50 protein-coding genes and 1 tRNA gene (2 of these 51 cut by a window edge) are annotated in these 57671 nt (G+C 45.6%); 28 read left to right on the forward strand and 23 right to left on the reverse strand.

Annotation, left to right across the window (positions count from 1 at the left end):
- The 3 genes in view from GWR21_RS19710 to GWR21_RS19720 are tightly spaced (at most 33 nt apart) and all read left to right on the forward strand, a layout consistent with a single transcriptional unit that may run on beyond the window.
- Window positions 1-522 carry the 3' portion of an ATP-binding cassette domain-containing protein gene (locus tag GWR21_RS19710; protein ID WP_162333405.1) on the forward strand. It extends 129 nt beyond the left edge of the window, so only the last 522 of its 651 coding nucleotides appear in the window; the start codon falls outside the window, past its left edge; the stop codon is at window positions 520-522.
- On the forward strand, window positions 519-1718 hold the full coding sequence (locus GWR21_RS19715; RefSeq protein ID WP_162333406.1) for an FtsX-like permease family protein: 1200 nt from the start codon (window positions 519-521) through the stop codon (window positions 1716-1718). Before GWR21_RS19710 ends, GWR21_RS19715 begins: the two co-directional genes overlap by 4 nt.
- A 33-nt stretch (window positions 1719-1751) precedes the next feature.
- A complete protein-coding gene (locus GWR21_RS19720) occupies window positions 1752-2054 on the forward strand; it encodes a Dabb family protein (RefSeq protein WP_162333407.1) in 303 nt (100 codons plus the stop codon).
- Between the two features lie 166 nt (window positions 2055-2220).
- Here GWR21_RS19720 and GWR21_RS19725 read toward each other — a convergent pair whose 3' ends face one another.
- The 3 genes from GWR21_RS19725 to GWR21_RS19735 are packed head-to-tail and all read right to left on the reverse strand — an operon-like array spanning window position 2221 to window position 7147.
- Window positions 2221-4773 (reverse strand): DUF3857 domain-containing protein, encoded by a 2553-nt coding sequence (locus tag GWR21_RS19725; protein WP_162333408.1) that lies wholly within the window; start codon window positions 4771-4773, stop codon window positions 2221-2223.
- A 16-nt stretch (window positions 4774-4789) separates the two neighbouring features.
- Window positions 4790-5851: a DUF2891 domain-containing protein gene (locus tag GWR21_RS19730; RefSeq protein WP_162333409.1), complete on the reverse strand. Its 1062-nt coding sequence runs from the start codon at window positions 5849-5851 to the stop codon at window positions 4790-4792.
- 48 nt (window positions 5852-5899) lie between these two features.
- On the reverse strand, window positions 5900-7147 hold the full coding sequence (locus tag GWR21_RS19735) for an NAD(P)/FAD-dependent oxidoreductase (protein ID WP_162333410.1): 1248 nt from the start codon (window positions 7145-7147) through the stop codon (window positions 5900-5902).
- A gap of 66 nt (window positions 7148-7213) precedes the next feature.
- Between GWR21_RS19735 and GWR21_RS19740 the strand changes: the two genes are divergently transcribed.
- From GWR21_RS19740 to GWR21_RS19750, 3 genes are all read left to right on the forward strand, one after another.
- Complete coding sequence (locus tag GWR21_RS19740; protein WP_162333411.1) at window positions 7214-7525, forward strand: YbaB/EbfC family nucleoid-associated protein; 312 nt, start codon at window positions 7214-7216, stop codon at window positions 7523-7525.
- Between the two features lie 53 nt (window positions 7526-7578).
- Window positions 7579-7651 (forward strand) — tRNA-Thr (locus GWR21_RS19745).
- Window positions 7652-7770: 119 nt separating this feature from the next.
- Window positions 7771-8925, forward strand: coding sequence for a tetratricopeptide repeat protein (locus tag GWR21_RS19750; RefSeq protein ID WP_162333412.1), 1155 nt, complete (start codon window positions 7771-7773; stop codon window positions 8923-8925).
- Here the strand turns inward: GWR21_RS19750 and GWR21_RS19755 are convergent.
- Window positions 8867-9550: a DUF2306 domain-containing protein gene (locus tag GWR21_RS19755; protein WP_162333413.1), complete on the reverse strand. Its 684-nt coding sequence runs from the start codon at window positions 9548-9550 to the stop codon at window positions 8867-8869. The genes GWR21_RS19750 and GWR21_RS19755 overlap by 59 nt on opposite strands.
- Window positions 9551-9557: 7 nt before the next feature.
- Entirely contained in the window at window positions 9558-10313 is a 756-nt protein-coding gene (locus tag GWR21_RS19760; protein ID WP_162333414.1) for a hypothetical protein, read from the reverse strand.
- 679 nt (window positions 10314-10992) lie between these two features.
- Here GWR21_RS19760 and GWR21_RS19765 point away from each other — a divergent pair.
- Window positions 10993-11580, forward strand: a complete 588-nt coding sequence (locus tag GWR21_RS19765) for a hypothetical protein (RefSeq protein WP_162333415.1) — start codon at window positions 10993-10995, stop codon at window positions 11578-11580.
- Between the two features lie 75 nt (window positions 11581-11655).
- On the opposite strand, the gene obgE is transcribed toward GWR21_RS19765, so the two are convergent.
- On the reverse strand, window positions 11656-12735 hold the full coding sequence (gene obgE, locus GWR21_RS19770) for a GTPase ObgE (protein WP_162333416.1): 1080 nt from the start codon (window positions 12733-12735) through the stop codon (window positions 11656-11658).
- Window positions 12736-12889: 154 nt separating this feature from the next.
- Window positions 12890-13477 carry an adenylate kinase gene (locus GWR21_RS19775; protein WP_162333417.1) on the reverse strand — a complete coding sequence of 196 codons (588 nt, stop codon included), beginning with the start codon at window positions 13475-13477 and terminating at the stop codon, window positions 12890-12892.
- A gap of 366 nt (window positions 13478-13843) precedes the next feature.
- Here GWR21_RS19775 and GWR21_RS19780 point away from each other — a divergent pair, with 366 nt between their 5' ends.
- Complete coding sequence (locus GWR21_RS19780) at window positions 13844-16882, forward strand: glycoside hydrolase family 3 N-terminal domain-containing protein (protein WP_162333418.1); 3039 nt, start codon at window positions 13844-13846, stop codon at window positions 16880-16882.
- 93 nt (window positions 16883-16975) lie between these two features.
- Here GWR21_RS19780 and GWR21_RS19785 read toward each other — a convergent pair whose 3' ends face one another.
- Window positions 16976-17401, reverse strand: coding sequence for a hypothetical protein (locus GWR21_RS19785; RefSeq protein ID WP_162333419.1), 426 nt, complete (start codon window positions 17399-17401; stop codon window positions 16976-16978).
- Window positions 17402-17611: 210 nt separating this feature from the next.
- On the opposite strand from GWR21_RS19785, the gene GWR21_RS19790 reads away from it, so the two are divergent.
- Window positions 17612-18664 (forward strand): COX15/CtaA family protein, encoded by a 1053-nt coding sequence (locus GWR21_RS19790; protein WP_162333420.1) that lies wholly within the window; start codon window positions 17612-17614, stop codon window positions 18662-18664.
- Between the two features lie 121 nt (window positions 18665-18785).
- Window positions 18786-20984 (forward strand): patatin-like phospholipase family protein, encoded by a 2199-nt coding sequence (locus GWR21_RS19795; RefSeq protein WP_162333421.1) that lies wholly within the window; start codon window positions 18786-18788, stop codon window positions 20982-20984.
- 2 nt (window positions 20985-20986) lie between these two features.
- Here the strand turns inward: GWR21_RS19795 and GWR21_RS19800 are convergent, their stop codons facing one another.
- Window positions 20987-21988 (reverse strand): alpha/beta fold hydrolase, encoded by a 1002-nt coding sequence (locus tag GWR21_RS19800; protein WP_162333422.1) that lies wholly within the window; start codon window positions 21986-21988, stop codon window positions 20987-20989.
- A 362-nt stretch (window positions 21989-22350) separates the two neighbouring features.
- On the opposite strand from GWR21_RS19800, the gene typA reads away from it, so the two are divergent.
- The 4 genes from typA (at window position 22351) to GWR21_RS19820 (ending at window position 26289) form a co-directional block, all read left to right on the forward strand.
- On the forward strand, window positions 22351-24165 hold the full coding sequence (gene typA, locus GWR21_RS19805; protein WP_162333423.1) for a translational GTPase TypA: 1815 nt from the start codon (window positions 22351-22353) through the stop codon (window positions 24163-24165).
- 119 nt (window positions 24166-24284) lie between these two features.
- On the forward strand, window positions 24285-24905 hold the full coding sequence (locus GWR21_RS19810) for an alpha-ketoglutarate-dependent dioxygenase AlkB family protein (RefSeq protein ID WP_162333424.1): 621 nt from the start codon (window positions 24285-24287) through the stop codon (window positions 24903-24905).
- Window positions 24906-24926: 21 nt separating this feature from the next.
- Entirely contained in the window at window positions 24927-25802 is an 876-nt protein-coding gene (locus tag GWR21_RS19815) for an SIR2 family protein (protein WP_162333425.1), read from the forward strand.
- Between the two features lie 58 nt (window positions 25803-25860).
- Entirely contained in the window at window positions 25861-26289 is a 429-nt protein-coding gene (locus GWR21_RS19820) for an META domain-containing protein (protein WP_162333426.1), read from the forward strand.
- A 79-nt stretch (window positions 26290-26368) separates the two neighbouring features.
- On the opposite strand, the gene GWR21_RS19825 is transcribed toward GWR21_RS19820, so the two are convergent.
- Together GWR21_RS19825 and GWR21_RS19830 are read right to left on the reverse strand one after the other, a co-directional pair.
- Window positions 26369-26725: an IPT/TIG domain-containing protein gene (locus tag GWR21_RS19825; protein ID WP_162333427.1), complete on the reverse strand. Its 357-nt coding sequence runs from the start codon at window positions 26723-26725 to the stop codon at window positions 26369-26371.
- A 567-nt stretch (window positions 26726-27292) separates the two neighbouring features.
- The gene (locus GWR21_RS19830) at window positions 27293-29449 is read right to left on the reverse strand and encodes a S46 family peptidase (RefSeq protein ID WP_162333428.1); all 2157 of its coding nucleotides are present in this window, start codon (window positions 29447-29449) and stop codon (window positions 27293-27295) included.
- Window positions 29450-29617: 168 nt separating this feature from the next.
- Between GWR21_RS19830 and GWR21_RS19835 the strand changes: the two genes are divergently transcribed.
- From GWR21_RS19835 to recA, 5 genes are all read left to right on the forward strand, one after another.
- On the forward strand, window positions 29618-30049 hold the full coding sequence (locus GWR21_RS19835) for a hypothetical protein (RefSeq protein ID WP_162333429.1): 432 nt from the start codon (window positions 29618-29620) through the stop codon (window positions 30047-30049).
- 52 nt (window positions 30050-30101) lie between these two features.
- Entirely contained in the window at window positions 30102-30764 is a 663-nt protein-coding gene (locus GWR21_RS19840; RefSeq protein WP_162333430.1) for a ribonuclease HII, read from the forward strand.
- A gap of 46 nt (window positions 30765-30810) precedes the next feature.
- Complete coding sequence (gene rpoN / locus GWR21_RS19845; RefSeq protein ID WP_162333431.1) at window positions 30811-32304, forward strand: RNA polymerase factor sigma-54; 1494 nt, start codon at window positions 30811-30813, stop codon at window positions 32302-32304.
- Window positions 32305-32349: 45 nt separating this feature from the next.
- Window positions 32350-33042, forward strand: coding sequence for a hypothetical protein (locus GWR21_RS19850; RefSeq protein WP_162333432.1), 693 nt, complete (start codon window positions 32350-32352; stop codon window positions 33040-33042).
- A gap of 273 nt (window positions 33043-33315) precedes the next feature.
- Entirely contained in the window at window positions 33316-34329 is a 1014-nt protein-coding gene (gene recA / locus GWR21_RS19855) for a recombinase RecA (protein ID WP_162333433.1), read from the forward strand.
- Window positions 34330-34739: 410 nt separating this feature from the next.
- Here recA and GWR21_RS19860 read toward each other — a convergent pair whose 3' ends face one another.
- From GWR21_RS19860 to rlmD, 8 genes are all read right to left on the reverse strand, one after another.
- On the reverse strand, window positions 34740-35351 hold the full coding sequence (locus GWR21_RS19860; protein ID WP_162333434.1) for a DNA-3-methyladenine glycosylase family protein: 612 nt from the start codon (window positions 35349-35351) through the stop codon (window positions 34740-34742).
- Between the two features lie 93 nt (window positions 35352-35444).
- Window positions 35445-36431 (reverse strand): M28 family peptidase, encoded by a 987-nt coding sequence (locus tag GWR21_RS19865; protein WP_162333435.1) that lies wholly within the window; start codon window positions 36429-36431, stop codon window positions 35445-35447.
- Between the two features lie 31 nt (window positions 36432-36462).
- Entirely contained in the window at window positions 36463-37962 is a 1500-nt protein-coding gene (cysS, locus tag GWR21_RS19870) for a cysteine--tRNA ligase (RefSeq protein WP_162333436.1), read from the reverse strand.
- A gap of 78 nt (window positions 37963-38040) precedes the next feature.
- Window positions 38041-39156, reverse strand: a complete 1116-nt coding sequence (locus GWR21_RS19875) for an endonuclease/exonuclease/phosphatase family protein (protein WP_162333437.1) — start codon at window positions 39154-39156, stop codon at window positions 38041-38043.
- Between the two features lie 51 nt (window positions 39157-39207).
- Window positions 39208-40311 (reverse strand): endonuclease/exonuclease/phosphatase family protein, encoded by a 1104-nt coding sequence (locus GWR21_RS19880; RefSeq protein WP_162333438.1) that lies wholly within the window; start codon window positions 40309-40311, stop codon window positions 39208-39210.
- A gap of 104 nt (window positions 40312-40415) precedes the next feature.
- The gene (locus GWR21_RS19885; RefSeq protein WP_162333439.1) at window positions 40416-41168 is read right to left on the reverse strand and encodes a rhomboid family intramembrane serine protease; all 753 of its coding nucleotides are present in this window, start codon (window positions 41166-41168) and stop codon (window positions 40416-40418) included.
- A 19-nt stretch (window positions 41169-41187) separates the two neighbouring features.
- Window positions 41188-42021 (reverse strand): rhomboid family intramembrane serine protease, encoded by an 834-nt coding sequence (locus GWR21_RS19890; protein ID WP_162333440.1) that lies wholly within the window; start codon window positions 42019-42021, stop codon window positions 41188-41190.
- Between the two features lie 13 nt (window positions 42022-42034).
- Window positions 42035-43453, reverse strand: a complete 1419-nt coding sequence (rlmD, locus tag GWR21_RS19895; RefSeq protein WP_162333441.1) for a 23S rRNA (uracil(1939)-C(5))-methyltransferase RlmD — start codon at window positions 43451-43453, stop codon at window positions 42035-42037.
- An 81-nt stretch (window positions 43454-43534) separates the two neighbouring features.
- Here rlmD and GWR21_RS19900 point away from each other — a divergent pair, with 81 nt between their 5' ends.
- From GWR21_RS19900 to GWR21_RS19915, 4 genes are all read left to right on the forward strand, one after another.
- Window positions 43535-44941, forward strand: coding sequence for a redoxin domain-containing protein (locus GWR21_RS19900; protein ID WP_162333442.1), 1407 nt, complete (start codon window positions 43535-43537; stop codon window positions 44939-44941).
- Window positions 44942-45058: 117 nt separating this feature from the next.
- Window positions 45059-45757 (forward strand): porin family protein, encoded by a 699-nt coding sequence (locus GWR21_RS19905; protein ID WP_162333443.1) that lies wholly within the window; start codon window positions 45059-45061, stop codon window positions 45755-45757.
- Window positions 45758-45880: 123 nt separating this feature from the next.
- Entirely contained in the window at window positions 45881-46498 is a 618-nt protein-coding gene (locus GWR21_RS19910) for a porin family protein (RefSeq protein ID WP_162333444.1), read from the forward strand.
- A gap of 240 nt (window positions 46499-46738) precedes the next feature.
- Window positions 46739-47440, forward strand: coding sequence for an outer membrane beta-barrel protein (locus GWR21_RS19915; protein WP_162333445.1), 702 nt, complete (start codon window positions 46739-46741; stop codon window positions 47438-47440).
- Window positions 47441-47718: 278 nt separating this feature from the next.
- Here the strand turns inward: GWR21_RS19915 and metF are convergent, their stop codons facing one another.
- Window positions 47719-48672, reverse strand: a complete 954-nt coding sequence (gene metF / locus GWR21_RS19920; RefSeq protein ID WP_162333446.1) for a methylenetetrahydrofolate reductase [NAD(P)H] — start codon at window positions 48670-48672, stop codon at window positions 47719-47721.
- Window positions 48673-48882: 210 nt separating this feature from the next.
- On the opposite strand from metF, the gene lptB reads away from it, so the two are divergent.
- The 3 genes from lptB (at window position 48883) to fabG (ending at window position 51990) form a co-directional block, all read left to right on the forward strand.
- Complete coding sequence (lptB, locus tag GWR21_RS19925; RefSeq protein WP_162333447.1) at window positions 48883-49647, forward strand: LPS export ABC transporter ATP-binding protein; 765 nt, start codon at window positions 48883-48885, stop codon at window positions 49645-49647.
- A 68-nt stretch (window positions 49648-49715) separates the two neighbouring features.
- Window positions 49716-51203, forward strand: coding sequence for a GH3 auxin-responsive promoter family protein (locus GWR21_RS19930; RefSeq protein ID WP_449508354.1), 1488 nt, complete (start codon window positions 49716-49718; stop codon window positions 51201-51203).
- 37 nt (window positions 51204-51240) lie between these two features.
- Entirely contained in the window at window positions 51241-51990 is a 750-nt protein-coding gene (gene fabG, locus GWR21_RS19935; protein ID WP_162333449.1) for a 3-oxoacyl-[acyl-carrier-protein] reductase, read from the forward strand.
- Between the two features lie 67 nt (window positions 51991-52057).
- On the opposite strand, the gene GWR21_RS19940 is transcribed toward fabG, so the two are convergent.
- On the reverse strand, window positions 52058-52948 hold the full coding sequence (locus tag GWR21_RS19940; protein WP_162333450.1) for an SMP-30/gluconolactonase/LRE family protein: 891 nt from the start codon (window positions 52946-52948) through the stop codon (window positions 52058-52060).
- A 220-nt stretch (window positions 52949-53168) separates the two neighbouring features.
- On the opposite strand from GWR21_RS19940, the gene GWR21_RS19945 reads away from it, so the two are divergent.
- Complete coding sequence (locus GWR21_RS19945) at window positions 53169-54641, forward strand: hypothetical protein (protein WP_162333451.1); 1473 nt, start codon at window positions 53169-53171, stop codon at window positions 54639-54641.
- Window positions 54642-54663: 22 nt separating this feature from the next.
- Window positions 54664-55716, forward strand: coding sequence for a nucleoid-associated protein (locus GWR21_RS19950; protein ID WP_162333452.1), 1053 nt, complete (start codon window positions 54664-54666; stop codon window positions 55714-55716).
- 146 nt (window positions 55717-55862) lie between these two features.
- Here the strand turns inward: GWR21_RS19950 and ricT are convergent, their stop codons facing one another.
- Both ricT and GWR21_RS19960 read right to left on the reverse strand, forming a co-directional pair.
- Entirely contained in the window at window positions 55863-57293 is a 1431-nt protein-coding gene (gene ricT, locus GWR21_RS19955; RefSeq protein ID WP_162333453.1) for a regulatory iron-sulfur-containing complex subunit RicT, read from the reverse strand.
- A 127-nt stretch (window positions 57294-57420) separates the two neighbouring features.
- On the reverse strand, window positions 57421-57671 hold the 3' portion of the coding sequence (locus GWR21_RS19960; RefSeq protein WP_162333454.1) for a DNA polymerase III subunit. The gene runs 889 nt beyond the window's last position; the window shows 251 of its 1140 coding nt (coding positions 890-1140); its start codon lies beyond the right edge, outside the window — the gene reads right to left on this strand; the stop codon is at window positions 57421-57423.

A 57671-nucleotide genomic window follows, 5' to 3' on the forward strand; every position in this document is an offset into this window, starting at 1 on the left:
GGTACCGGTAAAACAACGCTGGTGCACTATCTCTATAACATCAGGACTGATTATACCGGTCAGGTACTGGTGAATGGCCAACCGTGGTCAACCTATTCCCGATCATCCGTTGCGACGCTCAGGCAGGAACAGATAAGTGTGATCTTCCAGGATCTGCGTGTGTTTGAACAGCTGACGGCTTTGGAGAACATTGAGCTCAAAAGAGTGATGAACGCAAATCCTTATTGTACCGCTGAAAAGGTGAACGAGATGGCTGCCCATCTCAAGGTCACTCATGTACTGAATCAGAGCGGTAAAACACTGTCTTATGGCGAACGTCAGCGTGTAGCCATCATCAGGGCGCTGGTACAGCCATTCCAATGGCTGATCATGGATGAGCCGTTCAGCCATCTGGATGAAGAAAATGCACAGCGTGCCGCTGCACTGATCGCTGAAGAATGTAAAGTTCGTAAAGCCGGATTTATTTTAACAGATCTGGATAACGATACCAGGTTTGCATACGATATACATTATAACTTATGATGCCATCCTTTTACCAGTTACTCAAAAAGATCATTCAGACCGGTATTGGCAGGTCCCGCCTGTTGATGGCCGCCAGCGGATTAGGCATTGCCATGATATTACTCCTGGTAGCTATTCAGGTACACTCCGATTTTGATCAGCTGCTGCACAGTCAGCAGAATGCCAACGAAAGTGCTGACTTCCTTGTTATCAACAAGAAGATCACTAATGCCATGATGGGGCAGCGTTCCCAGAGCGTATTTTCTCCCACGGAGGTAGCTGATATCAGACAACAGCCATTTGTAGAAGCATTCGGTTTTATTACCTCCAATCAATATAAGGTAACAGCCGCAGCACCTGGTGATCTGCATTTTTATACAGACATGTTCTTTGAGTCAGTACCCGATTCTTTCATTGATGTGAAAAATGAAGAATGGAAGTGGACGCCTGCTGATAATACCATCCCTATCATCCTTCCCAATGATTTTCTGAACCTCTATAACTTTGGTTTTGCATTAAGCCAGGACCTGCCACAGATCTCACCAGAAACAGTGAAGGCGTTGCCGATGAAGATCACTATTTCCAAAGGGTTGATGACAGAAGAGTTTACAGGACGTATCGTTGGTTTTTCTGACCGTATTTCTTCTTTCCTCGTTCCCGGCAGCTTTATGGACTGGGCGAATAACAAATTTGGAACAGGAGAGGCGCCTTCGCCGTCCCGTGTTATTATCAAAACAAAAGATCCCTCTGATCCGGCACTGGTGAAGTATCTGGAGGATAAAGGATATACAACGAACCAGGATAAGATCAAGTACAGCAAAACAAAGCTGATCGTACAAACGATCGTATCTGTGATTGGCTTTTTCGGCCTGATACTGCTACTGTTTGCATTGCTTGTATTCAGTATGTTCATACAATTGGTCATTGCCAGCTGTAAGAAGGAGATACAGCTGCTGGTGACGTTAGGTACGGCGCCACGTCAGTTACAACGCTACCTGATGCGCCAGTTTGTTCCGTTGTATATCGTTATCGGCATAGTGGCGTTGCTATTAGTGGCTGCTTTGCAATGGTGGGCATCAAAACAGCTTGCTGCACATGATATGATCGTATCTCCATTGATTGCGGCAGGTACCGGCCTTGCAGCACTGGCAGTAATATTACTGGTATATGTTGTTAACAGGGTCAGTGTGCGGAAATACATTAATGCGATCAGCTGATCATTTATTTTACATACTTAAACCATATAGAAGATGTTTGTACACGTTGTAAATTTCTGGCTGAAGCCAGGTCTTTCAGAAGAAGATATTAAGCAATTTGAAGAAGGCGTACAGTCACTGAAAGCAATAGAATCGCTGGTGATGTTTAACGTAGGTAAGCCTGCTGCAACCGATCGCCCGGTAATTGATAAGAGCTATAGCTATTGCGAACTGACTGTCTTCAATGACGAAGCTGGTCACGATGTATATCAGCAACATCCTATACACCTGGCGTTTGTGGAGAACTGTAAGCACCTGTGGGAAAAGGTGCTGATATACGATTCTGAAACGATATAGAGACAATGATGGGCTAATGAGTTACGAATGAGGAAGAAGCATATAGTGGAGAGGAGAAACATTGTAATTCCGGGTAAATAATTTGTTGTTTAAAAAGCATCGGCGCTTCATTATTGAAGCGCCGATGCTTTTTACCTGCATGATTCAATTACTGGTATACCCGGAATTATTTCTTATACGGCATGATGAACGTTGCCTTTACCTGTTCTGATAACAGCATATAGGGAATGAAGATCGCGGCTGATATACAACCTGTAGCGATTGCTGAGATCCACGTGGGGTCCCAGTCATTTCGCGCGTAAACGAATTTGAACACCAGTATATCTGCCAGATCGAATACCAGACTGAATGCAATAAAACCGACGAATGCCATTGGAAAAGTATCTCGTCTGTTGAGCAGCAGGGATACCAATAGCAGACTAAATACCAACAGGCATATCATGCCTGCCAGTTCAAGGACGAGCAGCAGTTGTAGTAGCGATGTACTATGTGTTACATTGGTGACTTTATCCAGATGCAACCATATGTTGCCGTCAAAAATATTGAGTTTGATCAGCGAAATAAAGAGTCTGACAGGCATTATAAAGATCCCGATGGCAATTAATACAAGAAAGCCATTAAGACCGGGAAGTTGATCACTTGTATACACCGGTTCCAGGGATATCTTGTAGAAACGCATCGCAAAATGTATGAACACGGCAGCAAAGAATGCTGTCAGCCCGAAGATCATCCAGTTAAAGCCTTCTGATGGTATTTCTTCAGGTATCTTTTCTTCTGCGTCCCAGGAGAATTTGAATCCCAGAAAATCATCGATCTGCTTCCGGTCTTTGATATACGTTTCCATAAAGCTGACAGGAATATGATCCTGATAGGTCTCGAATGTATAATGGAGGGTGACGATGTTGTCTTTTACAGAAGGAACGAAGTGCAGAGCGTAATAGTCATTCTTAATATGTAGTTCCTCTTCAGATACTTTCCAGGGAGAAGGCAGCTCTATTGTAATGGTGTAATCCTGTGAAAAAGGATAACGCATTTCCAGGGGAGCCGTTTTCTTATCTTCCTCTTCTGCATAAGCTGGCAGTACATCTTTTAACAAGTTAGCGCGTACATTGAAATCAATACCATCTACCTTGGTACTATCTGTTTTCCAGGGGGTGTTCAGTACATAGCTTTCATGTATCTCAATGCAGTCATTTTTTTCATCGTCAGTTATTCTTAACGACGAATCAATAGCCACACTACCGTAGATGTTTTTATAGTAATCAAGAAAGGTGTTTTCGTTGTCTTTACGGCTGCTGTTGGCCAACAGGTCGCGCTGGTCATCTGCATACTGCATCGTAAAAACAGAGGTCACCGTTAATGCACCTTTATGCTGATGATCGGCGGGCAGCTGGAAATGTTCATGAATGATCGTTTTACCTGCGCCGTTATTTTTAACAGGCGTGAAGCCATTAGTTCCTTTCGGGTCGATGATCAGGCCCAGCTGAAAATCGGAGACAGTCAGCATGTCAAGACCACCGCGCTGGAAGCTGCTGGTGGCATCGATCCAGTATTCTTTATCTTTTAGTTTTGCGTATACGATCGCATGATCGAAGATGTCGGGAGCCGGCAGGTAATCGGCCACATGCCCTTTCATATAGGAATCTACATAGGCCATACTGGCGTAGATGCCATTCGCCTTGAGCATGGTGGTCAGCAGCAGCGATTTGTCTTTACAGTCACCAAAACGCTGCATAAGGATCTTATCCGGTGTATTGGGGCGATGAGAATATTCTCCCATCTCAATACCCATGTAGCGGATGTCATCCTGTACAAAGCGGATGGCTTTGAGCATGTAAGCCTCCTTATTGTTTCTCGCTTCTCTTTTCAGTTCGGCAATTTTCGTTTGTAATGCCGCACCCGGAGGCGGCACTTTATTCACACGGTCCCCCCAGTTGATCACCTCCATCCAGTCCCTGTATTCGGTCGCCTGAACGGTTGGATAGTTATCATACCAGCTGGGTGCATCTTCCTCACTCTCAGGAGCACGGACGTTGGTCATTTCCCATTTGTACACCTGCATACCGTTGATCATCTGCCGGTCAGGCATGGATGCAGCGTTGAATGTTTTAAAGAAGATCTCCCTTGATGGCGAGGTAATGATGCTTCTGTGGAAATTGACGATCGGACTGGGATAGGCGAGGTAAAACAGACTGGTGAATTTGTGCTCAAATATCGGGTTGTTCCCTTCGATTGTATAGGCGATCTCAATCTGATCGCCCTTACGTACATCATCGAGGATGCAATAGGCGGTGTATACACCACTGTATATGAATCGGGACAGATCGTCTTCCTGCTGAAGGAATTTGAATTTAGATGCCTGTAGCTGATTGATCAGTTTCCCTTTACGGCGTAGCAGGATCTTATGGAAGCGGAGCGTCTCATAAACAGGATCGTAGTTGATGTTAATGGCAGCTGCATTCTGGATACCGGCTTCGGAGATGATCTGTTTGATCTCATGATGGTATACGGCTGCGTGTTCAACGTGTTGTTGTTCCTCAAACAGGAGCATGTAGTATCCGTTACTTACATCACGATCATCAGGCGCCTGTTTGAGGTCTGGTTTATAAGGCACGAGCCAGGAAGGCTCGGGAGCAATAGAAAAATTTTTTTGCTGCGCACTGGACCAGCCAGAAAAACAACACAACAATAGGATAAGGATCGGAAATATCCGGTGCATAGCAATAAGATAGACATTAATTGTTCTCGGTGGTCAGCGCATATACAGCGAAGGAAGCCAGCCAGTGTTCTCCGGCATAGTCGCCACTCGCAACGTGCGGGATGGCGGCTTCCAGGTGGAGATTGGCCAGTTTAAGAATGGCATCCCTGTTTTCTTTTGTATGACGCGCAATACCGTAGAGGCACCATGCTCTGCTCAGGTTAAGGCCATACAGGTGAACGAGTTTACCATCTGTGATGTCTTTTACCTGGGCTACTTTGAAAGCGGAAATATCTTTTTTGAACAGGTCAGGCAGGAAGGCTTTGATCCATTGCTGGTATGCAGCGGCCGGCAGTATGCGCCACATCAGGTCTGCTTCTTCCAGGCAGGGAGAAAGGAAGTCATAGCCACCTGGTTCCCAGGCTACAGGGCAGTTTTTGTCTGCCGCATAGAAACGCATGGCCGCCTGACGGATAGCCGTCTGTAAGGCCGTATCGTTAGCAGTGACCGCATAATCCCAGGCGAGGGAAAGACCAAAGGCCAGGTTGGTATGTTCACCCACACGAATAGGGTATACCAGTCTGCCGAGGAAGTCAGCATATGCCTTTGAGAACTGGGTGGCCAGGGGCTGTACATTGGCCGCCAGTTGTTTTCCCAGCGGATCATTCCAGGTGAGGAGTTCCCTTTGCAGTTGCAGCAGCCAGCTCCAGCCGTAAATACGTTCAAAACCCTTGTTCTCTTTGTTTTTGAAGAGTTGTTGTTCCTGCGTGATATTATCGGCCGTGAGGTTTTGCGACAGTTTTGTGATGATCTCTTTTTCTTTTGCCATTCCGGGGAATGATTTCAGCAAACGTACCAGCATCCAGTGCCCATGTACACTACTGTGCCAGTCATAACAACCATAGAAGGCAGGGTGGTAGTTCTTCGGATGAACGACCAGTGAACTGTCAGAGAATACAACACCGGTTTTATAAGGGAATTCCTGTTGCATACAACGCAGCGGCAGTTCTGCGAGATGGGCAGCTCCCTGGGCGGTGAGGTCCAGTAAGCCGTTGCTCTTGCGCGTATAATATGCCTGTTGTGCAAATGATGCGGGCATCAGAAAACCAGTTATAAGGGAAAGGAGAATAAGTTTTTTCTTCACTGTTTAGCGATTGAATATCAATTTTAGGTAGAAGGATGGTTTAGCCAGCTTCTTACGCAGGTCTACTTCATAGAACATGCAGGACAGCAGTTCCTGTAGCTGCTTGTTACGGCTGCTGATCTTCATCAATGTATTAAACAGCCAGGGGTATTTTATCAGCTTTTGCAGGCGGTGACTGAGCTTCAGTTCCGGCCCCAGGATACGATAGATCTCTGCGTCGTATTTAGCCAGTTGTGCCGCGGAATAGTTGTTTGCCTTCAGCGCTTCTGCAGCCTGTAACGCCGCGATCCTGCCTGAATAAAGGCCGTTACCGATACCTTCACCTGTAAAAGGATCAATGAGGTAGGCCGCATCGCCTGTCAGCATATAACGCTCTCCTGAGAGCACGCGTACTTTACTGCCCAGCGGCAAGCCATAACCTTCTATGTTGCTGACGAGTTCTGCATCTTTGAACCGCTCTTTGAACACGGGGTCATTGGCTATGATATCCAGCATAGACTTCTTCAGGTTCATTTTCTTCTTACGAACGGCTTCACTGAGTACACCTACCCCCACATTAGCTTCGCCGTTGGGTAGCGGGAATATCCAGAAGTATCCTGGTAAGAGTTCTTTGAGGAAGTGCAGTTCGATGAAGTTGTCGGGATTGTTACCATTTACATTTTTATAATATGCACGGATACCGGCAACGTAGTGTTCCGGCTCCATCACGATCTTGGCCACCTCTTTTGTAAAGGAAGAATGTGCGCCGTTGGCGATGATCAGTAACTGTGCTTTTACCTTGAAGTCCTTAGAACCCGTAACATAGTAGCCATCTTCTTTCAGCTCGTATTTGTCTACCGTGATCCCTTCCAGTAAAGTGATCTCAGAGCGGCGTTTGATCTCATCGACAAGGAAGTTGTCAAAGTCCATACGCTTGCATACGTACCCGATAGGTGTTTCTTTATGTTCGTGATTGGCGCTGTTATAGTCGGGACGGTAACCTACATCCAGTGCATATCGTGCCGGAGCAACGAATTTCACGCCCCAGCTGTTCACTTTAAAATCAGCTTGTTTAAGGCGCGTTGCGATCGCGGGATCTATCCTGTTCAATGCTGTAATGACTTTTCCACTAAGGCCATCTCCACATACCTTATCACGGGGAAAAACAGCTTTATCCACCACTACACATTCAATACCTAGTTGGGCCAGCTGAAGTGCGGCAGCTGCGCCTGCAGGGCCAGCGCCTACAATACATACTTTAGTTTCCAGCATCCTATACATTTAAACTGTTAAGATAAAGAAAAGAGGAATATCTTCGCGGCCTAAAATCAACTGACCATGTTCGGAGACTTATTTGGAAAACTGCAGGAAGCGCAGTCTAAAATGAAAGAAAGTAAAGAGCGTCTGGCTCTTATTACTGTAGAAGGTGAAGCCGGAGAAGGTGCTGTGAAGGTAGTTGTAACCGGTAACCGCGAAGTAAAAAGTATTGATGTAGCAGAGCGTCTGCTGGAAAAGGATAATAAAGAGGAACTGGAAGATCTGCTGCTGACTGCACTGAATCGTGCACTGAAGAATGCAGAGAATGCATGGGAGTCGGAAATGAAAGGTATTGCCGGCGGTATGCTGGGTCCTCTCGGAGGATTACTCTAAGCCAGACCGCTGTGTGCTTTCAGATCAACCACCTTAAATTGCGATAGCTGTGTGCCAATCTAGCTCAGCCGGTAGAGCAACAGTTTCGTAAATTGTAGGTCGTGGGTTCGATCCCCATGGTTGGCTCTGTCACAACGTATTATGCCACCGGTAGCCATTCCGGTGGCTTTTTATTGTTAGCTCCTATTACAACCTCCTTTTATATTAAGCCTAGTTGTTATCTTTAGTGTATAAAGTTTATTCCTATGCGATATGTATTGCTGCTGGCAGCAGGCATTTCTTTGTTCGCCTGCAACGCCCCAACCAACAAGACAAATACGAAAACAGGCACAGACCAACCCGGAAAGTCTGCCGGCCTCACTGCCCAGCAGATCTATCAGAAAGACGTAGTTATCAGTTTGGTCAAAACCCATAAAGGAAAGAATAAAGTATCTGACAAATACTTCCTGGATGGCGTGGACATGTACCGTAATAAGCGGAACCCCGAAGAAGCCGCGGAGCTGTTCAAAAAGTCTATTATGGAACAGCCGCAGGCAAGAGCTTATTATGAGTTGGGAAATGCACTTGCGGACATAAATAATCTGCCGGATGCTGCCCTTGCCTATCAGTTGGCAGAAGTACTGGACTATAAGCCGACTTCAAAGGTGCTGTATAACCTGGCCTGTGTATATTCCCGCGCGGAAGACTACAATTCTGCCCGCTATTACCTGGTATCAGCTATAGAATTTGGTTACAGTAATGTAAAGAATATTTACGCTGATAAAGACCTTACCTATATCCGGGAAGCTGGCAGGGAGGATTTCAATAACCTGGTAACAACCGCCCTGAGTGGGGCTACCGATCCCTCAAAACTGCAATGGAACCTGTTCTGGCATGAATTTAAGCCGGTATCTTATCCATTGGTATTGAATGAGGAATATGGACAACAACTCAAGGATGGCCCTGACTATATCTCCTACGAGTACGAAAGGTTTGTTGCTGAAATGAGGGATAATGAAAGGTTCTCCCGCGAAGTGGGATATGAGTTTTATCATGTGGGACTGGCAAAAAGTACTGATAGCGTTAAGACGCTGATCTATGCTGTGCATAATGTGATCAGTGGAGATGGACATCCGCTGGATTTTTATATTGTCAGCTTCGATGGGCAGGGTAAACTGATTGACAAACTGGTTATTGGCGGACAGAAAAAATTGAGTGATCCATTCCGCGTGCCTACACTCACAGAGAATGGTAATATTGAAGTAGGACTGTTTACCCAGGTGTATCAGAAAGATCCGGAGAAAGCAGGCTATGATGACAATGAAGTAGTGGAAAGTAAGTTCCTGGATAAAGAATACTACACTATTGCGGCAGATGGTCATTTTGTAAAGAAGGACGAACTGCTGGGAATGAATCGTTAAGATAGCCCATTCCCCGGCGGATAATCACTTCTGCTATTACCAGGTTCAGGGTCCAGCTCATCCATGAAATGAGAATATAGGCTTCCACAGGATGGATGGGTGGATGGAATGTCCCGATCAAAAATGCAAAAAAACGTAGGGATATAGCAGACAGGGTAAGCGCGTAACTCCTGATCATCATAGCGGTATGTTGCTTCCAGTTCCGCTGCATGGCATAGCGCCAGCCCAGGAATGTTGTGACGAGCCACAGGGACGCAAGTATGACAAAACTGATCCTTGCTGGCACACCGCCATTCGCATAGCATCCCATGATCAATCCGGAAGGACCGCTAAACGCAAGGATCACTAAAGCATATAATTTCCCGGACCTGCGGTGCAGGCCGGGAAATTTTTTTAAGAGGTACATGCTGAATTGAAGCAGGCCAGTGACAAGCACGATAACGCTTGTGAACACGTGCACATAAAAACTGATGCGCCAGTGCCTGATATGATATACCAGCTGTTTGGTCATCAGGAAGTCCACATAACGGTCAAATGACGTGTATGGAAGACTTAGCAACAACATCAGCCAGCTGGTATAAAGTATTACAGCTGCGAACAGGTAAAAGAAGATCTTTCTGGTCACGGGTCAATTAATACTCGTTTTGAGAAAAGCTGAACTTATCTCCTTCCATTGATGTGGTGGTATATTCGTATTCTCCTGTTTTATAGGTATTGTTGGTGATGGCAAAAACAGTAGACCGCTGGCTGTAGAAGTCATTCGGCTGCCAGCTGACAAACACACTGTCGGTTCCACGTTTCTCCCAGGTTCCTCTTAATGTGATCATTTGCGCAGCAAAAGTTGAATCATTGGTCTTCTCGTAGTAATTCAACGTGCAGTTACCATCATTTGAGAAATCAATATCACAGTGATCGCCGGAGAAGAAGCCAGGAGTGCTTTCATCTTTAGACAGGTGAACCAGGCTGAATTTCTTTTCGCTTAATGATTGGGTGTTGGACGGTTTCCATGAGCCGGTTGCATTTTCCAGCAGGGTATCCAGTTTGATGGTGAAGATGCCGTCAAACTCATGATCACCCGGTTCTGACAATACAATTGCATATTTGTCGCCTTCCCGGCTGATAGTACCGCTTACATTTCTTCTGAGACCTTTATGGGTATCGTAGCCGGCCAGTTTTACGCCACTACAGTAGTTAATAGTGATGTAAATCGGGCTGCCACCAAAATCGCCTTTGTATGTACCCATGATGCGGGCTTCCATAGGAATTACCAGGATTGGGGGATTAGCAGTTTGGGTAGAATCGGCCGTCGCCGCTGTTGTAGAGGGTTCCTGGCCACCACATGCACTGAGCAGGCATGCGCCAAGGAATGCAGTAATAATATATTTCACAGGGTATTTTTTTGTAAAGTAAGTAATAAAAGCAGATTTATACAGCGCACTACACAAGAATCTGAGCTTCTGTACCAGGAGAGGGTGTGCCCCCTGTTGCACCTGACAGCAGTGGCAGTAGCTGAATAGTTTTAAGGGGATACGTCAGCCGCTTTATGCAGTGAGACCAGTAGTGAATGGCTTGAGTAGTTGTCGTGTGAGCACCTGGTTGCCCCAATAGAAGGTACCACGCAGATGAATATAGGATAGAGACGCATACGATTGCTGACTCAGCCACATCTATGTACTCCGGATGGCTTTCTGTAATGGATAATCGAATCTCAGAAGAGCATGCGCCTATTATCACGGGTACGTATACCGCCGAAGGAGAGAAGGAGGGAGAGGTGTATGCCACTTTGAGCCGGATTTTTACACAGCTGGTATGTGCAGGTTTTTCCTGCACGCGGGTGTTCAGGACATGGTGGTTCGCCCGGGGTGTCTCGTGTGGTCTTCATTCGTGATAATATTTCTGTAGAACAAGATATTCAAAAACTGGAGGTTTGTATGTATATTTAGCACAGAATTACCTGGGCAATAAGTTGATAACCTGTACCCGTCTTGTAAGCATTGCCTGTACCCGGAAATCATATTTGACTCACAGATAAATCCAAATTTTGATAACAACCAAAATTTAAAATGCATGAAACGACTTTCTCTCAACCTTTTCGCCTGTCTGGCACTGGCATTTGCTGTATTAACTGTTTCCTGTGGTAAAGATGGAGATACTGGTCCTGCCGGAGCTGATGGCCCTGCCGGTCCTGCTGGTCCAGCTGGACCACAAGGTCCGCAAGGCCCTGAAGGTTCCGCTAATGTGATCTATTCTGACTGGCTGGATGTGCCGTATGAAGCGGATACTATTCATACTTCAGGAGGAGGCATTGATACCATAGGTTATTTCGCTTCTATCGAAGTCCCTAAACTGGATCTGAACATGCTGACCAACGGAGAGATCAAAGTATATCTGAATGGCTTCAGCGCTGCTGATCCGGCTGTTATACCATTACCTTATTATAGTGTTTACAGTAATCTGAGCATCAATCCAACATTTTACCTGAATGAGATCTATCTGTATTCTAATGGAGATATCAGTACTGTACAGGATAATGCCGGTACAAAATACCAGCAATACCGTTACGTACTGATTCCTGGAGGAGAAGAAGCGCGTAAGGCAAAAATTGACTGGAATAACTATGAGCAGGTAAAGCAATATCTCGGTCTGAAGAATTAATTACCCGTTCCGTATAAAACAGTAAGAGGCGTCAGGATATCCTGACGCCTCTTACTGTTTTATAGAAAGACTTGTTTATTCTTCTTCTTCGATGAAATCATCTTCGTCTTCACCATCTTCTTCATCTTCCTCCTGGTGTCTGTTGCTCCTGCTTGGCACAGCATCATTGTTCAGCGCTTCCCACAGCATATCTTTCAGTTCAGAAAGTCCCTGTTGGGTAACAGATGAAAAGAATACATGTGGTACATCATCCGGAAGTTCTGCAGAAATAGCCTCCTTCAGTTCATCGTCCAGCATATCGCTTTTACTGATAGCCAGCAGGAATTGTTTATCCAGCAGTTCAGGATTGTATTGTTGCAGCTCGTTCACCAGGATATCAAAGTCCTTTCTGTGGTCGGAGCTGTCCGCCGGAATCAGGAACAGCAGTACAGAGTTCCTTTCGATATGACGGAGGAAGCGGTGCCCCAGTCCTTTACCTTCATGGGCGCCTTCAATGATACCTGGCAGGTCAGCGATAGCAAACGAGCGGTCATTACGGTAAGGCACCATGCCCAGGTTAGGGGTAAGGGTTGTGAACGCATAGTCGGCAATTTTAGGACGGGCAGCAGTAATGGTAGACAGCAGGGTAGATTTACCTGCGTTCGGGAATCCTACCAGTCCAACGTCAGCCAGTATTTTCAGTTCCAGTACTTTCCAGCCTTCAATGCTTGGCATGCCTGGCTGTGCGTATTCCGGTGCCTGGTTGGTGGGAGATTTAAAGTAGCTGTTACCCCGACCGCCTTGTCCACCTGGTATCCAGATCACTTCTTCGCCATGGTGCAGGATCTCTGCTTCCAGTTCGCCAGTTTCTTCATCAAAGGCCTGTGTACCGAGTGGTACTTCAATAATAACATCTTCACCATTGCGGCCGGTACTGTTATTATCACGACCGTTTCCGCCATCTTCTGCCACCACATTTTTATACCAGCGAAGGTGCAGCAGGGTCCATAACTGGGAGTTCCCTCTCAGGATAACGTGACCGCCGCGTCCACCATCTCCACCATCAGGTCCGGCTTCAGGGTTATATTTTGTGCGCATGAAGTGTGCACTACCTGCGCCTCCCTTACCGGATTTGGCGAAGATCCTTATGTAATCAACAAAGTTGCCTCTTTCCAAAGTATTCGATTTATGCTTAATATAACGCGGCCTGAAATAGGGGCTACGTTAAATACGAAAACGCAAAGATCGTTAAGTTCAGCCATTTTAACACGGTTTACGCGTTAAAATGCTTACTTACAATCTTTGCGTTCGAAATATGTATGTGGGAGAATTAAACTTTCTCTTCTACCAGTGTTTCTATTTCTTTGCTCAGGCGGTCGAAGATTTCTTCAACAGAACCTTCACCCTTGATCTTCTTGAACTTGCCATATTTGGCATAATGGTCGGCTACAGGTGCGGTTTTATTGTGATATTCCACAATACGGGCTCTGATCACCTCTTCGTTGGCATCATCACTACGACCAGAGGTGATACCTCTGTTCAGTAGACGTGCAATCAATTCATCTTCAGGGACTTCCAGTGCAAGCACGTTGGAAATGGCAGTCTTTTTCAAAGACAGCAATTTGTCCAGCGCTTCTGCCTGTGCAGTGGTGCGGGGAAATCCGTCGAAAATGAAACCTCTTGCTTCCGGGTTGGCATCCAGTTTGGAGCTGATCATGCCAATCACTACCTCGTCAGGTACCAGAATACCCTGGTCCATCACTTTTTTAGCTTCCAGGCCTAGTGGTGTTTTCGCTTCAATCTCGCTACGCAGCAGATCGCCGGTAGAAAGGTGAAGAAGACCAAATTTTGTAATCAGGTTAGCACTCTGAGTGCCCTTACCGCTACCGGGAGGGCCAAATAAAATGATATTGACCATGTTTTAAGAATACTTTAGCAAGACTGCAAATATAGCAAACAATTGAATGTATTGGTAACTAAAATTGCAATTGCTTGAATAATGTAAAATATTTAAGAAATTTCCTAGATATGTTTTAATGATTTGCTGCAAATAATGGATTATTTTTAAGAAGTTCACTGTTGATGCAAAGTGGTCAACGGAAGCGCCTTAGGAGCTGTCATGTCATATCACAGGTCAACGTAAATATAAACATTTCCACTGCCGGATAATTACGGGGTATGAAATTATCAAGCAAAAAAGATTACTTGTTTAAACATTTAAAATATCATCCGTAGTAGAAGAAGTCATGTGCTATGGTGTAATAATTCGTAAGTTTAGTCGATGATGATGAAGCAATTAACGATTTTAGGTCTCTCTTTCTTATGCCTGGGCGGGAGTGTGCTGATGGCCCTTCCGGGAAAAGGCCCAGGTCCACGGCTGGTAAAACGAAATGTGCCCAAAGAAGTAAGTGAAAGCACACAAATCCGTAAAAAAGCCTCCTTCAGGCAGGAAGATCCTGCCAAACGCTGGGTCGACAGTGTGTTTGAATCGCTGAACGATGAAGAACGCATTGCCCAGCTGATCATGATCCGCGCCCATTCTAATCTTGGGGCGGACCACATCAGAAAAGTAACCAAAGATATTCAGGATAATAAGGTGGGCGGGCTGATCTTCTTCCAGGGTGGACCTGTACGACAGGCGAATCTTACCAACTACTACCAGTCTATCTCCAAAGTGCCACTGATGATCGCCATTGACGGTGAATGGGGATTGGGTATGCGACTGGACAGTGTGACCGCCCTGCCCCGCAATCTTATGCTGGGCGCCATGCAGGACAGTGCCCTGGCCTATGACTATGGTAAACAGCTGGCCATGCAGTGCAAGCGCCTGGGTATTCATGTGGACTATGCTCCTGACATGGATGTGAATAACAATCCTAACAATCCGGTTATCAACGACCGCTCATTCGGGCAGGATAAATTCCAGGTAGCCCGCATGGGGATACAGGTTATCAAAGGCATGCAGGACCAGAACGTGATGGCGGTAGCTAAACACTTCCCGGGGCATGGTGACACAGATGTGGATTCCCATTACGATATGCCGGTTATTCGTAAGTCCAGGGCAGCACTGGACTCACTCGAGCTATATCCCTTCCGCAGGGCTATTGACGCGGGGGTGCAAAGCGTCATGATGGCACATTTGTATGTACCGGCCCTCGACAGCACGCCTAATACACCCACGTCCATCTCTCATAAGGCAATTACCGATTATCTGAAAGGAGAGCTGGGCTACAAAGGCATTGTGATCACCGATGCGCTGGAAATGAAAGGTATCGCTAAGTTCTACTCAAAAGGAGAAGAGGCGGCCCGTTCGCTACTCGCAGGTAATGACATGATGATGCTGCCTTCAACTGCATCTGGTAGTGTAGATGCTATTAAACGTGCTATCAGAAGAGGAGACATCACCTGGAATGAGGTAAACGAGCGGGTGAAGAAAGTCCTGCTGGCTAAATATAAACTGGGGCTGAATAAACCACAGTTCATTGATGTGAATAACCTCACTGCAGACCTGAACGCGGGCTCAGACTCACTTACCAAACGCATCGCAGAACAGGCGATCACGCTGGTAAAGAATGATAATTCACTCATTCCCTTTACCCAGCATACACCTGGTAAACTGGCTGTAATAGCCGTAGGAGCAGATGTGAATAATGCATTTGTGCAAACAATAAAAACGCTGCGTCCTGATGTTAATTCCTTCATCTTTACGGCCCGTCAGCCGGAAACACAGGTAGCCCAGGTAGTAGAAAGGCTGAAGAAAGATTATCAGGCCGTGATCATCAGTCTGCATAACTACAGCCGGCGTCCTTTCAATAATTTCGGTATCAGTTCTGCAGAACGCCTGCTAATCCAGCAGTTACAACAGGAAATGCCTTCTGCCACAGTGGTATTCGGTAATCCATATGCTATTCAGTATTTCTGTGAGGGACCGACGATCATTGCCGCTTATGAAGATGATCCAGTCACTCAGCAAACAGCCGCCAATATGCTTTTCGGTCAGCAGCCCTATAAGGGGAAACTGCCTGTGACCGTGTGTCCAAACTTCCCTTATGGAACAGGGATCGTCTATACGCCTCCTGCTCCTGTAGCCCAGGTGAAGTTTGAACTGGAACGTGTGAAACCGGAAACAGTTGGTATGAGCAGTCTGGCGTTGCGTAAGATAGATGTACTGGCCAATGATATGATCGCAAAAGGTGCCGCACCTGGTTGCCAGATCCTGGCCATGAAAGATGGAAAGATCGTATACGATAAAACATTTGGATCCTTTGATTATAGCACACGTGAGCCAGTTACGTCGAGTGCGTTGTATGACCTTGCTTCTGTAACCAAGATCTGTGCGACAACGATTGCTGTTATGCGTTTGTACGATGAAGGGAAACTCAGCCTGGACGCTAAACTGGGCGATTATCTGCCATGGGTGAAAGGTACGGATAAGGCAGGTCTGCGCATTCGGGATATTCTGTTACATCAGGCAGGACTGGTCGCATTCATTCCTTTCTATAAAGATGTGGTAGACGCCAGGGGCATTCCTGATACAGCGCTGTTCCATACTTATGCCGACTCAGTATACGCTGTACGGGTAGCAGAACATCTCTACATGAAATCCAGCTATGTGGATACCATGTTCCAGAAGATCCTGGCGAGTCCGCTGAAATCGCCCGGTAGTTATATATATAGCGATAATGATTTCATTTTCCTCGGTAAGATCGTAGAACAGATCACTGGTAAAAAGCTGAACCGCTATGTGAAAGAAACGTTCTATGAGCCGCTGGGCATGACCACTGCAGGATTCCGTCCAAGAGAACGCTTTCAGTTATCACAACTGGCACCGACAGAAAGTGAACCGATCTTCCGTCGTCAATGGATAAGAGGAGATGTACATGATCCGGGAGCCGCTATGTTTGGCGGTGTGGCAGGCCATGCAGGACTGTTCTCTAATGCAGAAGATCTGGCGCTGCTGATGCAGATGTTGCTGAACGGCGGATCATTGGCAGGCAAAGAATATATCAAGCCGGAAACGATTCAGTTATTCACCGCTTACAGCAGTAATGTTAGTCGTCGCGGATTAGGTTTTGACAAACCGGAGAAGAACAACGGCAGGAAAGGCGAGGCCTATCCGGCGAAGAGCGCATCACCACTTACCTACGGTCATACTGGATTCACAGGTACCTGTGTATGGGTAGATCCGCAGTCGCAGCTTCTCTTCATATTCCTTAGCAACAGGGTTTGTTCTGCGGGAGGAGAGAATAAGAAACTGATCACACACCATGTGAGAGAAAATATCATGGAAGTTTTGTACGAAGCGATGGGAGGGAAGAAGTAGATATAGGAGAACGGGATAAATAGGCAATAGTGCCAGATGAAGTATGCCTTAATGGCCATTCATCCGGCACTATTTTTTTATATACATCAATATCTATTGTACGGATACCGTTCTGCTGATGCTTGTTTCTGTCTTGATATTAACGATCTTTTCCGCCAGTCTGCTACGGCCTTTCCTGATCTCAAAAGTGTAAACACCGTCCTGCAGTTCCTGCATATTGAACTTTGCCACATACAGCATGGTTACAGGTAAGGACTCCTGGTGCAGGGTGTAGTTGTTCGCATCTTTGATGCTGAGTACCACTTTTTCTGTACCTGGATTTTCTACAGTGATTTTAAAAATAAGTGCTTCGGCATCTACCTGAGACACTTTCAGTTTAAAGGCATTTACTGGGGCAGGGGTTTCGTCGTTACTTACAATGCTGCTATTGTTTTCATTGTATGCATAGGCGTTTGCCTGGGCTTTTGCAAAAGATAAGTTAATAAGGATAGCGGCTAATATAAACGATGTACGTTTCATACAAAACTGGTTTGTTTTTGTTAGATGATGTTGTCTTGATGTTATTTGTACGTATTAGCTAATACATGTCCGTTAATTCGCCGCAAAGATCGAAGGGGTAAGTTAACGGAAGGTTACCGGCAGGTTAACATAGGATTATGAATCGATCTGGCGGTAGAATGACGAATGTCATTCTTAATTATCATTTGATACCTAACTTTGCTGGCGTCTATGGAAAAATCGAGATTAAAACAGCAGCGGCCGGTTGCTATCTGGCTATATATAGGAGTGGGAATGCTCATTGTCCAGGTATTACTGGGCGGAATCACCCGTCTGACGGGATCAGGTTTGTCTATTACGGAATGGCAGCCGATCCTGGGGGCTTTGCCCCCCATGAATGAAGCTGCCTGGCAGGCAGCTTTTGATAAATACAAGGAAATCGCCCAGTATCAATACGTAAATAGTCATTTCACGTTGTCTGACTTTAAATCCATCTATTTCTGGGAATGGTTTCACAGAGACTGGGCCCGTTTGATAGGGTTTGTCTTTATCATTCCTTTCATCTATTTCGTGGTTAAGAAGAAAATAGACCGGTCCATGATACAACCGATGATCATCCTGTTCATCCTGGGAGGGCTACAGGGCGGTATTGGCTGGATCATGGTACAGAGTGGACTGAATCAGGAAGACCTGTATGTCAGTCATATCCGGCTGGCCGTGCATTTTATCTCTGCACTGGTACTGGTGGGGTATACATGCTGGTTTGCGCTGAAGTTAAGTACACCTAACCGGGAATTGCTGGCGGTGCCACGTTTACGCCGTTTTAACCTCTGGTTAATACTATTACTTACCCTTCAGCTTATATATGGTGCATTTATGGCCGGGCTGCATGCTGCACTTTCTGCGAATACCTGGCCGGATATCAACGGGATGTGGTGGCCGGCAGGTATGTTCACTCAGGGCAGTTTCCTGACAGATATTACCCATAATGCCATTACTATTCAGTTCATACATCGCGGACTTGCCTACCTGATCACTATCCTGATCTTTGTATGGTGGTGGAAAGCATCCGAGGCACGCGAAAACAGTCTCTTACGCACAGTACGTTATCTGCCGGTCCTCCTGGTTATATTACAGGTAGTCCTGGGAGTACTGACCCTGCTGGGTACCCGTGTAAAAATACCTATTACACAGGCATTGTTGCATCAGGGCGTAGGGATGCTACTGTTACTCTCACTTATATGGACATTGTTCCTGAGCAGAAATAAAGCAGTCAGAGACTAAGGGATAAATCTGGCCAAGAACATGTTAAACTTTTTCGTAAGTTTAGTTGTCATAAGCTTAACGGATGAAAGTGAAATCATTGTTGGTCAGGTTTTTTTATTCTTTTCCTATACAACTGTTCTTGCTTCATTTCCGCAAGTACCAGGTGTTGCTGGTTTTCTGGGCTATACTTTTCAGTACGATCAACGGTGAATTTGCCAAAGTTTTTGGTGGTGATGCCTTGTATCTTGCGCCTGAATATCTTGGTAAAGTAAATTTTTACAGTACGTCTATTCTGGGAGTGGCTACCGGCTTGTTTGTAATGAGCTGGAACATCACGACTTTTATCCTGCATACCGGCAGGTTTAAGTTTCTGGCCACTACCTCCCAACCCTTTTTCAAGTATTGTCTGAATAACTCTATTTTTCCGATCGCATTCCTGCTTAACCTGCTGTTGCGCAGCTGGGAATATCAGCGCTATCAGCAGCTGAGTTCCGTACCGGAAATTCTACTGCTCACAGAAGGATTTATCTGTGGATACCTGATGATCATCTTCTTCTGTTTTTTCTACTTTTTTAATGCAGATAAGAACATTGGCCGCAGGCTGGAGAAGAAGTTCGGCAATCCCCGTAATTTCCTGCGCCTGGTGATGAAACCAACGCAGGAAAAAGATGAGAATGCGCTGCCAGTACACAACTACTTCTCTGCCTTCTGGCGGATCCGCAGAGCCAGGAATGTAGACCACTATAACAAACACTACCTCGACAGCATCCTGAAGCAGCATCACTTTGCGGCCATGATCACAGTAGCCTGTGCGCTTATCTTCCTGGTGATACTGGCTTTCCTGATGGATTATCCGGTTTTCAGGATTCCGGCGGGCGCCAGTGTCATGATCTTTTTCGCCTTTCTCATCGGGGTAGCCGGTGCCTATGCATATCTGTTGCAAAGCTGGGCTATACCAATGGTGCTGGTGATGCTCTTTGCGCTGAACTGGATGGTGGAACACGATCTGTTAGACAACCGTAATAAAGCCTATGGTCTTAACTACAAGGAACGTAAGCAAAGACCGGAATATAGTGTAACCGCCTTACAGCAGTTCTTCACGCAGGAAAAGGCGGATAGCGATAAAACATCCACCTTACAGATACTGGAGAAGTGGAAGGCTAAGCATGCTGGTCCTGGCAAGCCCAAACTGATTGTTATCAATTTTAGCGGAGGAGGTTTACGCGCTGCGACCTGGAGTATGAATGTACTGCAGCGACTGGATACACTCATGAAAGGGCAGCTTATGAATAATACCGTACTGATGACGGGCGCATCCGGTGGTATGATGGGCGCATCCTATTTCAGGGCGTTGTATATGGAAAAACAGCTGGGGCGACCCATTGATATGCAGGATAGCAGCTATACAGAACGCATCTCCCGTGACCTGCTCAATAGTGTGTTCACTTCTATGGCAGTAAATGACTTTATTACGCCTTTCCGCTCCTTTAAGATTGATAATAAACGATATGCAAAAGACAGGGGGTATGCCTTTGAAATGCAGTTGAACAGTAATACTAATTATTCCCTTGCAGGAACCATCCGCGACTATCAGCAGCCGGAGCAGCAGGCTATTATTCCTATGCTGATCTGGAGTGCAACGATCAATGCAGACGGCCGCCGGCTCATCATATCTCCACAGCCGGTAAGCTACCTCTGTGCGCCTGAGTATTCTTCGAAAGTGAGAACAGTACGTGATATCGACGGTGTGGACTTTACGCAGTACTTCGCCAAACAGGATGCACTTGATCTGCGCGTAACCAGTGCCATCAGAATGTGTGCAACCTTCCCATATGTACTGCCAAATGTATTTCTGCCAAGTACGCCGATAGTGGATGTGATGGATGCCGGTATCAGAGATAATTTCGGGCAGGAACCTTCTATGCGTTTCCTGCATACTTTCCGTGACTGGATCAATGAGAATACGGACGGAGTGGTATTTATCCAGGTGAGAGATACCCGTAAAAATGATATTAAATCGATCAAACAATCAATGAAGCTGAATGACATGATGTTTGATCCGCTGTTTACGATGCAGCAGCACTGGAGTGCTATGCAGGACTTTGTGCAGGATAATGAACTGAGTTACCTGGAAGGATATTTCCCCGGAAAATTCCACCGGATCATCTTCCAGTATGTACCGCAAAAAGAGGATAAAGCCGCGGCGCTGAGCTGGCATCTTACTTCGCGTGAAAAGATTGATATAGCCGGAGCACTGGACAATCCGACAAACCAGGCTTCATTTGATAGTGTGATGCAGATGGTCCGCAAGCCAATGCTCACGGACCAGCATCATTAAGTTTACTGCAGGAATTCCAGCAATGGTCTGATAAAGTACGGATAAGCCTCTATATGTGGCAGGTGTCCTACTCCCTGAATAGGGATGAGTTTTGCGTGAGGAATACGTTTACTGATATTTTGTCCCAGCTCGGGGTAGTTGCCCATCGTCTGTTTAACTGAGTCGGGTACATTGGCTTTGCCTAAGGCCGTACGGTCGCGTTGGCCGATGATCAGCAGGGTAGGTGCCTGAATATTTTCAAATTCATAGAACACAGGTTGAGTGAAGATCATGTCATAGGTCAGGGCTGCGTTCCACGCTACGCGGGCGTACTCTGCACCTTTCGTCCAGCCGGCCTGTAATACGGCCCATTTCTCGTATGACGGTTTCCATTCTCCGGCATAGTAGTTTGTAAGCTGGTATTGTTTGATTTTCTCATAGTCCTGTTTCAGTTCTCCTTCATACCACTTGTCCACCGACTGGTAGGGCACTTTTATTTTCCAGTCTTCAAGCCCGATCGGGTTTTCCAGGATCAGTTTTTCAACCGTTTCCGGATACATCAGGGTGAACCGGGTAGCCAGCATACCCCCCATGGAGTGACCGAGTACGGCTGTTTTACTGACTTTCAGTGTATCCAGGAGGGCCTTCGTATTCTGAGCGAGGAGTTGGAAGCTGTATTGCAGTTGCTGCGGTTTGGCCGATTTACCGAAACCTATCTGATCGGGTATGATCACGCGGTAGCCATGGTCGCTAAGATCGGCCGCTGTACTGTCCCAATAGGCGCCGCAGAAATTTTTGCCATGTAGCAGCATCACCACTTTTCCATTAGGTTTTAATGGTTGTACATCCATGTAGGCCATGCTAAGTGACTGGCCCTGTACTTTCACTGTAATATAGTGTACAGGGTAGGGGTATTCATAGCCCGCCAGTTCGGCATCATAGGGGGTGATGGTCTGCGCATTTGTGTAACTGTGCAATAGTGAGAAAGCCAGAAAACAGGTAACAAAAATTAATCTTCGTGTCATTATTCACAAATTGTTGAGTAAATATGAGTTACAGCGCAAAAGTAGTGCCTGCAAGAGGCTGGTCCTCAAATAATGTGATGTACGGAAAGGGAGGGTGCCTTGAATAGTAAAAAGTTATATCTGTCGTCCTTTCGTTGTATTTTTGCAATAGGGAAATAGGGACGGAATGGAAGAATGCATGACGTAACAGATTGTTAACTAGTGAATTAACAAACAAATATTCAGATTTTTAACGAATTGTTTGGAGAAATGATCACAATTATTTAAAAGCCTATCCCCACTTTTTCCACATTTTGTTATAACTTTGCGCCTTCTTTTGGCCCGACCTGTGTCAGATAGCCAGAATAAATTGAACAAGATTTATGAATATCCGTAACATAGCAATCATTGCGCACGTAGACCACGGTAAAACTACCCTGGTTGATAAGATCCTGCATCACACCAACGTTTTCCGGGCTAACCAGGAAACAGGTGAACTGATCATGGACAACAACGACCTGGAAAAGGAACGTGGTATCACCATCCTGAGTAAGAACGTCTCTGTTGAGTACAAAGGGGTGAAAATCAACGTAATTGATACTCCAGGCCACGCCGACTTCGGTGGTGAAGTTGAAAGGGTACTGAAAATGGCGGATGGTGTGATCCTGCTGGTAGATGCCTTCGAAGGACCAATGCCTCAGACCCGTTTCGTACTGCAGAAAGCACTGCAGCTGAAACTGAAACCTATCGTGGTTATTAATAAAGTAGACAAGGCGAACTGCCGTCCTGATGAAGTTCATGACGCAGTATTCGAACTGTTCTTTAACCTGGATGCAACGGAAGAACAGCTGAATTTCCCGACCTACTATGGTTCCGGTAAGAATGGTTGGTTCAACGATTCAGTAACTCAGTGTGAAGATATCACTCCATTACTGGACGGTATCCTGAAACACGTTCCAGAACCTCAGATCCCGGAAGGTAACCTGCAGCTGCAGATCACTTCCCTGGATTACTCTACCTTCCTGGGTCGTATCGCCGTAGGACGTGTAGCACGTGGTTCTATCAAAGAAAACCAGCCAATCTCCCTGGTACAGACTGACGGTTCTATCAAAAAGTCCCGTGTACGTGAACTGTACGTTTTCGAGGCGCTGGGTAAGAAGAAAGTAACAGAAGTAGAGGCCGGAGACATTTGTGCGGTTGTAGGTCTCGAAGATTTCAATATCGGTGACACCATTGCTGACTTTGATGCTCCTGAAGCATTGCCTGTTATCAGCGTGGATGAGCCAACCATGAACATGCTATTCAGCATCAACAACTCTCCATTCTTCGGTAAAGATGGTAAGTTCGTGACTTCCCGTCACCTGCGTGACCGTCTGATCAAAGAAACTGAGAAAAACCTGGCGCTGCGCGTAGTTGATACGGACAGTGCTGATAGCTTCCTGGTATATGGTCGAGGTATCCTGCACTTAGGCGTATTGATCGAGACTATGCGTCGTGAAGGTTTCGAGTTAACTGTAGGTCAGCCACAGGTGATCCTGAAAACTGTTGACGGTAAGAAATCTGAACCATACGAAACACTGGTAGTAGACGTTCCACAGGAATTTGCTAGTAAAGTGATCGACCTGGTAACCCGCCGTAAAGGTGAGATGCTGATCATGGAAACTAAAGGTGACATGCAGCACCTTGAATTTGAAATTCCTTCCCGTGGTCTGATCGGTCTGCGTACACAGATGCTGACCAACACCGCTGGTGAAGCTGTAATGGCACACCGCTTTAACGATTATAAACCATGGAAAGGGCCAATCCCTGGTCGTAACAATGGTGTCCTGATCGCTAAAGAAGCTGGTACCACTACCGGTTACTCTCTGGATAAACTGCAGGATAGAGGTTTCTTCTTTGTAGATCCAGGAGAAGATGTGTACAAAGGCATGATCATCGGTGAGAACAACAAACCAGGTGACCTGGTAGTTAACCCGAACGAGGGTAAAAAACTGACCAACATGCGTGCAAGTGGTAGTGACGCTGCAACCAGCATCGCGCCGAAGACCCTGATGACACTGGAAGAATGTATGGAGTATATCCAGCAGGATGAGTGTATCGAGGTGACGCCTAACCACATCCGTATGCGTAAAACATACCTGGATGAGGAAGACAGAAAGCGTTTTGCTAAATCAATGAAAGCAGACGGTGTTGCGTAAGTAACATCCTGTTGAAAATATAGAAAGCCGCCTTGTATAATGCAGGGCGGCTTTTCTTTTTACTACCATTCACCGCTGTGTATATTCATTGCGTACCCGGATTGTATCTTTGTGTCGCAATGGAGCCGCAATTACCGTTATTCAGCGACCCCGCCAGTCAGCATATTTCCCTGAAAGATGGCGAACTGGTTTACTGTCCGCAGTTTTTTACCCTGCAGGAAGCGGACCATTATATGCAACAATTACTGACCACCATCCACTGGCGACAGGAAGGCATGAAAATGTATGGTAAGCACGTACTCTTTCCCCGTCTGATGGCCTGGTACGGAGACGCTGGCAGCAGCTATGCCTTTTCAGGGAAAACCTACACCCCGGAAGCCTGGACTCCAGAACTGCTGGAAATAAAAGACAGCATCATACCGGAAGCCGGCGCCAACTTTAACAGTGTGTTGCTGAACAGGTATCGTCACGGTAAAGACTCCATGGGCTGGCATGCTGATGATGAACCCGAACTGGGAGTCAATCCTGTCATCGCATCTGTCAACCTGGGTGCCACCCGCCGGTTCATGCTACGACATGTAAAGGAAGGCCATCGGTTTGAACTGGAATTGCAACATGGGTCCCTGCTCATTATGAAAGGCACGCTACAACACTACTGGCAACATCAGGTGCCTAAAACAACCCAAGTATCAGGAGAAAGAATTAATCTCACGTTCCGCGTCATTCAATATACCCGTTAGATAACCTTAAAAGACAACAGTATGAAAAACCCCATCTTACTCATCGGCAATGATATTAACAACATATCCAAAGGCCAGAGCTGGAAAGACCTGCTCGCGGATATCGTTAACTTCTGCCTGCCTGATAGCTGCATACAGCTGGATGAAAGAAAACCGTTCCCTTTGTTGTATGAAGAGATTTTCCTGACAGCTATCCGCCGCCAACATATCCGGGAGTCCGAACTCAAAGGTTTCATCGCAGAGAAAACACTGAAGATAGAACAGAACGATATCCACGCCGCGATCCGGGATTTGTCTCCGGCACATATCCTCACTACCAATTATGAATTTACACTGGAAGGTGAAATACCAGACCGCAATACCAGCCTGATCCTTGAAAGGGCCTTCAGCATTTTCAGAAAATATACAGTTGGCGGTATTAACTACTGGCATATACATGGCGATTGCCTGAACCCATCAAGTATTAATCTGGGGTTTGAGCATTACGGAGGCCAGTTACAACAGATGCGTAACTATGTCGTATCTGGTACCACCTATACCAGCAAGCAGGCGCCCCGCCAGTCCCTGGTGCAGCGCATTCAACAACGTCTTCCTGTGAAGGATGATTCGTGGCTGGACCTGTTTTTCACCAGGGATATCCACATATTAGGACTCTCCCTCGATTTTGTAGAGACAGACCTATGGTGGCTGCTGACCTACAGGGCCAGACAGAAATTTCAAAAGAACACCATCCCGGTGCGCAACGCCCTGTATTATTATATTCCAACGGAATTTGTACAGAGTGCCAAGTTTAAACTCGATATGCTGGCAGCCAATGATGTCAAAGTGATCGATATCGAAGCAAAAGATAAACGGACGTATTATGAGGAGGTACTGAAGCAGATACGGCGGTTATGAACCTTGTGGAGTGATTTTTGTTCTTTGCGGATATAAGACCTTATAAAAAGCAAAAATTATGTTTATCAGATTAACAGCCTTGGCGATGGTACTTCTTGCCAATACCTGTAACCAGAAAGCTGTGAAGGAAGAAATAGGCAGCCTCCAGGGTAAAAGATGGAGCCTGACTACATTGAATGGTGCTCCACAGGAGAAATCTCCTATCTGGTTAGAGTTTGATACGACTGCCCGCCGCTTTAACGGCAATGCCGGATGTAATAAAGTGTCAGGTCAGTATGATGTAGATGGTGGTCAGGTTACCTTCGGTAAAGTGATCAGCACACGAATGGCATGTATAGACCAGGCAGCCAATGAACGGGAAACAGCCTTCCTGAAAATGCTCACCGACAGAACGTATAATGTGAAGTTCGAGGATCAGCAATTGCAGTTCCGTGATAGTGGGAGAGTAGCCATGTCATTCACAGGATTTAAGAAAGCAGCACAGTAGTTCACCTGCTATGCTGTATAAATAAAAGTGCAGCGCACACATTGACAGATAGTGTCTTTGTGTACGCTGCATTATGTTGTTATCTGCCAGCCAGCATCATGATCTGATTGTCTATTAAGACAGTATCAGATATTTCATTACCTACCTTCACAGTAACGGCCATCCGGGCCGTTTTCCTGGCAGGAATACGTACGACTAACTCATTGTCAGATGCACTGATGATCTGTGCTTCCACATTATCAACGATCACCTTATTATCGGCGCAAACATGACTGAATCCTTTACCTTGTATGGTCAGTAAAATTTCAGTGGTTTCTGCAGGAAGTGTATCCTGTAAACGGAACGCTGTTTCGTTTACAGACGGGGTTACCTGACAACTGTATAGACAACACATTACCATGGCTATAATAGCCAGACTCATTTTCTTAAAAAACATAAAACTGATTCTTTTTTGGGGTTCAGGGTTAAAACAGCGGTTGTAGTGTATGGAGCTAACAGCTACTGTTGATATTCACTTAAATCGGACGCAAAGGTAAGGAGCTTTTTGTTATGAGCAATGCGTATTAATACCTGAAAATCACAATTGAGTATTAATACTTGATAGCGGCAATTATACAGCAGTCAACAGCCCGGTCATTCGTTTGAATACATCAACGACCGGCTTTTTCATCTATTACAGCGTTATCTGTAACGTACCTGATAGGTTGATTCAATAAGCACTATATGGTTATCCGGAATAAGAAAGAAGCGGATGCATCAAATTCGCTTTTGATACATCCGCTTCCGGGAAGTGATATTGACTGATACAATTTTAATACTTGTTCCTCGCTTCGCCGTCGCTAGTTCTCCGCTAGTTCGTCCCTTGTTCGTCGCTTCTTCCAATGACGTTTGAGACGTTTGAAAATTCAAGGCCTTACAAATCAGTCATTTGAGAATTTAGATCAATGATAGCGGCATTATTACTAATATCAAAATAGTATTAGTAGCATGCTGGCGCAGGGAATTATTTGATCAGTTTCAGCTCACTGATAATGTTGCTGGCACCACCCAGTTTGTCAATACACCACAGTACATAACGTACATCCACACAGATGGTACGGTTATACATTGCGTCAAACTGGATCTTGTGGCTCAGTGCTTCATAGTTACCGTCAAAGGCGAGGCCGATCAGTTCACCATTCGCATTCAGTACCGGAGAACCGGAGTTACCACCAGTGATGTCATTGGTCGTGATGAAGCAGGTCACGATGTCATTTTTTCTAAGGTCTTTATATTGACCGAAATCTTTCTTGTTGTACAGGTCTACATAATTTTCAGGCAGATCAAATTCATAGTCGCCTGGTTTATATTTTTCCAGCACACCCTTCATGGTACATACATAGTCATAAGCCACCGCATCACGTGGAGCGTAGGGTTTTACCTGGCCATAGGTAAGACGCATAGAGAAGTTAGCATCAGGGTACCATTTTTTAGCAGGTTCCATTTCCATCCGGCCTTTCATGTAGGCACGTCCGAGGTCGTTGTTTTTAGTAACGAACTGGTTGTACAGGGGCAGGTATTTGCTGGAGAAGTTTTTAACGAAAGCACTGGAGTAAGCGAAAGCAGGATCTGTTTGCAGGGTAACTGCATCCGGATTTGCGATGAATGCTTTCCAGCGGGCATCGTTCATGATCATCGAACCCGACATGATAGCCGCCGCCCAGAGGCGATAGGTGTTATTGTCATCAAGGCTGCCAAATTTCGCTTTTATCGCGTCGTAAAATCCGATGGGGTGCTGGGCAGCAGGAACGTCTGTGTAGAACATGTGACAGGTTGCTGCCAGTATCTTCTGATCGCTGGTTTTATCTTCTTCACTCAGGAAAGCAGTACGTGCTTTATCAGCCGCCTGAATGCTCTGTTTGATGGCATCAGCAGAACCGCCTGACTGTACCATTGCTTTCTCTACTGCCTGCAGGCTGGCTGCAAATGCAGCCAGGGGAGAGCCCATGATACCTTCATTGATATAGATGCGGTGTTTTGCATATGGTTCCCATGCTTTGTAGTTAGCAGCATAATCCTGGAAAATGCTGGCATATTCAGGTTTGCCCTGTGCCCATTTCACAAAAGCGGCTTCCTCTTTCTGTTTGTCTTCAACTACGTGGTATTTCACCAGCTGTTTTGCTTCGCCGTCAAAGAATTTCCAGTAATTAGCGATGCCAGCGTAAGAAGACGCCAGTTTCAGCTTAATAGCCGGATCTTTCTTCATCTGCTCGAACATGTAGGAGAGGCGTACTGCACGCAGGCCAACGATGGACGGGTTTTCCACATCTATTTTCAGCTTCACGCCTTCGGAGCTTTCGTAACGGTTGGTACCGCCCGGATAGCCAAAGATCATGGCGTAGTCATTCTCTTTGATGCCTTTGATAGATACAGGCAGGAAATGTTTTGGTTTCAGGGGTACGTTATCAGCAGCGTATTCAGCGGGCTTGCCGTCTTTATCAGCATATACGCGGAATACGGAGAAGTCGCCGGTGTGACGTGGCCATTCCCAGTTGTCAGTATCGCCACCGAATTTACCGATGCTTTCCGGAGGCGTACCTACGAGGCGTACGTCTTTGTAACGCTCATAAACGAACAGGAGGTATTGATTACCCTTGAAGATGGGTAATACTTTTGCTTCGTAGTTGGTACCGCTGATAGCCTGGCTCACAATTTCAGCGATCACTTTCTGCTGCTGTACCATTCTTTCCTGGCCGCTCAGTTCTTTCAGACCGTCGAGTACCTGTTTGGATACGTCGTCCACTCTTACGAGAAACTGAACGGATAGGTTTTTTGAGGGAATTTCCTGGCTCTTGTCTTTCGCGTAGAAGCCATTTTTGAGGTAGTTGTGCTCAACGGAGCTGGCTGTGGCGATGGCGTCATAACCACAGTGGTGGTTAGTGAAGATCAGGCCCTGATTGCTCACTATCTCTCCGGTGCATCCGCCACCGAAAATGACAATGGCATCTTTAACAGATGCTTTGTTAATACTGTACAGCTGTTCTTTCGTCAGCTTGAGACCTTTTTTCACCATGTCATTGTACACTTGCTGTCCCAATAAATAGGGCAGCCACATTCCTTCATCTGCTTTGGCGAACTGAGCCACCAGCAGGAAGAGAAGGATCAGCAGATTCTTCTTCATAATTGATATCGTTTTTTAAAAAGCAGGCTCAAACCTAGGTAATTTTTCAATATGCGCCATGTTGTCTGTGGTAAACGGTTGTAGCGGTCCCAATAATTCTGGAATGGCATTTGCAAAATGAGCAGGTTATCGGGTATTGAATAGAAAAGCTCACATTAAAACCTACTTATGAAAAAAGTCATATTTCTATTGACTGTAGCGGCTTTCATGGCTTGCCAGGAAACAACAAAACAGGAAGAAAAAAAGGAGGAAATGAAGGAAGGTGTGGAGAAAATTGGACAGGATGTCAGAGAAACTGCTGCTGATACTAAGGAATACGTGGCGGCACAGCGGGAGGAGCTGCAAAAAGACCTGGAAGAGCGTAAACGGGAAATTGATCTAAAAATGGAGGAGCTGAAAAAGGATGGCTCCGAAAAGAGTAAAAAAGCACGTGCAAAGCTGGCTAATCTGAGGGAGCAGATCGACGTGAAGTTATCCGACCTGAAAAGTAGCAGTGGCGAAGCCTGGGATAGTACCCGGGAGGATATTGATACATTGCTGAAAAGAACGGACAAGGAGTGGGATGAGTTCAAATCGGACTTTAAAGAATTATTCCGATAGGGATAAGAAATGAAATTCCCTACCTTTACCACAATAATCATACTAAAAAGCCTTGTTACGTTCGTATCACCAAAAAGATATTGCTTTTGAAGCCGGCTGCGATGAAGCCGGAAGGGGTTGTCTTGCCGGACCAGTGTTTGCGGCGGCAGTTATCCTGCCACCCAAATTTAAAAATAAGCTGCTGAATGATTCGAAGCAGCTAAAGGCGTCCGACCGGGATAAACTGCGTCTGGTAGTGGAAAAGGAAGCAATAGCCTATGCGGTAGCCAGTGTGGATAACGTGGAAATAGACAGGATCAACATCCTGAAGGCCTCTTTCCGGGCCATGCACCTGGCGTTGGAACAACTAAAGCAACAGCCTGGTTATATATTGGTCGATGGTAACCGTTTTGTACAATATGGCAACGTACCACATGCCTGTATTATAAAAGGTGATGGTATTTACGCTTCGATAGCAGCAGCGTCCATTCTGGCCAAGACTTACAGAGACGAGTACATGCACAAACTGCATGAAGAATATCCGCATTTTGGCTGGCTGGAAAACAAGGGGTATCCTACCTTACAGCACCGGGATGCGATCCGTTTACACGGTGATACGCCTTATCACCGGAAATCATTTAGATTGTTGCCTGTCCAGCCTGAGCTGGATTTCGGCGCTCCTGTAGCGGAGTATACAGTTGTGAAGGTGGTGTCCCCGGAGGAACCACAAGGTTAGTTAAAAACTATTGTTTATTAATTTTGCCCTTGGATAGGATCAGACTATGTTAAAGCAGACACAACAGCAGAAACTTTTACAAAAATTGTCGCCGCAGCAGATTCAGCTAATGAAACTGCTTCAGGTGCCTACAGCTGTTCTTGAAGAGAGAATCAAGGAAGAGCTGGAGGAAAACCCTGCCCTGGAATATGGGGAAGACGCGCATGAGGACGAATTTAAAGACCCGCAGGACGAATATAGCAGTAGTGAAGATGGGGAGAGTGATGAGTTTGAGCCTGACGGGAGTGAAAATGAATACGATAATATTGACATTTCCGAATATGTAAGTGAAGGAGATGATGACATCGCTGATTATAAACTCAGGGATGACAACTATCCGGACCAGGATGAGAATAAAACGATACCGGTCAGGGTGGAGACCTCTTTTCACGAGCACCTGTTGGAACAACTGGGCATGCTGGAACTGGATGAACGGCAGAACGCTATTGCCGAGCAGATCATTGGCAGCATTGATGATGATGGTTATCTGCGTCGTGAAGTAAGTGCGATCGTTGATGACCTGTCCTTTTCCCAGAATGTATCGACAGATGAAGAAGAAATTAAAGACCTGATCCGTAAGATCCAGGATTTCGATCCGCCAGGCATCTGTGCAACTGATCTGAAGGAGTGCCTGTTGCTGCAGCTGAAACGTAAGCCACAGGACGATGAGGGGGTAATAGGCGCATATCAGATCCTGGAGAATTACTTCGATGAGTTTACCAAGAAGCACTACGAGAAGATCCAGAAAGGGCTGAATATGAACGATGAAACGCTGAAGGAAGCTATCAGCCAGATCATCAGACTGACGCCGAAACCGGGAGGTAACTATGCGACGCTGAATAAGGCGGAAAGTTATGTCGTACCTGACTTCTTTATTCTGAACAATAACGGCAAACTGGAGCTGACGCTGAACTCAAAGAACGCACCTGACCTGCGTATTTCTGAAGGGTACAGGGACATGCTGAAAGAGTATGACCGTGGCGACAAGAAAGATAAACGCCAGAAAGAGGCTGTGTTGTTCATCAAACAAAAGATCGATGCTGCTAAATGGTTCATTGATGCCATCAAGCAAAGGCAACATACCCTTTTGTCTACTATGGAATCTATCATGGGCTACCAGCGTGAGTTCTTCCTGACAGGAGATGAAACCACGATGCGTCCGATGATCCTGAAAGATATAGCCGACATTACCCAGCTGGATATTTCAACGGTAAGCCGTGTGGCGAACAGTAAATATGTGCAGACGGAGTTCGGTACCTTCAAGCTGAAATTCTTTTTCAGCGAATCATTGTCAACTGACAGCGGTGAGGAAGTATCCACCCGTGAGGTGAAGAAGATTCTTTCCGACCTGATAGAAGGCGAAAACAAGCGTAAACCACTGAGCGACGAAAATCTTACCAAAATGCTGCAGGACAAAGGGTATAATATCGCCCGCAGAACTGTTGCCAAGTACCGTGAGCAGTTAAATATTCCGGTAGCGAGGTTGAGAAAGGAGCTTTAATGAATAGGGCGTCCGTGCCGCCTTAAACCAGACGGAAATCTGTGAATGGAACAAGTAATTATACCCACAACTGATCATTCCCGGCAGGATAAGCCGGAGTTTTCACCTGCATTGCGCACAGCTGCGGAGGTCGTATCGTATATATCGCATCCGCTGTTTCTGCCTACCCTGGTAACGATGTTCATTGTGAATGCGATACCGGAGTACTTTGTATATTTTAAAGAGGATAGTATCCGGTTTGCGTTTGACAAGCTGTATTTCAGAGTGGGCTTTACCACGCTTTTCCTGCCCATCTTTGTGGTCATGTTATGTAAAGCACTGGGTTTTGTAACGTCTTTTCAATTGCGGTCACAAAAGGACCGTATCATTCCTTATATAGCCTGCACTATTTTTTATTTCTGGGCTTATTTCGCCTTTAAGCGTGAGGGCCATGCACCTCCTTTCTTCAATGCATTCTTCCTGGGTGTTTTTATTGCTATTGTGATGGGTATGGTGGCAAATACCTATGCCAAGATCAGTATGCATATGATAGGCTGGGGTGGTGTGCTTGGTTTGCTGCTGATGCTGATGATCGGAATGAACATGAATATCAGTCTGGTACTGATGGTCACATTCCTGCTGACGGGTATCGTGGCTACCGCCCGCCTGGTACTGGGCGCGCATACGCCTGCAGAGATCTATACCGGTCTGGGCATGGGGCTGCTGGCCCAGCTGATAGGCTACGCAATAGCAGGATAATAATTTCTTTCTAAAAGTTTTTCGCTACGCACATTCAGTGCGTAAAGACGTATCATCTTTGTAGTGTTATTTGAACATTGACATTGATATAGCGTCTGTTGTGCGTTAGCCCTTAAACTTGTATTTAATAAGCACAATAAATAAATGTGAGAAGCTGATCTGTTTACTATGATCTTTAGCATTAAAGGCCAAAATGCTAAAAAATTTAGGATAATAGAAAATTAGGTCATAACTTAGCACACACCGTTAAATTTGTAAAAAACACTAACTAATATGTCTACAGCCAATACTGACAAACTCAAGGCGCTTCGCCTTACGATGGACAAGATCGAGAAAGATTTCGGAAAGGGATCTGTGATGATGATGGGCGAGAAAGGCACAGAACCAATGGAAGTTATATCAACTGGTTCCCTGGGTCTGGATATAGCACTAGGTATCGGTGGTTTCCCTAAAGGAAGAATTATAGAAATATATGGTCCGGAGTCTTCTGGTAAGACAACGGTAGCTATTCATACAATTGCAGAGGCCCAGAAAAAGGGTGGTATCTGCGCAATTATAGATGCGGAACACGCATTCGACAGCAGCTATGCTCAGAGACTGGGTGTAGATGTAGATTCGCTGCTGATCTCTCAGCCAGATCATGGTGAGCAGGCACTGGAAATTGCCGATCGTCTGATCCTTTCCGGTGCGGTAGATGTGGTTGTAATTGACTCCGTTGCGGCCCTGGTACCAAAAGGTGAACTGGAAGGTGAAATGGGTGAGAGCAAAATGGGTTTACAGGCACGTCTGATGTCACAGGCGCTGCGTAAACTGACCGCCACTATTTCAAAAACAAACTGCTGCTGCATATTCATTAACCAGCTGCGTGAAAAAATAGGAGTGATGTTTGGTAATCCGGAGACTACAACCGGTGGTAACGCGCTCAAATTCTACGCTTCCGTGCGTTTGGATATTCGTCGTATGACACAGTTGAAAGATGGTGATGAAGCCGTTGGTAACCGCGTTAAAGTAAAAGTAGTAAAGAACAAAGTTGCACCTCCCTTCCGCCAGGCTGAATTTGATATCATCTTCGGACAAGGTATTTCCAAAGTCGGAGAGATTATCGATATGGGTGTTGAATACGGCATAGTTCAAAAAAGCGGCAGCTGGTTCAGTTATGAATCTAACAAGCTGGGCCAGGGCCGTGATGCCGTGAAACAATTACTGCTGGATAATCCGGAAGTAGCTATTGAGATCGAAGGTAAGATCAAAGCAAAATTAGCTGAGCAGCAAGCTGCAGCACAATAATAAAAATTAGCTGAGTAGTAGCAGCGACTTTTGTAGCACCAATGTATAGTGCCTTTATAAGTCTGTATAATAGGTTTAATGCTGGTGCTTGTTTAAGCCGCTGCTTTCTACACAGCCAGTATCTATAAAGTCTGATGGTGACCGTTTGACAATGCGTTGCCGGTAATGAAGAGATAGATAAAGTCAAACAAGCAACGATCAGCAGGCAGCTGGAGTAAAATGTCTATGCAAATGTGAGGAGGGAGATATGGCAGGTATTCACCGCACGAATTGAATGTGTGAATATAGAGGTATAGATAGCCGCCGCCTTCATCTTAAGTTGTTTTAGTTTTAGATATAAGCATTGGGTTAGTTAGTATTAACGTACATCCCTGCCTTTTCCAGGCGGGGATTATTTTTTTATGGTCTTTTTATTTCCTGTCTTTCCAGGCCCACAGATATCTGCTCGCATAGGTCCTGTACGGTGCCCATTTATGTGATATCTTCAGTAGTTTTTCTTTAAGTGCTTTCTTGTCGGTAGGGTCCAGCTTGTATAATTTGATCATCGCCTGCTGTAACCCCAGATCATCTACTGCGAATACATCCTCCCGGCATAAATAAAACATCAACAACATTTCTACTGTCCAGCGGCCTACTCCCTTGATCTGGGTCAGGTAAGTGATGACCTCCTCATCTTCCATTTTTTTAAGCCGCTGATCTGTGAGTTTTTCTTCCACAGTAAACCGCGCCACATTGTGTACATAACCCACTTTCGCATTTGATAATCCGATACCACGTAATGTCGCTGCCGGCGTGTCGAGGATCTGTTGCGCAGTAGGCTCTTTACCATCATATAAAGCAAGGAAACGTGTATAGATGACCGTGGCAACTTTTACGCTTAACTGCTGACTCATAATAGAGCCGATCAGCCGTAAGGCAATATTTTTCCTGATGGTCAGCGCTGGTAGTGGCTCAGTAATAATGCCCGCCAGCTTTTTATCCTTGTTGAGATGTACTAAGTGAGCTTCGGGTGACTGTCTCATAAAAAAAGGATTAAAAGGAAAATGCTCCTGATAAAGCAATGTATCAAATTTTGCTTCATCAGGAGCATTCTCCTTTCAGTTCTTTCGGGAATATTAGTACTCGAAAGGTTGTCTGTATATAACTTCCAGGAGTGTTTGACCAACTACCTGTAATGTGCGTTTGTCTATTACGGCCATGTTATCATTGGATGTATGCCAGTGAGGAACAAAGTTACCGTTCTGTTGCAGTGCGATGAGATCAAATGTAGGGATCTTGGCGATTGTATTCACATATACGTGATCATCAGTGATGGCAGCACCGATATTCTCATAACGGAAGTAATCAGAATAACCGAGACGATTGGCTACATCCCAGAACATTTTCATCGGTCCGTAAGCATATTGTTGTGAACCACCCTCCATAAAGAACTGTGAAGCACGTCCACCTACCATGTCCAGCAGAATGCCATAGTTAGCTTTATAGCCACTTACGTGTGGGTTTCTCGCCCAATACTGTGTACCGAGTGCATAGCTGTTCTCATCTTCGCTAACGCCGGAATCTTCTACGTCAGTCAGCAGAATGTCAATACCGGCAGTAGGTTTCTGTGCATGCAGCTGGCGTGCTACTTCAAGCAATACAGCTACGCCGCTGGCGCCGTCATCTGCACCATCCAGCTGTTTAGTCCTGTCAAATGCATCCTGATCGGCATGCGGACGGGTATCCCAGTGAGCCAGCAGCAATATACGCTGGGTGGCCTGTGGATTAAAGCTGGCGATGATATTGATACAAGGCAGCTGCGCATTTTTAGGAGCCGTTACGGTGGTACGTTGTACGTATAACGTGTCAGCAAGTGGCTTTAACTTGGAGATCAGCCAGGTGGCACATTTTTCCTGTGCCGGCGTCTTTGGGATACGGGGACCGAAGCTTACTTGTTTCGCCGTATAGTCATACGCGCTATCTGTTTGGAACACAGGTACATTCACCTGCTGTAATGTTACCTGTGGCGTATTACTCTCCTCTGGCTGGTTGGTTTTTGTAGGTTGCTGACACGCGCTCATACATAATGCGACGCCTGTAGCAAAACTTAATACTTTGTACATATTCACAAATGGCTGTTTGATCATTATGGCTTTACTGTATAGAGTAGGTCATACTACCATCTTTCTCATCTTTCAACTGAATACCTACCGCTAACAGTTGCTGGCGGATCTTGTCAGAAGCAGCATAGTCTTTACGGGCCTTGGCTTCCTTGCGCATTTCCATCAGCAGCTGAATAACGCCATCCAGTTTACTGTTGTCAGTATTCAATGTTTCTGGCTGCAGACCGAGAATGTCGATCAGGAAGATCTGCCAGGTTTTTTGCAGCAGTGCAAAGGTATCCTCGCTGAGCTCATGTATCTTTATCTGTCCACCTTTAATAGAATTAATGATAGGTGCCAGTTCGAACAGGTTCGCCAGTACTTTTGCAGTATTGAAATCATCACCAATGAACTCATGACATTCCTGGCACCATTGACGTACCTGTTTGTCCAGTTCTTCGTTGATAGCTTCACCCTTGGTGGCATAGGCCAGCTTCTGCAATACTTCAAAAGCTCCCCATAAACGGTGTAAGCCTTTTTCAGCCGCCTGTAAAGCCTCATTGGAGAAGTCAAGTGTACTGCGGTAATGTGTTTGTAAGACGAAGAAACGGATAGTCATCGGGCTGTAGCCTCTTTCCAGCAGGTGATGATTGCCGCTGAAAAGTTCTGTCAGTTTGATGGTATTGTTATAGGCCTTACCCATTTTCCGGCCATTGATGGTGATCATGTTATTGTGCATCCAGTAGCGCGCCATCATTTCACCATGTGCGATCTCACTTTGAGCGATCTCACATTCGTGATGCGGGAACTGAAGGTCCATACCACCACCATGGATATCGAATTGTTTACCCAGGTATTTGCTGCTCATAGCTGAACACTCGATGTGCCATCCAGGGAAACCTTCTCCCCATGGACTCGGCCAGCGCATGATATGCTCAGGAGGTGCGTTTTTCCAGAGGGCAAAATCCACATTGTTGATCTTCTCATCCTGTCCTTCCAGTTCACGGTTGGAGGTTTCGAGCATATCTTCCAGCACGCGGCCGCTCAGAATGCCGTATTCATGCGATTCTGCATATTTCTTTACATCGAAGTATACAGAACCGTTCTTTTCATAGGCATATCCTTTTTCCATGATCGTTTTGATCATTTCGATCTGCTCAATGATATGACCAGTAGCAGTAGGCTCAATACTTGGCTCCAGACAGTTGAACAGTTTGAAAGCCCAGTGAAAGAGGTTTGTATATTTCTGTACCAGTTCCATTGGCTCCAGCTTTTCCAGCTGGGCGCGTTTGGCAATTTTATCTTCAGCTTCACGGCCTTCTTCTTCGAAGTGACCTGCGTCTGTGATGTTCCTTACATAGCGGACCTTGTACCCCAGATACTGAAAGTACCTGTATACAACGTCAAACGTGATATAAGGGCGGGCGTGGCCCAGGTGCGACTCCCCTGAAACGGTAGGGCCGCATACATACATACCAACATGTCCGGGATAGAGAGATGTGAATACTTCCTTTTGCCGATGTAGCGAATTGTATATTTTAAGCTCAGACATATCAGATAATTTCAGCGTGTGTAAGCTACACTTAGTTTTGTTAGGATTGCAAAGATAGTTATTGTTTCGTGAGTGGCCTTACCGCACAGCACTTAGATTAGCTATTACAGGGTAGTGGTCGGACAGGCCAGAGTTGATCTTGCGGAATGAATTGACTTTGAACGTCTTATCAGGGAAAATGTAGTCTATCCGTAAGGTCGGCGCCAGTCCGGCAAAGGTCCTTCCGATACCGCTGCCTTTCCTGAGAAAAGCATCCTGAAGCGGGCCCCGGATGGTGAAGTAGGTATAGGAGGCCGGTGTGTCGTTAAAGTCGCCACATACGATCACCGGGTAAGGACATGTCCTGATAAATGCCGCCACAATATCAGCCTGTTTACTGCGGTCCACATAGGCGTCGCGCATTTTCTGCACAATATTGCGTGTAGCCACCAGCCCCGTATCTTCCTGTTTTTTGATCTTCTCGATAGAACGATAGTCCCTTTCATTGAACCGGTAAGATGCCAGGTGCATATTGATGATCCGGAAAGTATCCTTATTCTTCACAATATCAGCATAGATCAGGCTCTCACTGCGGGGGCCGTAAGACATTTTCAGCTTGTCGGACTTAATGATCGGATAGCGGGAATAGATAATAGAACCCCAGTGCTGCATACCGTCACGGTTAAAATCACTGGAGAAGAAGCGGTATGGTAGTTTCATTTCCCGGGAAATATCTTCCCGGTTATTGAAGTCGTTTTTCTTTTCCGAGGTATAAAAGTCCTGCAGGCACAGAATATCCAGCTCCTGTTTTTTGATCAGGGCAAACATGGCTTCCCTGTTGTATTTGCTGTCTTTTTCGCGGTATAGGCCGAACTGAGCGACGTTGTAGCTCATGATGGTCAGACTGCCTTTCGGATTAGCAAACTGTTTTACTGAAGTAGGGTAGTTGAAGGCAATGAAAGCAGAAATAGATTTCCAGCCAATGACGATAGGCATCATAGGCAGCAGGCAGTACTTATAATCAAACAGCAGCCAGCAAATGAAGAATAGCACTAATGCCAGCAGCAGTAATGGGAACAGCAATGTGATAAAACTAATAGGCCACCATTGCTCCGGTGAAACGTAGGGAGCCAGGCAAGCCACCAGGAACAGCAGCACCACAATAGTGTTCACCGTTAAAAAGAAACCTTTTGTGAATAACCTCAGAAATCTCAACGCCGATCGCTTTTAGGTTAAAGATAGGAGAAATGATGAATTGATGCATGATTATAATGCTAAGCTAGCCATGATCGGAAAATGTTGAAAACCCTTTCTGTGGAATGTACTGTAACGATCGATCCTTATGGACGGCTGCACCAGTAGATAATCTATGCGCAGCGTAGGCGCAAGGAACGATAAAGTCCGTCCGATGCCGAACCCCCTGTGTAGAAATGCGTCCTGCATGTTAGCGCTGACTGTATTGTATGTATAGGAAACAGGTGTGTCATTAAAATCGCCGCACGCAATCATCCTGTACGGGCTTGCCGCAATCAGTGATGCCATTTTCCTTGACTGGGCGGCTCTTTTGTGGATGGTATGTTTCATCCTGGAAGCCAGGTTGCGAATGGTACTGAAAGAGCCCTTCCTGCCTTCCAGCAGTTCGTAGTCTTTTCCCCTGAACATGTAGGATTGCAGTTGTACGGTCAGGACGCGTACGGTGTCATTCTTTATTAGCAGATCTGCCTGGAGAAAACTGCTACCACTGCCAGCGGTGCTATATCCACACGGGATAGTGCTGGCTCTCACAATGGGGAAACGGGAAAACAGCACGATGCCATAGTGCCAATAGTCCCAGTGGCTCATGTCGTTGGTAAAATAGTGATAAGGATAACGCAGGGTGCGGGAGATGGAATCTATGTGATTGGTGAACCCGGGCTGGAGGTTGGTGTAAAATTCCTGCATGCATAGTATGTCGGGAGATGCCTCCCGTAACATATCGTAGATGGAGCTTTGGAGCAGGCGGTCTTCCCGGTACTCGTCGAGTCCCATATTACTGGTATTGAACGTCATGAGGGTGAAATGTCCGTCCGGTCGCATGCTCGTATTGTAAGTGTCCGGTAAATTCACCGCAACACTTGTACGCAGGGCATTCATAGATAATACAATGCCGGCCAGGGATATCCAGTAGTAACGTTTCCGCAGGATCAGCCAGGGTATGATGAACAGGAAATTAAACCCCCAGCAGATGAGGAATGCCAGTCCGGCAAAGCCGCTGAGCCAGTATTGTTGCGGATTGAGATAAGGCAACCAGGCTGACAGTACCAGGCTGATCGTGATCAGCAGATTACATAGTAATAGGAATCGGGGTAAGAGTTTGGATACAAACAGCACGACATAGGGGTTTTGTTAAAAGTAGTCATAAAAAGGGGAAACAAAAAGCCCTCTGGTGTTACAACTGTACCGGAGGGCTTTCATATCTGTGAGTGCGTTATATCCTATTTTACTACGTGCAGATTGGACTTAGGATGGAACATATGAGTGATCTTGTAGGTGATCTTGTTAAATCCGGCGCCCAGATCATGTCCTTTCTTCCATTGAGACATATAAAAGAAGCCGGTCAGACCGCCGCCGATCAGGGCCGGCACAATTGTCAGATCATGACTGGTGATGACATGCGTAACAACGTTCACCACCAGGAATATCAGGGTGATGATCCAGAATGGAATGGGCAGGTTAGGCAGTAAGCGGTAACCAGGAGCTACTACGGTAGCACCGATAGCCAGGGCCATGATGGATGCGGAGGCGCCAGTCATAGTTGCAGCAGGTTGCAGTTCACGGAAGGACGGGATCAGTTGCATACCCAGAATGTAACAAATAGCGCCCACCAGGCCACTCAGTAGGTAGAGCGGTAAGACACGCTGTGGCCCTGCATGTTGCTGCAGCATGGTACCGAAACAGGCGAGCCAGATCATATTACTGGTGATCATCCAGAAACTGTTGTGTGTGAACATGGAGGTTACGATCGTCCATGGATGCTGTAATAATCCGTGTATGGTCGATGGCAGCAATACCTGGGACAGCACGTCATTGATGAAGCGTTCCGGCTTATTGCCCTCAATGCCGTAGATAATTTCTGTGAAAAACAGCAGGATGAATACGGTAATGTTAACCAGCAGGATCTTGGTCATCATATTATTTCCTTCTCCAAGGGATAAAGGCGTTCCTTTTTTTTCCTCAATATGCATCATGTCACAAAATCTTTTTATGTTAATAAAAATGACGGCGATTGTTTTTACTCCAGACCTTCAGCAGAATGTAACTGAAGAGCACTCCCCCAAGGTGGGCAAAGTGAGCTACGTTATCGCCAGCTGAATTCTGTATACCAGCAAACAGTTCAAATATTATATACGCGCCGACAAAGTATTTTGCTTTGATCGGAAAGAAGAAATAAAGGTAAAGAAGACTGTTTGGAAACAGATACCCGAATGCAAACAGTAGTCCGAATACAGCGCCGGAAGCACCTACCGTAACGGTGTTACGATAAGCCTGGACAAACTGGGAGATGAATACTTTAGCATCATAAATAACATTCGGATCATTGGGTGTACTGTAGAGCTGATATCTCAGTCCTTCTACACGGAATGAACCTGAATCCAGATCATAACGGCCATCAAGCAGTCTGAAGTTTTCAACTGTCGGATGGCTGAGGAATTCCTTGGCATCATGCGCCAAACGGACATTCTCCCATGTGAGTACGCCCATATGGCATAGCGCAGCACCCAAGCCACAGACCATATAAAAGATCAGGAAGCGTTTTGGCCCCCAGATATTCTCCAGGATAGAGCCAAACATCCAGAGGGAGAACATGTTCGAAAAGAGGTGTCCGAAAGAGCCATGCATAAAGAGGTGCGTCACCAGCTGATGTGGTCTGAAAAGATCAGATCCCCAGTAGTGCAGGGCAAATATATTGTCAATCACGTTTTCTTCGCCTGTACCCTTGCCGATGGTGCTCTGTGCCAGGAATACAAGCGCATTGATGATCAGTAGGTTTTTGATCACCGTAGGAAGTATTTCAAATCTGCCAGGCCTGAATTCACTCATATCTACCTATTCTTTATTGATTAATTCTTTTCTCCAGTAACACAACGTTCTCAATATGATGTGTGTGGGGGAACATATCCACTGGTTGTATCCTTTTCACACTGTACATAACGTCCAGCAGCGCAAGGTCGCGTGCCTGCGTAGCCGGGTTACAGCTTACATATACTATACGGGGAGCAGCAATTTCCAGCAGCTTGTTCACCAGTTTTTCATGCATACCGGCCCTTGGTGGGTCAGTGATCACTACATCCGGTTGCCCATGCTGGGCAAAGAAAGCATCATCGCAGATATCCACTACATCTCCGGCGTAGAATTGCGCATTGTTCACATTATTGCGGGCAGCGTTTTCAACAGCATCGTCAATGGCTTCCTTGATCAGCTCAATACCGATTACCTTGCCTGCCTGCCGGGAAACAAAAATACCAATACTACCAGTACCACAATATAAGTCATATACAGTTTCCGTTCCAGTTAATCCGGCAAATTCCCTTGTTACCTGGTATAAAGCTTCGCCCTGGTAGGTATTGGTCTGGAAAAATGACTTCGGACCAATCTTGAAGGTGAAATCTTCCAGTTTCTCTTCTATATAACCTTTACCAAAATAGGTTTTCGGTTCCAGGTCGAAGATGGTATCGTTTAGTTTTGGATTGATGGTATAAACGATGGAGGTAATACCCGGTACAGTCGCCAGCAGGTGGTCCAGCAGGGCTTCCCTGTCTTTTTTGTTTTCGTGGTGGATAACGAGGTTGATCATTACTTCACCAGTGGTACAGATCCTGATGACCAGGTTCCGCAGCCATCCTTCTTTGGCACGGATGTCATAAAAGGAGAGGTTGTTATCCAGGGCATAGGCACGGATGGTATTGCGGATCGCATTTACCGGCTCAGCCTCCAGGTAACAGGTATTGATATCGAGTACTTTGTCGAATAGTTTCGGTACATGGAAGCCAAGAGCGTTCTTCCGGAGAATGTTACCCTCCTCATCCCTTTCCATCTCCTCTTCCGGGAGATAAGCCTTATTACTGAAGGTAAATTCCAGTTTGTTGCGGTAGTGGGTGATGTGCCTGGAGCCAAGAATAGGCTGCATGGGCGGTAATTCCAGCTTACCGATACGCTGCAGGTTGTCAGCCACCTGCTGTTGTTTGTATTCCAGCTGCTGATCATATGGCAGCATCTGCCATTTACAGCCTCCACAGTTCCCAAAATGTTCACAGAAGGGTGTTACGCGGTTAGGCGAATAGGTATGGAAGTGCACGGCTTTGCCCTCCGCCCAGTCTTTTTTGTTTTTGCCGAGGCGTACATCTACCACATCTCCGGGTACAACGCCCCCTTCAATAAATATCACTTTGCCATCTATTCTGGCCAGTGCCTTGCCCTCTGCTGCATAAGCGCTTACAGGGACTTTTTCTAGAATAACATTTTTTTTCCTCACGGGTGCAAAGGTAGGATTTTAGCTGATCACTGATTTTTGAAATTCCCTTTTCCTTGCTACTTTTACAGGAACCGATATCCTATGCGTAAACTTATGATATTACTGGTCTGTATTTTATGCCACTGGCAGTTACAGGCACAAGGCTACGAGCTTACTTTTCAGTTAAAACAATATACAGGAGGACAGCTGGCACTGGCTCATTACATGGGTAAAAGCTTTTATATGGCTGATTCAGCCCAGATAAATGCGCAGGGTATCGCGGTCATGAAGAATAAAGAACCGCTACAGGGGGGTATTTACATTGTACTACTGCCCGGTCGCCAGCGTTACTTTGAAATGTTGCTGGATAATAAGGATCAGCATTTTTCCATCTCCGTTGACACGTCAGACCTGATCAACAAGACCGTTTTCAAGACTTCTAAAGAGAACGAGATCTTCCAGTCATACAACAGATTCCTGCAAAAAGAGGTGGCTGCGCCTGATAAGCAGATCAATGCCCTGCTGGCAAAGAAGACCGCTGCTGACAGTGCTACGGCGAAGTCTATGCAGGCCGATCTGGGTAAAAAATTACAACAGTTCCGGAACGGGGTAGTCGCTAAATATCCCCAAAGCCTGCTTACCAGCATCTTCAGGGCGATGAAAGAGCCGGAGGTACCCGCCACGCCCCCTGGTGAAGACTCCACTTTTGGTTACCGCTACTATAAAGCGCACTACTGGGATAGTGTGAATCTAAGTGACGGCCGCCTGGTAAGGACGGATATCATTGAGAAAAAACTGAACAGATATTTTACACAACTTGTGGCACTGGATCCGGATTCCATCAATATGGAAGCGGATAAGCTCATAGCGAAAACCAGGGCAGATAAAGAGATGTTCAAGTTTGTGGTGTGGTGGTTGACCTACACGTATGAGACATCGAAATACATGGGGATGGATGCTGTATTCGTCCACCTGGTAGAGAAATATTACGTTTCCGGAGAAGCATACTGGCTGAAAGATGAGCAGCTGAACAAGATCATCTCCAGGGCGTATTCTATGGCACCTAACCTGATTGGTCAGCAGGCGCCGCCACTGGAAGTAAAAGATACATCACTGAAACCCGTATCGCTATATACAACAAAGGGTAAATACACCATACTCGTGTTCTGGGACCCGACCTGCGGTCATTGCAAAATAGAGGTACCCAAGATCGACTCTGCTTACAATGCCAGCTGGAAGAGCAAGGGCGTCGCCCTGATCGGCTTCAAAACAGAAGGGACAAAAGGAGAGTGGCAGGACTTCATCAAAGAACATCATCTCAATGGATGGACCCATGCATGGGATCCTGACGGACAAAGTAACTACAGACGTTTGTACGATGTATACAGCACGCCGGTGGTGTATCTGTTGGACGAAAAGAAGAAAATCCTGGCAAAGAGACTTGGGGTAGAACAGCTCAATGATTTCATGGAAAAAATGGATACAAAGAGCGGTACAGTTCGCAAATAGCCAGATATAGTTTTTATTTAATGTTGTAACTCACTTAATTGCAGTTAGATAAGGTTGCCGCTTACGGCTTTGGCATAGTCTTTGGAATTCCGTAGTCAGAATAAAAACTTTACGGTTATGACAAAGAAGATGATCCTTTCGTTTGCGGCCCTTGCAATTTCTTTCGGAGCGATGTCTCAGGTGCGGGTAGGTGTTAAAGGTGGTTGGAACCTTTCCTCTATTTCAGTTGACAATGACGGTACAGTAGACAAAGACCGTTCATTATCTGGTTATCACATTGGTGCTATCGTTGACTTTCCGTTAGTACCTAAGATCCTGTCTTTCCAGCCTGGTGTGTTCTATACCACCAAAGGTGCGAAACTGACATCAGGTGATAAGGACAACGATGCGACAGTTCCCTATGTTAAATACACAACAAGGCCCCAGTACATTGAAGTTCCTTTAAACTTTATTGGTAAAATTCCGGTAGGTGCAAACACCAGGCTCTTTGCAGGTGTAGGTCCTTACTTTGCGTTCGGTGTAGCCGGTAAAAACAAAGTGAGCAGTACACTTGCCGGTGTAACAACTTCATCAGAGTCCAATATCAAATGGGATGATGATACCCCATTCAACGATGGCGATCTGGATCGTGGACTGAACAAGTACAAAAGATTTGACTGGGGTGGTAACCTGCAGGTAGGTGCCGAGTTTAATAACTTCCTGCTTTCTGCACAGTATGGACTTGGTTTAGGTAAAATCAATTCCGGTGGAGATGACAGTAGGAACGAAAAGAACAAAAACCGCGTATTCGCAGTTTCTGTAGGTTATCTGTTCTAATCACATAAGTTTAAATCCGGGCGTAAACAGGCAACGCTCACCCATAACAACAATAGCTATGAAAATATGGTATCGCATCCGTAACGCCTGTAGGATGTCGTACCAAAATTTTAAAACACCTATATGAAAAAGGTATTTTTATCTCTTGCTGCGCTGCTGATCGCAGGCATCACTTTTGGCCAGAATAAATTCGGTATCGTGGCAGGACCAAACTTCTCAAGTGCAACTGTAAAAAGCGCCACTGGCGACAAAGAAACCGGCGACCTGCTGGTAGGTCTAAGAGCCGGATTCACGGCCGACCTGCAACTGGCTGACGAGTTTTATATCGGAACAGGACTGCTGTATGCTGGAAAAGGCAGCAAAAACAAAGACAATAGTGACTTTAAAACTACGCTGTCCTATATCCAGTTACCAGTTAACTTCCTGTTCAAACCAGAGGTTGGTGCCGGTAAACTGAACCTGGGTGTTGGTCCTTACTTCGCATACGGTGTAGGAGGTAAGCATAAAGGTACAGTTGGTAATGTAACTGGCGAGCTGAAAGCATTCGATGACGAAGCTGGTCTGGCGAAACTGAAACGTTTCGATGCTGGTCTGGGTATAGTTGCCGGATATGAGCTGAAACAGGGTATTTATTTCGGACTGAATGCTGATCTGGGTCTGGTAAATGCATATGACAATACCGACAACGACCGCAGCTGGAAAAATACATCTTTCGGCGTGTCATTAGGTTATAAATTCTAAGGCAAGCAAATATTTATCGCAGAGGTCCTCTTCGTCTCCGACGAAGGGGACTTTTTGTTTTATGCGATGGCTGGGAATTATATATCATACACAAAAAATTAAAACTAATTCGTTGACAATTGCGTTAATTTTATGCCGTATTTGTATTAATAACTAATGGATAGCTCTGTTACTGTTGCCCTGGAAGTACCCTATTTTAAAGAGGACAATACCGCACACACACAACACAACATGTAAAGCATGATGAAAACTTTTACACTTATCTTTTTAGTGTTTCTATCCTTCCTATTGCCATTGCATGCTCAGGTGAGCCTTGGACTCAGAGGTGGTTATACTGTATCCGCAACGCAGATCAAAAATGCCCAGGGATATAAAAGTAACAGCCTTGGAACCAATAGCCAGCTGAAAAATTTGCATGCAGACCTGATTATCAATGTACCTGTGTACAGATCTTTTTATTTTCAGCCCTTGGTAAGATACATTACCAAAGGTGCCTACCTCCGCCCACTGCCTTACAAGCCGGGCATTCTTGTAGAATCGGCTAATCAGCTGAAACTGCACTATCTCGAAGTTCCAATGAATTTTGTACTGAAATATCCATTGCCAATGGGTAAGATCGTTATTGGAGCCGGACCTTATGTAGCCTACGGTCTCGGAGGATCTTACGATCTGGACCTGATGTATAATGGGTCTGTATTAAGTACTGATTCTCATAACATTGAATTCAATTATAAAGACCGTGGTATTGCGCCGGGTGTTCAGCTGAACAGGTTTGACGCCGGAGCCAACGTCGCGGTAGGAATTGAATTTAACAATCTTATGGTCCTGGGAGCTAATCTCAGCAGAGGGTATACCAATATCGACCGTACATCCTCAGCCAGGATCACGAACAGTTATTTTTCTGTCAGCCTGGGAATCCTGTTTGACAGAGAAGATTATTAAAAGTATATAACAGTGCGTTATTGTCAGGGGGGCTCCTTTCCAGGAGCCCCCTAATTTTTTTCGGGTGAGATAGGGGGGATGCTGCTGGTAACCGTCTTAGATGTGATAATCCCACAATATTATCTACATACAAACAAGACAAAAAGTGTGACAGTTATTCGGACATGCCACGACGTTTCCACGTGTTGGCATTTTTTATCAGAACAAACGGTTACCATTAAATAAAAAAGCGGTCCGCCTTAGGTGGACCGCTTGATTTTATATCGCTAATATATTTACTATACTATTTCGGCGACTGCTTTACGTATTACATGTGGTTTGCCCAGGGTGTAATAATGCAACACTGGTACGCCAAATGTTTTCAGTTCTTTGGACTGTCTGATCAGCCATTCAGTACCTACTTCCTCTACTTCTTTATCCGTCTTGCATTTCAGCACTTCATTCGCCAGTTCCTGCGGAATGTCCACATGAAAAGTCCGTGGCAGAATAGTCAGCTGTTTACGGGTAGTAATAGGCTTAAGCCCCGGAATAATAGGTACGGTGATACCAGCTTCCCGGCATTTGCTTACGAAGTCAAAGAATTTCTGGTTGTCGAAAAACATCTGGGTAACAATATAGTCGGCGCCATTTTCAACCTTCCTTTTCAGATAGTTCATGTCCGTCTGCATGTTCGGCGCTTCGAAGTGTTTCTCCGGATAACCGGCTACCCCGATGCAGAATTTTGTTTTCACACCACCCTGCAGGTCTTCTTCCAGATAAATACCATTATTCATATGTACCACCTGGCGTAGCAGTTCATCCGCATAACGATGCCCATGTGGTTCAGGTTCGAAGAAGGTTTCGTTTTTCGGCGCATCCCCCCGTAACACCAGTACATTATCTACTCCCAGATAGTTCAGGTCGATCAGTGCATTTTCAGTCTCTTCCCTGCTGAAGCCACCACAGATCAGGTGAGGCACAGCATCCACATCGTAGTGGTTCATCAGCGCCGCACATATCGCTACAGTACCGGGGCGTTTACGGATCTCTACCTTTTCAAAGGTACCATCAGCACGCTTCTTGAACATATGTTCGCTCCTGTGGTAAGTAACGTTGACAAAAGCGGGCTTAAATTCCATCAGCGGATCAAGGTGATCATAAATAGAATCCATACTTTTACCTTTAAGGGGAGGTAAAATCTCAAATGAGATCAGGGTATCTTTCGCCTGGGCAATATGTTCTGTTACTTTCATGGCAAAATAGAGTGGGCTTAAGTTAATGCCGGGCAAAAATAAGACATCTGTCAGTATTATCATCTATTTTTTACCTGAAAGGGCGAATATTTTTATAGATTGGACTCCATTCATAGATAAAAATGCAACAACGGACGATAAACTGGGTGGTAGCCAACAGTTAACCGTTGAAAGCTAAATGAAAAACGTATTTTTGCTAAGTTTGAACATATGGCATTAAAAATACATACAGATCAGCTGGTAAAGCGTTACGGTGCAAGGACCGTAGCCAATCACGTATCTGTAGAAGTGACACAAGGAGAGATCGTTGGTTTACTCGGACCGAACGGCGCCGGTAAAACAACCACATTCTATATGGTAGTAGGGCTGATCAAGCCTGATGAAGGACAGGTGTACCTCGATGATGTGAACATCACTAAACTGCCAATGTATAAGAGGGCCAAGATGGGGATCGGTTATCTCCCGCAGGAAGCGTCGGTGTTCCGTAAGCTGAGCGTAGAAGATAATATTTCCGCTGTACTGGAAATGACCGGGCTGAAAAAAGCAGAACAGAAGGAAAAACTGGAAAGCCTGCTGGAAGAGTTCCGTCTGACCCACGTACGGAAAAGTCCCGGAGACGTATTAAGTGGTGGGGAGCGCAGGCGTACTGAAATCGCCAGGGCGTTGGCCGTAGACCCTAAGTTCATTCTGCTGGACGAACCGTTTGCGGGTATTGACCCTATTGCCGTAGAAGACATTCAGTCAATTGTTGCCCGTCTTAAATACAAGAACATCGGGATCCTCATAACAGACCATAACGTGCAGGAAACACTATCCATTACGGACCGGGCTTACCTGCTTTTTGAAGGTAAGATCCTGAAAGCCGGTACTGCGGAAGAATTGGCCGAAGACGAACAGGTTAGAAAAGTGTATCTTGGCCAGAATTTCATTTTACGTCGTAAAAATTACCTGGACGAAGCAGCTAAGCAACAATAAACTACTACGTTCCTGATCCTATTATGAGAATATTAAGTCCTGCAATATCACAGTTGGCGCGCTTGCGCATGGGGCGTATAGAATACTTTATGCAATACCCACTGCAGGTGCAGCAACAGGTGTTCCAGAACCTTATCAGTGCGGCTCAGTATACTGAGTTCGGCAAACAATACGGCTTCTCACAGATCTACAAGATAGAAGAGTTTAAACAGCGGGTACCTATCCATACCTACGATACGCTCAAACCTTATATCCAGCGTCTGATGGAAGGCCAGCAGAATATTCTGTGGAATACGCCTATCAAATGGTTCGCTAAATCCAGTGGTACCACTGCCGATAAAAGCAAATTCATTCCTGTTTCCGTAGAAAGCCTTGATGATTGTCACTACCGTGCAGGTCGTGACGTGTTATCATGCTACTACAATAATTTCCCTGATTCCCGCCTGCTGACTGGAAAATCTCTCGTCATCGGTGGTAGCCATCAGGTAAATAAACTGGATGCTGAAAGTGATTCCTACTTCGGCGATCTGAGTGCCGTGATGCTGCAAAACATGCCTTTCTATGGTAACATGATCCGTACGCCCGACCTCTCTATCGCCCTCATGGACGAGTGGGAGGAAAAAATCGAACGTATGGCAAATGCTGTCATCCACGAAAACGTTACATCCATTGCCGGTGTACCTACCTGGACACTGGTATTGATCAAACGTATATTTGAAATTACCGGGAAAGATAACCTCGCCGATGTATGGCCTAACCTGGAATTGTACATGCACGGTGGTGTAAGTTTTACGCCGTACAGGGAACAGTTTAAAAAACTGATCCGTAAGCCGGATATGTATTACCAGGAAACCTACAACGCTTCTGAAGGTTTTTTTGCTGCGCAGGATATCGTCGGACAGGAAGGACTGCTCCTGTTCCTCAACCATGGCATTTTCTATGAGTTCATGCCGATGGAGGAATATGGTAAAGAATGTCCGCAAACACTACAGCTGCAGGATGTGGAACTGGGTAAAAACTACGCACTGATCATCAGTACCAACGGTGGTCTCTGGCGTTATCTCGTAGGCGATACCATACAGTTTACCTCTCTCGCACCATACAGGATCCGGGTAAGTGGACGTACAAAGTCTTTCATCAATGCATTTGGTGAAGAACTGATCGTTGAAAACTCAGATCTGGCTATTGCGAAAGCCTGTGAAGAGACCGGCGCCGTAATGAATGATTATACAGCGGCTCCTATCTACTTCAGTGAAAATGAAGCCGGCGGACACGAATGGCTGCTGGACTTTGATAAAGCACCTGCTGATATCAACCAGTTCGTTGATGTCCTGGATAATACGCTCAAATCCATCAACTCTGACTACGAAGCCAAAAGACATAAAGATATGGCCCTGCGCCGTCCGGTAGTACACGTACTGCCTAAAGGTACCTTTACGGAATGGTTAAAGAGTAAAGGCAAGCTAGGAGGACAACATAAAGTGCCCCGCCTGAATAATGAGCGGCAACATGTAGAAGAAATTCTTAAATTCACCGGTATTTCCGGCAAAATCTAATCGAACAATTCATTCAACTAACAACTATTACGTCTATATGAAATTACTGGAGAACAAAGTAGCTATTGTAACAGGAGCCAGCAGAGGTATAGGTGAAGCTATTGCAATAAGATTTGCAGAAGAAGGTGCACATGTTGCATTCACATATCTGAGTTCTGATGAGAAAGCCAAAGCACTGGAACAAAAGTTACAGGCAATGGGTGTAAAGGCAAAAGCCTATAAATCCAATGCTGGTGTCTTCGAAGAAACGGAAGCGCTGGTAAATGACGTACTGAAAGAATTCGGAACTATCGATATCTGCGTGAACAACGCCGGTATTTCTAAAGATAACCTCTTACTGCGCATGAGCCCTGATCAGTGGGATGATGTAATGAACATCAACCTGAAAAGCGTGTACAACATGACTAAACATGTTATCCGCCCAATGATGAAAGCGAAGACTGGTTCTATCATCAACATGAGTTCTATCATCGGTATGAAAGGTAACGCGGGACAGAGCAGCTATGCCGCTTCTAAAGCCGGTATCATCGGTTTCACTAAATCAATCGCAGCAGAACTGGGTAGCCGTAATATCCGTGTAAACGCAGTAGCACCTGGTTTCGTAGAGACTGACATGACCCACTACCTGAAAGATGGTGATGGTGCAAAAACCTATATGGAGAAAATTCCGCTGGGTCGTTTTGGTAGTCCTGAAGATATCGCTAATGTATGCGTGTTCCTGGCTTCCGGCATGAGTAACTATGTGACTGGTCAGGTGATCAGCGCCTGTGGTGGATTGAACATGTAATTTGTAAGTGATTATAGCATAAAAAAAGAAAGAGGCATTTGCCTCTTTCTTTTTTTATGCTATCTGCTTAGTATCTTTTTCCGGGAATATCCACACGGAACGTTTCCATACATTTTCTGTCCTGTAGTGTGACAAATACAGTTTTACCATCTTTACCACCGAAGGTTAGATTACTGCAATGTTTTCCTTTCAACGGAATTTCCCTGATCTCTTTTCCTTCCGGTGATAGTACGACAATCGTCCCTTTTCCCCAACGGGCGATATACAGGTTACCCGCTTTATCGCATTTCATACCGTCAAAGCCATGGTCAGGAAAAGAAGCAAATAAGGTTTTGTTACTGATATTACCTGCATTGTCTACATCATATTTCCATACCTTACGCTGAACGCTTTCATTTACATAAAGGGTTTTCTCATCGGGGCTCAGTTCAATACCATTGGTTGTGCCCATGTTGGTCTCCAGTAGCACAGCTTTACCTCCCTTATCAATACGCCATATCTGACCTTCCTGGTTTTTCCAGTCAGGATCAGAAGCAAACAGCTGGTCTTTCTTATTTATACAGAGGTCATTAGGCTGGAACATTTTGTCAGAATGCACATAGACACTCACCTTCCGTGTTCTGGCGTTTACTTCCAGCACATTATGCCCCTTGAAATCGGGCAGGTACATATTGCCTTTGCTGTTGAACTGGATACTGTTAGCGATGCTGCTATCAGGGAGTGTGACATATACTTCCCCGCTGCCGTCCTTTGTGCTGATCTTACCGATAGTGCCGTCTTTCAGATAATTAACGACGTACAGATTCCCGGCCTTGTCGAAGTTGGGGCCTTCAATGTTGACAGAGAACATGTTCTCTTTTGTGAGGTCCTGCGCCTGGTACAATGCCCTGGATCGTTCCTGTGCCATCACTGCGCTGCCAGCAGTGAAAGCCAGCAATAAACAGATGTGCTGTTTCATGATAAGAAATTAACGTGAGCTATCAAGTTAAGAAAAGATATGTGGTAATCAAGGGATATTGATATGAGCGGCAGATATGCCCCCTTTTTGTGTAAATGAAATTTATGATAAAAAGGAACACTTTGATTGCTATTCAAAAATTTGGTAATCAAAGTATTAATATATTAGAGAAGGACTTATATATTTGTAGGGTTATTAGTCCTGTGATAAACGTCCTAAAATGTTCAGAGCTATACCTATTGTCTGCTTTATATGGCTGATCCTTCAGTCGTCCTGTAATAACCAGCCGAAACCTGCTGTCATTATAGAGCATAAAAACATCAACATAGAACAGATCGTACCGGATAGTGTAACGAAATACTATGATTTCCTGAATGGCCTCACACAGCTGAAGCTGCCCTATCCGAATGCCTATGATCTGAAGGAGATAAAAGAGTATGCACATTACCTGGGTATTGATACGACATACCAGGAAGTAAGGGCCGGACGTTTTGCCACCATGAATGGATTGACCCCGGTGATCTTCCAGTGTGAGATCAGCGATTATGAACGGCGCACCTGGCTGGTGATATTCAATGACAATGGAATAGAGAAATCCCGGTTACAGATAGCTGCAGATGTCCGTCCTGCTGAAGAAGCCGAGGCGGAAGAGCCGACTGCTGTAAAAGATACGACCTCTACACAATTTACCAGTGAGTGGTATTATATCGGACTGGACTCTGTCATAGAAGTAAGGGCCCGCCATTCTACCTATGTAGCTGGCAGCCAGAAGGTCAATACGACCTTACGCTTTTACCGCATAACATCTAAAGGAACTATTAAAGAAGTGTCACGTGATAAGGAAACGTTTGAGAAATATGCAACACATTTTCCTGCACGGCAGTTACCAGCTACAGTCGATACGGTAAATACAGTGGTATTGAAGCCGGTATCCCGGCTGACTCCTTACTACGATTTCAGGGAAGAAAGTCAGGACCCATTGTATGCATTAGGCAAACTCGAAATAGGGAACAGGGCGACCGCACTTCTTTATGCAAGAGACACGATCTACCTGGATGAAGGACTGAATTATCCGGAGGTAAAACTCATTACCTATAAAAAAGGGAAAGAGGTAGATAAGATCGTTGTCTACGGTGGCACGCTGGGAGAGCATACGGAAACTATTTATCGTAAATGTGTGGTGGATAAGGATGCGAGTATCAATCTGCAGGAAGAGGATAGCCGCGTAATAGATAGCAGCTTCCGTTTCAAAACAGTGTACAATATGCAATATGAGATCCTGCCGGGAGGTAAGATCATCGGTCGTCAGGCTACTTCTATTGTGCACAGTTCAAAATTGTATAATGAGAAGGCACTGATCAAATACTTTAAGGGGCAGAAAAGCAGTCACACATACATTTCACTGTTTAACATCAGGGCAAAGGACAATATTCTTGTAGGACTGCATGCTTATCATAAAGGGGAGGAGACCTACCTGGAATTTCTCACGGTGAATAGGGACAATAAGATCATTGACAGGTATACAGTATACGACCATCTCAAAAAGCAAAAGGCTGCTGATGTAAAGGCAAAGAAGATGGAAGACATTGTAGACGATTATCATGACAGGAGAGGCAGGCTCACCTGCGACGCCATTATCAGATTGACAGGCAGGGAGCTGCACATTACGCCGGGCGGTAAGTTTGTGAAATAGTTTTCACTATTTTCGCCGGGCCATGATACATGTTTCAGAATTTAAAGACTTAGCGTGTCTTTCCATCCATAAAGTGGGCAATGCCTCACAGGAGGAAGCACTGATATGCTCGCAGGAACCCCTGGAGTTAAAGGATGAAGCGATCAGTCAGTTACTACTGACCTATTTTATTCAGCCGTTCACGAACAGTGCCGAGTATTTTCGCTTTTTTCATGAGGCTGATCTGCAATTGAATGAGATTTTTCAATATTGCCGGCGTATCTTTGAAAACAGGGACAATTTTCACGAGCAATCTGTTAATATTGCCAAACATCTGTACAAGCACTCCACTCATCCGAAGATCAAAGGAGGAGAATTATATATTGCTTACTTTAGTAAATGTCAGGTGGATGGAGAAGACGTCGAGGCAGTCGGTATTTTTAAATCAGAGAGCAGGGACACCTACCTGAAAGTATTTCTGGCCAACGATAATTACGCGGTGGATTATGAAGATGGTATTAATATCAACAAGCTTGATAAAGGCTGTTTGATCTTCAACACCGAAGAAGAGAATGGGTACAAAGTCAGCGTCGTAGATAGTATCAGCAAACAGAATGAAGCAGTTTACTGGAAAGATGCATTCCTGCAGGTTCAACGCCGGGAGGATAGCTATCACCAGACAGAACTGGCTGTGAACATGTGCAAGAAGTTTATCAATGATAAACTCCCGGACCAGTATGAAATAAGCCGGGTGGATCAGGTAGATCTGCTGAATAGATCAGCAACCTATTTTAAAGAGAAAGAGCAGTTTGATCTGGACGATTTTGCACAGGAAGTATTAGGCAACCCCGAAGCTATCCAATCCTTTAAAGATTATAAGCAAGAGTTCCAGCAGGAGTTTCAACAGGAGTTCCCCGATGAGTTTGATATTTCATCTCCGGCTGTAAAGAAGCAGCAGAAGGTGTTTAAGAGTGTACTGAAGCTGGACAGAAATTTTCATATTTATATACATGGTGACAGAGAGATGATAGAGCGTGGTTTTGATGAAGCAACGAATCTGTTTTACTATAAACTCATGTTTGAGAACGAAACCTGATCAACTTCTTTTTTTCATAAGCAAAAACCAATTGTTAAACAAAGGCTGTTCTTCCGGGCGGCCTTTTATCATTTATGTATCTGATATAAATAAGAAAGGGCGCATCGTGTTACGGATGCACCCTCTTAATGGTATTTAACTGATGATTATTTCTGTTTCTCACGAGGTTTGGGGGGCTTATTCTGTCCACCACCACCTTGTTGTTTCGGAGCGTTCTGTTGGTTTCTATCCTGCTGCTGTGGCTTCGGACCTCCAGGTTTTTGCTCGTGCTTCTGCTTTGGAGGATGTTGCTGTTGCGGGCGTTGTTCCTGCTTAGGCTTCTGCTGTTGCTGCTGACGGCCCTCCTGTTGTTTCTGCTGCGGGCGGTTATCCTGTTTGGATTCTCCTTTCTTACCTGCGGCTTGTTGCGGCTGCGGGTCTTTCTGATCTTTCTGCTGCTTATGCTTTTGTTTCTCCTTGTCTTTATGTTTACGCTTCTGCGCAGTTTTTTCCAGTGAGCGGAGGCTTATCTGGCCTACTACATCGGCGAAGCCAAGGTCAGCTTCTTTTGGTTTGGCAGCTACTACTTCAACAGCTTTCAGGTCATCAGGTCTGATATTCTGTTTGTTGAGGTGACGGATTTCCTTCACGCGTGCAATGGTGAGCGGATATTGTTTGCTGCTGTCGCCATAAGCGTACCACATCAGGTTTTTGAAGATATCTCTTTTCTGAAGGGTAGCTACACCGTTAACTGTTTCTATAGAGTCTGCATCTTCAGGGAATTCCCTCAGGGCATCCAGGTAAGTATCCAGTTCATAGTTCAGGCAGCATTTCAGACGGCCACACTGACCGGAAAGTTTTGCCTGGTTGATAGACAGGTTCTGATAACGGGCAGCGGTGGTGTTCACGCTCTTGAAATCAGTAAGCCAGGTAGAACAGCAAAGTTCTCTTCCGCAGCTACCGATACCACCTACTTTTCCGGCTTCCTGGCGGGCACCTATCTGGCGCATTTCCACCTTAACACGGAATTCACCGGCGTACAGTTTGATCAGTTCACGGAAATCCACCCTGTCATCAGCGGTGTAGAAGAAGGTCGCTTTACGGCCATCTGCCTGAATTTCTACTTCTGCAAGCTTCATTTCCAGGCCGATACTGCGGGCAATGGCCCTGGCCTTGATGAGGGCATCCTTTTCACGGGCTTTGTTATCCTGCATCCGTGCAATGTCTTCATTGGTAGCGCGGCGAAGTACTTTTTTTACTTCGGGAGTATCTTCTACGCGTCTTTTCTTCATCTGCAATTTGACCAGTTCGCCTGTAAGGCTGATCTGTCCGATGTCGAAACCACTCACACCTTCTACTGTTACCATTTCTCCCTTATCAAGGAGCTGTTTGGTGGTGTTACGGAAAAAATCCTTCCTGCTACCGTTATTGAAGCTAACTTCTATTATATCAAATGGTGCTAAGCTATCACTCAAGGGAATATTGGCCAGCCAGTCGAATACGTTCAGCCTGTTACAGCCTCCACTACTGCATCCTCCATTACTCTTGCATCCTGACGGCTTTCCCTCTGCACCTGTACCACATCCGGCACAAGCCATATTAATCGATTTAAATTATTAAATGAAACACATCCGGGCATTGGACCGGACGCTTAAATATATGTAAAAGCCCTTATTCCTTAAGGGCCGGAATAAACAAAGATAACGGAAAATGCCCTTCATCGCGTCATAGTGCCGGAATCGGCCGCTTTTTAAAGATATACTGAAGCTTTATGGAAAGCGCGTGGAATAACAGTTTTGCGTTTGCGTTACGTTCTATGTAGTAGCTGGCATTGTCCAGCTCCTGCATGATCTGTTCCATCTGCTCAAGGTCGGCCAGCTTTTGCAGTTTCAGTGCAAAGTCGGTTTCTTCTTCGGAGAAGGCCAGCTGACTTCTGTCTATATATTTTAGTCGCAGGGTATGTTCCAGCAGGTTAA

This window comes from Chitinophaga agri (genome assembly GCF_010093065.1).
Taxonomy (GTDB): Bacteria; Bacteroidota; Bacteroidia; order Chitinophagales; family Chitinophagaceae; genus Chitinophaga; species Chitinophaga agri.

Excerpts from the sequence above, each read along its gene's own strand:
- GWR21_RS19715 (WP_162333406.1), top strand. The coding sequence starts at position 519 with ATGATGCCATCCTTTTACCAGTTACTCAAAAAGATCATTCAGACCGGT.
- GWR21_RS19720 (WP_162333407.1), top strand. The coding sequence starts at position 1,752 with ATGTTTGTACACGTTGTAAATTTCTGGCTGAAGCCAGGTCTTTCAGAA.
- GWR21_RS19725 (WP_162333408.1), bottom strand. The coding sequence starts at position 4,773 with ATGCACCGGATATTTCCGATCCTTATCCTATTGTTGTGTTGTTTTTCT.
- GWR21_RS19730 (WP_162333409.1), bottom strand. The coding sequence starts at position 5,851 with ATGCCCGCATCATTTGCACAACAGGCATATTATACGCGCAAGAGCAAC.
- GWR21_RS19735 (WP_162333410.1), bottom strand. The coding sequence starts at position 7,147 with ATGCTGGAAACTAAAGTATGTATTGTAGGCGCTGGCCCTGCAGGCGCA.
- GWR21_RS19740 (WP_162333411.1), top strand. The coding sequence starts at position 7,214 with ATGTTCGGAGACTTATTTGGAAAACTGCAGGAAGCGCAGTCTAAAATG.
- GWR21_RS19750 (WP_162333412.1), top strand. The coding sequence starts at position 7,771 with ATGCGATATGTATTGCTGCTGGCAGCAGGCATTTCTTTGTTCGCCTGC.
- GWR21_RS19765 (WP_162333415.1), top strand. The coding sequence starts at position 10,993 with ATGAAACGACTTTCTCTCAACCTTTTCGCCTGTCTGGCACTGGCATTT.
- GWR21_RS19775 (WP_162333417.1), bottom strand. The coding sequence starts at position 13,477 with ATGGTCAATATCATTTTATTTGGCCCTCCCGGTAGCGGTAAGGGCACT.
- GWR21_RS19780 (WP_162333418.1), top strand. The coding sequence starts at position 13,844 with ATGATGAAGCAATTAACGATTTTAGGTCTCTCTTTCTTATGCCTGGGC.
- GWR21_RS19785 (WP_162333419.1), bottom strand. The coding sequence starts at position 17,401 with ATGAAACGTACATCGTTTATATTAGCCGCTATCCTTATTAACTTATCT.
- GWR21_RS19790 (WP_162333420.1), top strand. The coding sequence starts at position 17,612 with ATGGAAAAATCGAGATTAAAACAGCAGCGGCCGGTTGCTATCTGGCTA.
- GWR21_RS19800 (WP_162333422.1), bottom strand. The coding sequence starts at position 21,988 with ATGACACGAAGATTAATTTTTGTTACCTGTTTTCTGGCTTTCTCACTA.
- typA (WP_162333423.1), top strand. The coding sequence starts at position 22,351 with ATGAATATCCGTAACATAGCAATCATTGCGCACGTAGACCACGGTAAA.
- GWR21_RS19810 (WP_162333424.1), top strand. The coding sequence starts at position 24,285 with ATGGAGCCGCAATTACCGTTATTCAGCGACCCCGCCAGTCAGCATATT.
- GWR21_RS19815 (WP_162333425.1), top strand. The coding sequence starts at position 24,927 with ATGAAAAACCCCATCTTACTCATCGGCAATGATATTAACAACATATCC.
- GWR21_RS19820 (WP_162333426.1), top strand. The coding sequence starts at position 25,861 with ATGTTTATCAGATTAACAGCCTTGGCGATGGTACTTCTTGCCAATACC.
- GWR21_RS19825 (WP_162333427.1), bottom strand. The coding sequence starts at position 26,725 with ATGTTTTTTAAGAAAATGAGTCTGGCTATTATAGCCATGGTAATGTGT.
- GWR21_RS19830 (WP_162333428.1), bottom strand. The coding sequence starts at position 29,449 with ATGAAGAAGAATCTGCTGATCCTTCTCTTCCTGCTGGTGGCTCAGTTC.
- GWR21_RS19835 (WP_162333429.1), top strand. The coding sequence starts at position 29,618 with ATGAAAAAAGTCATATTTCTATTGACTGTAGCGGCTTTCATGGCTTGC.
- rpoN (WP_162333431.1), top strand. The coding sequence starts at position 30,811 with ATGTTAAAGCAGACACAACAGCAGAAACTTTTACAAAAATTGTCGCCG.
- GWR21_RS19850 (WP_162333432.1), top strand. The coding sequence starts at position 32,350 with ATGGAACAAGTAATTATACCCACAACTGATCATTCCCGGCAGGATAAG.
- recA (WP_162333433.1), top strand. The coding sequence starts at position 33,316 with ATGTCTACAGCCAATACTGACAAACTCAAGGCGCTTCGCCTTACGATG.
- GWR21_RS19860 (WP_162333434.1), bottom strand. The coding sequence starts at position 35,351 with ATGAGACAGTCACCCGAAGCTCACTTAGTACATCTCAACAAGGATAAA.
- GWR21_RS19865 (WP_162333435.1), bottom strand. The coding sequence starts at position 36,431 with ATGTACAAAGTATTAAGTTTTGCTACAGGCGTCGCATTATGTATGAGC.
- cysS (WP_162333436.1), bottom strand. The coding sequence starts at position 37,962 with ATGTCTGAGCTTAAAATATACAATTCGCTACATCGGCAAAAGGAAGTA.
- GWR21_RS19885 (WP_162333439.1), bottom strand. The coding sequence starts at position 41,168 with ATGATGCATATTGAGGAAAAAAAAGGAACGCCTTTATCCCTTGGAGAA.
- GWR21_RS19890 (WP_162333440.1), bottom strand. The coding sequence starts at position 42,021 with ATGAGTGAATTCAGGCCTGGCAGATTTGAAATACTTCCTACGGTGATC.
- GWR21_RS19900 (WP_162333442.1), top strand. The coding sequence starts at position 43,535 with ATGCGTAAACTTATGATATTACTGGTCTGTATTTTATGCCACTGGCAG.
- GWR21_RS19905 (WP_162333443.1), top strand. The coding sequence starts at position 45,059 with ATGACAAAGAAGATGATCCTTTCGTTTGCGGCCCTTGCAATTTCTTTC.
- GWR21_RS19910 (WP_162333444.1), top strand. The coding sequence starts at position 45,881 with ATGAAAAAGGTATTTTTATCTCTTGCTGCGCTGCTGATCGCAGGCATC.
- GWR21_RS19915 (WP_162333445.1), top strand. The coding sequence starts at position 46,739 with ATGATGAAAACTTTTACACTTATCTTTTTAGTGTTTCTATCCTTCCTA.
- metF (WP_162333446.1), bottom strand. The coding sequence starts at position 48,672 with ATGAAAGTAACAGAACATATTGCCCAGGCGAAAGATACCCTGATCTCA.
- lptB (WP_162333447.1), top strand. The coding sequence starts at position 48,883 with ATGGCATTAAAAATACATACAGATCAGCTGGTAAAGCGTTACGGTGCA.
- GWR21_RS19930 (WP_449508354.1), top strand. The coding sequence starts at position 49,716 with ATGGGGCGTATAGAATACTTTATGCAATACCCACTGCAGGTGCAGCAA.
- fabG (WP_162333449.1), top strand. The coding sequence starts at position 51,241 with ATGAAATTACTGGAGAACAAAGTAGCTATTGTAACAGGAGCCAGCAGA.
- GWR21_RS19940 (WP_162333450.1), bottom strand. The coding sequence starts at position 52,948 with ATGAAACAGCACATCTGTTTATTGCTGGCTTTCACTGCTGGCAGCGCA.
- GWR21_RS19945 (WP_162333451.1), top strand. The coding sequence starts at position 53,169 with ATGTTCAGAGCTATACCTATTGTCTGCTTTATATGGCTGATCCTTCAG.
- GWR21_RS19950 (WP_162333452.1), top strand. The coding sequence starts at position 54,664 with ATGATACATGTTTCAGAATTTAAAGACTTAGCGTGTCTTTCCATCCAT.
- ricT (WP_162333453.1), bottom strand. The coding sequence starts at position 57,293 with ATGGCTTGTGCCGGATGTGGTACAGGTGCAGAGGGAAAGCCGTCAGGA.